This is a genomic window from Peribacillus simplex, from assembly GCF_030123325.1.
Lineage (GTDB): Bacteria > Bacillota > Bacilli > Bacillales > DSM-1321 > Peribacillus > Peribacillus simplex_D.
Map to the genome: position 1 here is coordinate 5,388,015 of NZ_CP126106.1, position 57,671 is coordinate 5,445,685.

Sequence of the window (57,671 nt, forward strand, 5' to 3'; positions counted from 1 at the left end):
ACCGAAGTAAACCCAGCATCAATGGCAGCTTTACAATTTTCTACACTAGAACCGTGGTCCAAGTGGAGTGCTACTGGAACAGTTATATTCATTTCATTCATAAGTGCTTTTACCATCGCTACAGCTACGGAACAACCACCTAAATAACGAACTGCTCCTTCCGTTACCCCAAGAATGACGGGTGATTTTTCTTCTTCAGCAGCTCCTAAAACAGCTTGTGCCCATTCAAGGTTATGTATGTCGAAATGTCCTACTGCATAACCTTCCTTTAAAGCCTTGATTAGCATTTCTTTCACTGTAACTAATTCCATTTTTCCACCTCGATTAAGTGAATGTTTGCTTTTAGAGGTTCATATGAATAAACTTTAGCATCAATGTATTTTTATTTGACATAACATGCAGAACAACTAATAACCAGACTTAATATCATGGAAATAAATATCAAAAAAACTCCATTCTACTACGATACCTTGTTTCTATTCATTTTTAATTTAACTTAGCTAAAATTTCTCTAATAAAAGCTGGCTCATCATTCGGAGTCCTTGAAGTAATTATGTTTTGACTTACGACAACTTCTTCATCAAGGTATTTTGCTCCACTATTTATTACGTCATCACGAATACCTTTATAACATGTAATTTCTTTACCGTTCAGGATATCCGCACTTATCATGACTTGTGGGCCGTGACAGATTCCAGCTATCACTTTCGATTTGTTATGCAGACCCTTAACGAAATCAACTGTATCCTGATTAACTATTAATTCTTCTGGTGCACTGCCACCAGGTATTATAACAGCATCAAAGTCATTTGCGTCAGCTTCACCAGCTGCTAATTCAGTTTGATAAGAGACTGTATTTTTCTTCCCTTTACATACAACACCTCTTGCATTACCGATAATTACAGTTTCATGACCCGCTTTCTTAATTTCTTCATAAGGGTTTTTCATTTCGGAATCCTCGAAATCCGTTGCTAGTAGAAAAGCTACTTTTGCCATTTTTATAACCTCCAAGAGATAAAGTTTTCAGAAAAGAAAGCCTCTACCCTATATATATTAGTAGAAGCTTTATATGAAACTTTAGACTGAACTCACTTTTTATAATTAAACTTCCGCGCTAAACATTCGTTAGATGTAGGAAAAATTCATAAGCCTCATTATCTGGGTATCCTTCATGCACGACTTTAGCAACAGCTTGAATCATTGCTTCTGGATTCGCAGATTGGAAAATATTTCTACCCATATCAACTCCTGCAGCGCCACCTTGAATGGAGTTATATGCTAAAGCTAGTGCATCTTTCTCATGAATTTTTTTACCACCAGCAACCACTAGTGGTACTGGACAAGCTGCGGCTACTTTTTCAAAATCATCACAATAATATGTTTTAACAATTTGAACTCCAAATTCGGCTAGCATTCTTGTAGCCAACAAGAAAAATTGAGGAGTCCGTTCCATTTCCTTTCCAACTGCTACAACACCCATTGTAGGAATAGAATATTTTGAACCTAGGTTTATCGCTTTATTTAATTCTTCAATTGTTTCTTTTTGTCCATCAGCACCAATAAAAGTTTGAATAGCTATTGCGCTTGCATTCATCTTAATTGCATCATCTATATCTACAACCATCGATTCGTGGCTTAAATCATCTTGCAAAATGCTCGAACCTGATGATGCTCTTAATGCAATTGATTTATTAAATGTCGGTGGTACACTACTTCTAATTGCACCTCTAGTTCCCATCAGACAATCAGCATAATTTGCTAACTTAGGAATTAGAATATCTAATCTTTCTAACCCAGATGCTGGTCCCATGAAGTAACCATGATCAAATGCTAGCATTACTGTTTTCCCAGTTACTGGGTTGAAAATTCTTGATAATCTATCCTTCATTCCCCAATCATAATTAGCAGCACCCTTTACATGAAAATTACCATTATTAGCAAATGCTACATCCTCTGAAAAGTCTTTCGCCGCTTTGTTTCCTATATTATCCGCCATTCTGATCTTCCTTTCTTTACTATATTCTAATAATAATTATTAAAAATCGTAGTCGTTTGTATTTTCTTTCGTGAATACTATTCTTTCAGGCAATATGATGATGCCAGAGTCTTCTGCTTCGTAATCATAGCCTTGAACTGTGTTAGGCTCTACTTTTACTTCTCCAAGCTCAGGGACATCAATAGTACCTCCAACTTTTAATTCATTTCCTTGTGCTAAATGATACGCAATGTAAACGGCAAGTGCACCTTGATCTTTAACATCCCATAAACCATGATTTTCAATTGTTTCATTTTCAATATATTGTCTCATTGAATTAGGAGAAGCAAATCCAGTAATAACCACATCTTCCTTGTTTAAACCTTTATTCTGTGCTGCTTGCGCCATAGCAGGAAGAGCCGTTGAATCAGGACAGATGATTACATCAATATCAGGATAGGTATCTAAGATACTTTCTCCCTTTTGTAGAGATACCTGTTCGTTTCCTTCCCCGAATTGCTTTGTTGCAATTTCCCAATTTGGATATTTTTCAGCAATATACTTTTCAGCATAATCAACCCATGAATTTTGGTCTGGAACAGTTGGACTTGAGTAGAACCAAGCAACTTGTTGTGGCTCATCAGGATTTTCAAGTTGTTCTGCAGCCATGTCAACAAGCATAGCACCCAAAATGTCAGGTGTTCCTTGATTTATATAGGCTGATCTATATTTTGGATCAACATCTGAATCCCAAGTGACAACTTTAATTCCAGCATCTAATGCTTTTTGTAATGCCTGATTTAATCCATCTGAAGAAACAGACGAAATAGCTATTGCATCAGCACCACTATTAACTGCACTATTAATAATTTGCACTTGATTTGCAACTGTTCCTTCAGGGGCACCATCATACTTAACATTAAAACCAATTTTTTCAGCCATTTCCTGTGCACCGTCATTCCCTGATTCAAAGAAAGCATTCCCTGTCATTTTTGGAATAAAGACTACTTCAATATCACTCGCATCCTTTTCTCCCTTTTCTCCATCATTACTGCTTCCAGCACCCTCGCTATTACAAGCTGCTAATAACATTGTTGAAATTGCCAGACCAGTGAATACTTTGAAAAATTTTGATTTACTCATTCAGATTACCTCTCTATCTTTCTTAAAATTTAGTAACCTTCTAACATTCACTTTAAATTTTTGACCTCCCATAAATGCTACTGAAATAATCAAGAGCATTCCTGTTGCTAGTCCTATATATTGTGTTTGGACCCCTCCCATTTGCAATCCTAGTTTTAGGAAACCAATGATTATGCTTGCAAGAGCAGTCCCGACAACACCCCCTTTACCACCTGTTATTAATGTTCCTCCTAATACAACAGCAGTTAAGATTGGCATTAAATATTCAGCGCCAAAATCTGCTCTAGAACTACCCAAATATGAAGTTAAAATAATCCCTGCTATTCCTGCACTTAACCCTGATAATACATATGTACTAGTAATTATTTTCCTCGTATTGATTCCAGAGTACTCTGCAGAATTTTGGTTAATTCCAGTTAAATAAATGTATCTTCCATATCGCGTCCAATGAAGTAGCACGTAAGCAATTAGCAGCATGACAACAAAAATGATGACTGAATGCGGGATGCTCCATATTTTACCATTAGCTAGATTGATAAACCCTTGTGAAAACCCGGAAATCCCTTCATAAGTACTTGCTCCAGACATTCCAACCAAAACTAAAGCAATACCGCTATATAAAAGCATCCCGCCAAGCGTTATGACCATCGCTTGAACCCTTGTATAAGCAATTAGAACGCCATTCAGTAAACCACATAATCCACCAGCTAATACTGCGAGAAGAGCTGCACCCCACATATTCATTCCGTAAACTTGAGACAGAAGACCCGTTACCACAGATGTTAATCCGATAATGGATCCACCAGATATATCGATACCCCCAGTAATGATGACAAAAGTAACGAAGAAGGCAATGATTGCGATCCCCACAAAATCGTTAAAGCTATTTAATAGAATTTTTATATTCCAAAATCTCGGGTTAATCAGACCAAAGATTATGATTTCTGCAAGTAAAGTAGTTAATAAGACTAAGTTCCATTTGGGTATTTTTTTTAACATCCTAATCTCACACCTCCTCCTTGTAGTTTAGAATCCTTGTATTTAATCTATCCCTTCTTGTTCTATTGTTAGCTCGGCGTGCAATTAGGACATCAGCAACAACAATGATAATTAATAAAGAACCTGAAATAGCGGAATTCCAGAATGCAGGGACCTTCAAGAATACTAAAACAGAGTTGATGGAACTCATGATAATCGCTCCAATTGATGCCCCTATAACGGACCCAATACCTCCGCTTAAGGATACTCCCCCAAGAACTGCTGCAGCGATTACAATCATTTCGATCCCCAATCCAGCAGTCGTTGAAATAAAGCCAATTTGGCTGGCAAATATTAGCCCAGCAATGGAAGCTGAAACACCGGAAATGACAAAAGCAATAACTTTGTATCGATTAACAGGTATTCCAATTAATACGGCACCATCCTCATTATCACCAATCGCAGCGAAGTACCTTCCTTTTTTACTATTAGATAAGTAAAAGTGAACGAGAATAACTGCTAAAATGATAATGATCGTTAGTATATTTATTCCGAACACATTCATCTGTGAAATGTGTTTGAAGTTGTCTGGAAGATTCTCAACCCACTTTCCATTTGTAAAAATCACTTGGGTTACCCTGAAAATTTCAAGCATACCAAGGGTCATAATAAATGAAGAGATTTTTAACTTAGTCACTCCTAATCCATTGATTAATCCAATAACAGCACCTATTGTGATCGCTATTACTACAGCCAGGAAAACACTCCCGCCATCTCTAAGAATAACTCCACTAACTGAAGCACTTAGACCTAATACTGCACCGATAGAGATATCGATTTCACCAGTCAATAAAACAAATGTCATCCCTACTGCAAGCACGATATAAAGCAAACTATTCTTTGCCGCATTGTGTATGTTTCCTGAAGAAATAAAATCGGAGTTAATTAAACCTACAATCGCAAACAGCAAAACTAAGAATACTAGCGTTCTAAATTCTCGATGCTTTGTCATACCTTTGACTTTAGACATGTCTTTCACTTCCTTTATAAGTGCCAAAAGCCGCGCTCATCACATTAGTTGCATTTATCTCATCTAAACCTAAACAAGCATTACAGGTTCCCCGATAAATGGCATATATTCGGTCACTAATTCTTTCAATTTCCTCCAAATCTGATGAAATGAGTAATATGGAGTATCCCTGTTCTTTTAATTGAGTAATGATGGAATATATATCACTTCTGGCAGCTGCGTCAATTCCTCTTGTTGGTTCATCCATGATGATGATTTGTGGATTTGTTGATAAAATTCTTGCTATAACAACCTTTTGCTGATTTCCTCCAGATAAGGATTTAACCTCATCATCCTGGCTGCTGATTTTAATACTCAATTTGTTAACATACTCATCCGTGATATCTTTTTCAAATTTTTTATCAATGAAAAATCTGTGTTTTTTTATTACTTGTGCTGTAACATTATTACTTATAGAACTTATTGAAAAAATCCCGTTCAAAAATCTGTCTTCAGGTATATAAGCTAAACCGCTTTCAATTGTTTCACTAGCAGATAAATCTGTGATATCTTTTCCATTCAAGTAGATTTTTCCGCTTTGGACTTTATTCATTCCATAAATGGCCTCTGCAATCTCTGTTCTTCCAGCTCCAACAAGACCAGCTAGACCAACTACTTCTCCCTTATATACATCAAAGCTAATATCTTTGAAGCCGTCTCCACCTAATTTTTGTACCTTAAGAATGGGTTCTTCCTTACTTCGATCCAAAAATTCCTTTTTAAATGTTTCATTTTCACTCCGTTCGCTATCCAAAGGTAATAATCCCTTGATTAACATTTCCTTTGTAAAATCATTTATCTTTCCTTTAAGAGTCACTTTTCCATCTCGTAATATAACAGCATGTGTTGAAATTTGAAAAACTTCATCTAATCTATGAGTTATATAAAATATTCCTACACCGGAGGATTTTAATTGTTCGATTAACTTAAACAAAGACTCCGTTTCAGCAAACGTTAATGAAGAAGTTGGTTCATCCAATATGAGAACCTTCGCATCTCTTAGGAGTCCCTTAATAATCTCCACTTGTTGCTGCTCTGCTATTGATAGGGAAATGGCAAATCTATTTAATTCTAGATTCCAACCTAATTGTCCAATTAACCTTCTTGCTTGCGCTCTTACTTCAACTTTATTCTTACTAAATCCAATCGTTAGATTTTGCTCGACAGTCATATTGGGAAATAGCAATGGTTCTTGTGGAACCAAATAAATCCCTTTACTATGGGCGATCGAAGGATTAAAATGAACGACCTTTTCCCCATTAATTTCTATACTTCCTTCATCCGCTTTATAAACTCCCGTAAGGATCTTCATCAACGTACTCTTTCCGGCTCCATTACCACCTATAATCGAAATCACTTCTGACTCGCTGATTTCTAGAGAAACACCCTTTAACACTTTATTTTGATTAAATGACTTCTGGATATTTTCAAATTTCACTAGCTGTCTTAATACTTCCATAAAAGACCCTCCATACTTTCTCAAAATATGTCTATGTATGTAGTTTAAACACTCTAATTTGTAACCGCTTTCTTAAGGGTACTTCAGTTATAATTTAATACATTTTATTAAGTAAGCATCACTTTATTCACATTTTAACTATTTCGATTAGTCGAAAAATACTATTATTTTTTATAAGTGATAATAAATTTCAAAACTGAATATACATAAAAACGGCTTAAAATACACGTTTATTCTTATTCTCCCGCTATGACAAAATCGTTAACATTTTATATTTACCTTGTTATTATTTTTAATTTTTTCAAAACAAATATTTATAGATGAATATTTTGTTTAAATCCAAATAATGATAAAAGAGTGATGAAAAATGACATATGAAAATGACTTAATCGTAAAAATTGCTTGGCAGTATTATATTGAAGGATTGACTCAAAATGAAATCTCTAAATCTCTAAACCTATCTAGAATGAAGGTGATTAAATACCTCGAAAAAGCCAAAACAAACAATATTATACAATTCAAAATTAACTTAGAAGAATTGGATAATCTGACGATCCAAAATAAGATTAAAGAAAAATACAATTTGAAGGATATTTATATTGTCCCAACCTCCCATGACAATACAGTTGACAGTCTTACAATTGCTGCTGCTCAATACATTGAAGATCGAATTACAAACGACACAATGATAAGTATAGGTTACGGAGAAGCAGTATCGAAAACCTTGGGACACTTACAAATATCTGCTAAATATAAAATTACTTTTGTATCTTTGTCTGGCGGCGTAAAGTTCTACATGCCCACAGCAATAGATACAAGTTCCGATTACTATACGAATCCAAATTATAATCACTACATTGTTCCTACTCCCCTACTCGTATCTTCAAAAGATATTGCAGATCATTTGCTAGAGGAACAACCGGTAAAAAAAATATTAGAAATGATTCCTTATTCGAATATTACTTTAATAGGAATTGGTGCTCTTAATGATCATGCGACTTTAGTTAAAGAAGGATACCTAAATGCGAATGATTTTGAAATTTTAAAAACAAAGGGCGCTGCTGGCGATTTACTAAGCCAGTTTTACGACATAAATGGTCATGTTTTAGATTTAGATTTTCATAAAAAGCTAATTAGTACTGAAATTAATGTATTAAAATCACTTAATCATGTTGTAGCAGTTGCAGGAGGCCATGATAAACAGGATGCAATAAAAGGTGCACTTAAGGGGGGATACATAGATGTACTAATTACTGATGAAGTGGTAGCTCAAAGTTTGGCTTAGGAAGAACTTAAATGATTCAGTAAATCATTGAAAGGAAGGTAATTATGGAAAAATACCTAATGGCTATAGATGCTGGAACCGGCAGTGTTAGAGTAATCTTATTTAATACATTAGGCCAGGAATTGTGTGTCGCTCAATCTGAATGGACGCATAAAGAGGATAAGAGATATCCAGGATCAATGGATTTTGATATTAATCAAAATATCAACATCATTACTGAACTAATAAAGGAAACCATTACAAAAAGCAAAGTAGCTCCAAAAGATATTATCTCTATATCAACCACAAGTATGAGAGAAGCGATTGTCCTATATGACGAAGAAGGAAAAGAATTATGGGCTTGTGCAAACGTAGATTCGCGGTCAAATGATGAAGTTTATAATCTTTATAGCATAAGCGATTCAATAGAATTTGATCTTTATAAGGTATCAGGTCAAACATTTTCCTTAGGAGCTATTCCAAGGATCCTTTGGATAAAAAATAATCTGCCTGAGACTTATAACAAAATGAAGTATGTCACCATGCTCAATGACTGGATTACCTATCGTTTATCAGATGTCATTTCAGTAGAACCTTCAAACGGCTGTACAACCGGGCTATTTGATATTAAAGAAAGAGTTTGGGACTCTGAATTAGCTAACAAAGTAAATCTAAGGGAGGACATTTTTCCAATTGTTCATGAAAGTGGAACAGTTATTGGAAATGTCACCAAAAAAATGGCAGCGCTTACAGGTTTAAGTCCAGAAACTTTAGTTGTTGCGGGTGGTGGGGATGCCCAGTTAGGATGCATTGGTGTTGGAGTTGTCAACGAAGGAGATGCAGCCGTTTTTGGGGGGAGTTTTTGGCAATACGAATATACCACGAATCATGTTGAAATCGATGACGAATGTAGAGTAAGAATTAATTGCCATGCTGTACAAAATACTTGGCAGTATGAAGCAATTGCATTCTTCCCCGGTTTAGTAATGAGATGGTTTAGAGATTGTTTCTGTGAGCTTGAAAGGTATCTTCAAAATGAAACAGGAGAAAGTATCTATTCACAAATGGAAAAGCGAGCACGTAACATACCAGCTGGCAGCTACGGTATGCTATGTACATTTTCCAATATAATGAACTATAAGGCTTGGAAACATGCAGCCCCAAGCTTTATCAATTACAAACTGGACTCAGATAAATCTAATAAGGCAAGCTTTTACAGATCCATTATGGAAAATGCCGCCTTTGTAACAAAAGGAAATATTGAATTGGTTAATGAAATAACAAATACATCTCCTGAGTCCATTATTTTTGCTGGTGGTGCATCAAAAAGCGATTTATGGTGTCAAATTGTTTCCGATGTACTTAACAAACCATTAAGAGTCCCCGTAGTTAGAGAATCAACTGCTCTTGGTGCTGCTATTTGTGCCGGAGTAGGTGCAAAAGTTTATAACGATTTCAATGAAGCCATTTCAAAAGTAATTAAATTCGAAAAAACGTATTATCCAAATCAAGAGAATAACGTAGTATATGAAGATTTATATAAAAAGTGGAAAGATATTTACAAAAAACAACTAGAATTAGCAGACAACGATTTAACAGAACATATGTGGATAGCACCTGGATTAAAATAAAGGCTGTTTCGCATACTTTGTTGCTTTTAAATGATATTTACACGATGATTAAGGGTTAATTTCCGTTGCTGGTACTCGCTTTCCGCGGGCGGTCTCAGGAGCCTCCTCAGTGCCTTGCACTTGAGGTTCTCCCTCAACACGCTTCTTCCGCAGGAGTCTCGCATATTCGTTACAATCAACATCAGCTCGAATTTGTTACTTGCAAAAACAACAAACGCTACGAAAAGAGCCAAAATAAATGATATGGAGTGATTATAATGACAATTGTTAACGAGAATGAAAGAGAATATAGATTTGGAGATAGCGGTCCAAAATATCTTTTAAAAGGACCAAGAATGAATTTTGGAATTGTTGTTTTAAAGCCCGGACAAGATTTCCCTGCCCATTATCATAATATCATGGAAGAAAACTTCTTTATCCTCGAAGGAGAATTAGTAATACATATTGATAATGAAGTTTTCACATGTAAAAAGGGAGATTTTATCCATGTTGAACCAAAAAAAGTTCATTATTTAATAAATAAAGGGAATACAGACTTTAAAGCTGCCTTTATGCTTTCTCCTTACCAAGAAAAAGATAAAGTTGAAGTAGATTATAAACTAACTGTTTGATTTTTGAAGTGGTCAAATTTGCGGGGAAAATGATTTTTTCGAAGTCCATCATCACTACTTATGTATAAATGAATTAGGTTATAAAGAATAACTGACACTTAAGTGATTGCTCGTTTCAAAGAACGTGGCGAAAGATTAATTTCCTCTTATTTTCAAATGTCTAAACTAACACAAATATGATTTATCTATTTTTTCCACAATTTTAAGATATTCTGTCGGGTTTCTTTTAAATTGGTTGATTCCCCACAATACATCCTTCGGCAGAGCTGGACCTTTTTACTTCCGCTGTAAAAGGATGTATAGGCTTCAGACCAACCGACTGCACTTCCTACACGGTAAGTATAGGATGTATTTGGGGTTAATCCTTCCATGATGGCTTTATGAATTCTCATTTCACCTGCCCCAAGAGGCCCCTATTCCGGTCCAAATTGCATACGCTGTTCCCATAGGCAAGGCAAGGTTTTTATCGCCGATGATAAAAAATAAAAACTAATGACCATACCGGCAATCGTTATGATAGAAGGCACTAATTTCGTAAAACCCTCAGTATACTTTAAACTTGTCGCCCATACCACTTCAAATAATCCTGCAATCACCAATTGAATCCAAGCCATCTTTTTTCCCTCCAATTACAGAAAAAGCCCGAAAGGTCATAAATCATAACCTCCCGGGCTTTTTTCCCTCCGTGTACGCAGATTCCTGCGCGTTTCTCTTGGACCATTCCGGTGAAATTCAACCGAGGAACCCTAGAAACTCATTATTTCCATACTATATCATGTACATTTCAAATCGGTCAAACACTTATGCATCGCTTCTGTTCCTATGCTTCCACTTGTCACCTTTTATTGAGAACCAAATATTTTTAAAGGGTTCAGGTATTTCTTTAGCCGCATCAACCGTATATTGTACGGCCTCTTTTTTATATTGAACATCTTCACTGATTTCTTGCTGGGTCATGGCGAGTTGGTCCGTCTCCGATTTAATCTGGTCCGTTTTGGCCTGGATGCGTGTAACGGTTTCAGTCACATTATCAATTGTCGGTTTGGAATCCTTAAATGTTTTAAAAGCAAAAAACGCTAAATAGATAATCGATCCGATAAAGAGGGCAAGACTAATATATACAATGATCACCTAGATTCCTCCTTTTATTTTACCTTTACTATACCCGTAATAAATGGGCAGAAAACGAATCCACATGTATTTTCTTTTATGCCTGGTCATATTATTGATAGAAAAAGGAGGAATGAAAATGAATCAAATGCCTCTGCTTAAAGCCTGTTTTAAAGCTGGAATACACTTCATCAGACATATGACCATACAGCAGGCTGCCACTATTGCAGGAATCATTTTTTTAATCATTCATCCAGAAGTTTTCAGCCCCCTTTGGCTTACATTGGCAACCTCCGTCTTGATTCTGCTCCTGCTTTGAAGATTATTAGTGACCTCCCGAACACTGGTTGAGTCACCGATTTCTTCACTAACATCCCCATCCAGATCAGGAGAACACCGAGGATATGCAACATCCCTCTCTTGACCTTAGAAGAGTGTTCCTGACGGATTTAATTGCCATGGAGACTCGAACATTAATAGGTCTGCTTCCATGCATACTATCTTATGGAAGTACATACGGTGGAAAACACTATTTCCATTAACACCTTATATCCACTCTTCTTAAATTATGGGGATATCTGTTTAAGACAGCATTGAATTAAAAATGTGCACACTTGGACTTCAAACCCTTCATAAGGATGAACTATAAAGTTTAATCAATCGATTGATTAAAAAGGAATTTGACTTGTACCCCCTTGTGACAGCAGAACTTCCCTCCCCTTCATATATTGATCACACTGCAATTACCATTCTATCAAACGAATAACTATTAGAAAATTTTAAAAAATGTGTATAATTAGACTATATTCATTAACTCTTAAGGAGGAATCATAGTCATGGATACTCTCATTCAACAGTTCAGGAATTTGCCCACCACGGCGATTTCCGATGCAATGGAAGGGTTGAGCAATCTGGAATCAGCGATTAAACCCTTAAAGGAAGAATATCATATGGCCGGACGAGCATTTACTGTACAGATGCCCGTTGGTGATAATTCAGCCGTGTTAAAAGCAATCGGCCAAGCAAGTCCTGGTGATATTATAGTCGTTGACAGCAAAGGTGATACATACCGGGCAATAGCAGGAGATTTTGTTGTCGGCATGATGCAGACCATGGAAATTGGCGGCCTCGTAGTAGATGGAGTCATTCGCGACCTTGAAGCCATTAAAGGGATGACTTTCCCTGTTTTCAGCAAAGGGACGACGGTTGCCTCAAGCGGCAAGGCCGGTGTAGGCGAAACCAATATCCCCATTTCCTGTGGGGGTGTCACTGTATTTCCAGGGGACATTATCATAGGGGACATAGATGGGGTCGTGGTCGTGCCACAAGCCATGGGTGAAGAAATCCTTACCAAAGCAAAGGATAAAATCTTGAAAGATGAACAGCGTGCTGAAAAATATGCAGGGAAGCCTGATGAAATAAGAAAGTATATTGCCATGATGACCAATAAAGCATGATCTAACGCATAAAAAAACAGGCAGGAAGCGATGGCTTCCTGCCTGTTCTTTTCATTAGCCTTATTTATCGGTCTTTTCGTCTTCCTTTGAACCTTCTTCATCATATGTGTAATCATAATCAGTAGGGTCAATCGGTTTAAAACCATTTGGAGTATAGAAACGGAGTAAGTCACCGTTCACTACTTGGTCGGATAAATTGAGCATCGTTTCAGCTCTCTTTTTATAATTGAGGATGTCATCATTTTCCTCGACCAATTCACCTGTTTTAGTATCGTAGTATTTACCTTTAATGGAAGTGACATCCGGTGTAACAAAATCACCATTCCTGAAAGGTACCACTTCATTATGATCTTTTGACAATAAATCTGAACCGAATTGTACATAATCTTTAGATTCGATTCCTAACAGATGCAATAAAGTAGGGAGAAGGTCGATCTGTCCTCCGTATTGGTGCATTTCCCCGCCTTCAACACCCGGAACATGAATCAATAATGGTACACGTTGCAATTGGGCATTCTCAAATGCGCCAACATCCTTGCCAAGCACTTTTGACATGGCTTCTTTATGGTTTTCGGAAATACCATAGTGATCACCATACATAACGATTACCGAGTTATCATATAGACCGGATTCCTTCAGATAATCGAAAAACTCTTTAAGCGCCTCATCGGCATAGCGTGCAGTCTGGAAGTAATTATCTACGGAAGCATCGCCTGTCGTTTGCTTACCGATTGTTGCTTTTTCCTGGTCCATCGCATATGGGAAATGGTGAGATACCGTTATGAATTTTGTATAGAAAGGCTGTTTAAGCGTTTCTAACATTGGAATCGATTCCTTGAAGAAAGGCTTATCCATTAATCCATAACTCAGTACTTCCTCTTTATTTTCCATATTATAATGGTTTGCATCGAAGAACTGATTAAAACCAAGAGACTTATACATTTTATCCCGGTTCCAGAAAGACTTGTAATTACCATGGAACACAGCAGATGTGTATCCTTGTTGTCCTAAAATCGCTGGTGCTGCTTGATACGTATTTTGGGCACGGTTTGTGAATGCTGCCCCCTGTGGTAAACCGAACAGGGAATTTTCAAGCATGAATTCGGCATCCGCCGTTTTACCTTGGCCCACTTGATGGAAGAAATTATCAAAGTGCATGAAATCTGACTTATCATGTGCAAGTGAGTTCAAAAATGGAGTTACTTCCTCCCCATTCAACTTATAATCGATCAGGAAATTCTGCATCGATTCCAAATGCAGGTAGATAACATTCTTACCTTTGGCTGCACCAAAATATTCAGGGTTCGGTTCAGCGCTTGTTGCCTTCGTATAGTTGACGACTTCTGCGATATCCGTGCTGTTTGCAGTCGCACGCTGAGCGTATGTTTTAGTATTCTGAACGGCATCATAAACCGTATAGTTGAACATGCCCAAATATTTGACGATATAGTTCCGGTCGAATGTTCTTGATAATAATTGCGGGCGATCCTTTTCAGCAAGTCCTAAATTGATTGCGAAAATGGCAAGTCCCGCTAGGTAAACCAATCCAACTGTACGGCGTTTGACTTTGAAGTCTTCCACTTTAAAGTCTTTGAATCTGTACAACACGATCAAAAGAACCGTATCAAGGAAATAAAATACATCATGGCCTTTAAATAATTCTAAAATACTCGGCCCCAAATCCCCGGCATTTTGCACTTGCGTCAAGGTTGGCAATGTAATGAAATCGGTAAATGACCGATAGTATACAATATTGAAGAATAACCATAAGGACATCAATAGGTTCAACCTGATGATCCATTTAAACGATTTTTTGCCTCTAGCCAATAGTGCCAAGCCAAAGAATAAAATGGCTGAACTTATCGGGTTTATGAACAGTAAGAACTGTTGCAGGCCATTTTCAATACCTAAGTTAAATTCAACTCGATATCCAATATAAGTTTTTATCGTAAACAAGACTACTGCAATAAAGAAAAAGCCTAGTATGTTATCTGCAAATAAATGCCGGCTTTTTTTAAGAAAATTATTCATGCTTTCACCTCTATTAATCTAGTGGTTTATTTATATAAATTTTTACAAACTTACAAAAGACGGAAAATCGGAAACCCTATAATAGCATTCTTTCACTTGGATAGTCAAGATTGTGAAAACCACCTTTTGTCACATCCATAACCCTTATATCCAGAACACTTCTTTAGCTTATGAACAAGCCTTTGAAAAAATAACAGAGTTTCGCCCGTCTCGAATGTTCAGCGCACCTATAACAAATATATAGGAACTCCATGTCTTAATCCAATAAATATCACCGTAACTTTTTATGGTGACTTTGGGTGACAGTCACTAATTAGTTTCACGTCCTTCAGGCTTTTACCATTATAAACGACTCTTTATAAAAAAACCAGTGCATTACAAAATATGTAAAGATATAAATCTTCAATTAATTAAAGCTATAAATATATCCAGGATTTCTTTCCCGATGATTCGACAGTTGAAAATGGCTAGCCGGTTACATGGTTGCATCTCTCCTCCGCACTTTTGATACCCCATTCAAAATCCAAGCCTGCAAAAGTTTGACCCGTTTACCATTGCGTCCTGCCACCCTGAAATCCCATAAAATAACAAATGGATTTCGCGTAATATCGACATCATTCCCCTCCGGCATATTTAATTAGCTTTTTTCAAATAATTTTTCCTGTAAGTGATTAATATTGTGTTTATATTTTTACTTTCCAGGATAATTTTTATCATCCATAAAAGATTCAATTTACCAAAGTTCACTTAAATTACAATTTTAAACCCCTCCTGGAACCGGAAAGGATGCAAATGACATTATAATAGGAAGAAACTGAATTTTCCCATACTGGCTGAAAGGTTATTTTCTTTCAATAGCAGCCCATATGACCATAGCAGCGGTATCAGGCTTTGAATATAGGTCTTGTCTTTTCCATTCCCCTTAATGGGGGTTGTGGCGCCTTATAAGCTTACCTGTGTTTTGTAAGAAATCTTTTCATCCCCTTTGTTAGTATATTTGTTTCATCCAGTTTTATTATAAAAAATAAAAATCCTGCCCTCGATCGAGGACAGGATTCCTTATTTCTATTACTTGATGCCTTCTGAAATTTCTTTAACCATGGCGTCAACAGATTCTAAACCGCCGCCTGATAAGTACCAGTAGTTAGGGTCTAGATAAATGATGTTACCTTCTTTAAATGCTTTTGTATTTTTCACAATGTCATTTTCAACAGTTTCTTTCGCTCTAGCTCCATCTCCGGCAACCGCATCTCTATCTACAACGAATAGGTAGTCAGGATTCTTTTCAGCGATGTATTCGAAAGAAATACTTTGACCATGTGTCGATACTTCCAATTTATCATCTACTGCAGGTACTCCGAATACATCATGGATGATTCCAAATCTTGAATCAGGTCCGTAAGCACTTACTTTTCCACCGCTAGAAAGAACGATTAAACCAGTTTTGTCAGTTGGGGCTTTTTCTTTCAAAGCATTGATGTTTTCTTCAACACTTGCCAATTGTTTAGCTGCTTCGTCTTCTTTATCGAAGATTTTACCCAAAAGTGTTACGTTTTCTTCAAAGGATTCCATATACTTTGTTGTATCTACACCCACAAAAACAGTAGGGGCAATTTTGCTTAATTCTTTATATGCTTCAGATTGACGGCCAGAGATTAGGATTAGGTCAGGAGCAATTTCATTTATTTTTTCGAAGTCAGGCTCTTTTAATCCGCCGGCATTTTCAGTTGTACCTTCATATTTAGAAAGGTATTTTGGAAGGCCATCATGAGGAACAGCTGCAACTTCCACACCCAATTTATCAAGAGTATCAAGTGTACCCATATCGAATACAACGACTTTTTCAGGGTTTGTTTTTACTTTCGTTTCGCCTAGTTGGTGCTTAACCGTAATTTCTTCGCTTTTAGCACTTTCCTTTTTCGCGCTTGATTCTTCTTTTTCCTTATCTGATCCACAAGCTACAGCCACTACAGCCAGCATTGCAACCAAAAGCAGTAAGGATAATTTCTTAAACATTATGGTCACCTCGAAAATTTTTTTTATTTAAAATTACGTATTGAATCCTCACCTTCACGGAGTTCACCTTCATCACTTTCCCTGCCGTACGAACAGGAGGCGGCTAAAGTCTTGGGCGCCCGCCAACTCTTAACTGCCTAAGAAACGTATGAGGTGATTCCGGGAAGGCTAAGAATACTGAAGTAATTTAAAACCAAATGGAATTGCCTTACGTGAAGTACACACAGATCTTATTGTCATTGATGCTTTGGATTTCAATATCCATATCATAGATTTCCTTTAATACATTGGAATTGATGACTTGCTCGGTAGGTCCATTATGAACAACCTTGCCATCCTTCAATGCGACAATATAGTCGGAATAGCAGGATGCAAAATTAATGTCATGAATGACGATGATGACCGTTTTCCCTAATTCGTCGGCCAATCTCCTCAATACCTTCATGATTTGGACGGAATGCTTCATATCAAGATTGTTCAGGGGTTCATCAAGAAGTACATACTCCGTGTTCTGAGCAATGACCATGGCAATGAAGGCCCGCTGTTGCTGCCCGCCGCTAAGCTGGTCAAGAAACTTATCCTGCATGTCGGCAAGTTCCATATATTCAATCGCTTCATCGACGTATTTCCAATCCTCTTTGGTCAGCTTGCCTTGTGAATAAGGAAAACGGCCAAAGGCGACGAGTTCACGAATCGTTAAACGGATATTGATGTGGTTAGCCTGCTTTAAGATGGCAATCTTTTTCGCAAGTTCATTGCTATTGAATTTCCCCATATCCTTGCCATCGATCAGGACTTCTCCCGAATCCCTGGCAATGAGACGGCTGATCATCGAAAGGACGGTACTTTTCCCCGCTCCATTGGGACCGATGAAGGATGTGATCTTCCCTTTCATTATTTCAATGGAAACATCCTCGACAACCGTTTTACCATTATATTTTTTGAATAAATTTTTCACTTCTACCATGATTTATTCTCCTTTAATAGAAGATAGATGAAATAGACACCGCCGACAAAGTTGATGATGACACTTAAGGTGGTGGAGAACGTGAAGATCCTCTCCACAATGAATTGGCCGCCGACCAGGGCAATCACACTGATCAGCATGGCACCCGGGATGATATGTTTATGCTGATAGGACTTAATGAATTGATAGGCCACATTTGCAACAAGTAATCCGAGGAACGTGATCGGACCGATCAGGGCAGTGGAAATGGAGATTAAAACAGTAACGACGATTAAAACCCGCTTCGTGACAAAATCATAATCCACACCCAAGTTTATGGCTTGGTCCCTCCCCAATGACATGACATCTAAATATTTCAAAAATCTCATGAAATATATCATTGCCGCTATCATGAGGATAATCGCTAACGTTAACAGGTCCGTGTTGACATTATTGAAGCTGGCGAACATTTTATTTTGAACCATTTGAAACTCATTCGGGTCAATCAATACCTGCATGAATGAAGACATGCTTCCGAATAAGGTTCCGAAGATGATGCCGATCAGCAATAGGAAGTAAATATTGCGGTTTTTCTTGAACATGAACTTGAACAGCAGGCTGGAAAAAATAAGCATGGCTGCAAGTGTAATCAGGAAATTGAGATTTTTATTCATGATCATGATATGCGTTGAACCGAAGAGGAAAATCACTCCCGTTTGAATCAGCATATACATGGAGTCCAACCCTAAAATGCTCGGTGTCAGGATTTTATTATTCGTGACCGTCTGGAAAATCACTGTTGAAAAAGCTATTGCACAACCAACCACGATGATGGCGATGATTTTTATGACCCTTCTCGGCAGTGCATAATCCCAATTCGGGCCAAGGTCCCAAAAGATATAACCTGCCGTTAAAGCTGCTGCAAGAACAGCCAATATAATGATCCTACTTTTATTATTCATATGCCTTTCTCCTCAGTATCAGATAGATAAATACGGCGCTTCCTATCACACCAACCACGAGCCCGATCGGGATTTCAAATGGATATATGAGGATCCTGCCCAGAATATCGCAGATCAATAGGAATACTGCCCCTAGCAATGCTGTATGAGAAAGACTCTTTTTCAAATTGTCGCCAAGGTAAAGGGATACAATATTTGGTACGATCAATCCTATGAAAGGAATCGTTCCCACCGTTAACAGAACGACAGTGGAGGATAATGCCACGATGATCAACCCAAAATTGACTATAAGCTTATAATTGAGTCCTAGATTGATAGCAAACTCCTCACCCATCCCTGCCACAGTGAATTTATTGGCAAAGAAGTATGCGAGAATGACCAGAGGGATACTTACATATATAAGTTCGTACCTTCCCGACATGATCATCGAGAAATCCCCATTCATCCATGTGTTGAGGCTTTGAATCAAATCATATTTATAGGCAAAGAAAGTCGAGATGGATCCGACGATATTACCGAACATCAAACCAACCAAGGGAATGAAAATCGTATCCTTATATTTCACTTGATCAAGAATTTTCATGAACAAGAATGTACCTGCCAAAGCGAATATGAAAGCGAATGCCATTTTCTCAATGAGTGCCGCCGATGGAAAAATGATAATGGCAAGAAGAAGTCCAAGCCTAGCGGAATCCATGGTTCCGGCAGTCGTCGGGGATACAAATTTATTGCGGCTCAATTGCTGCATGATCAGACCGCTTATACTCATCACAATACCGGCAATGACTATGGTCACCATTCTGGGGAAACGGCTTTGCAGCATGATTTGCACCTTATCATCACTTAGATCCAATAAATCCAGGGGGGTAATATCCTTTACACCAATGAATAATGACGTAAATGACAAAACAATTAACGCCATGACTAAATATCTTATCTTCATCTACATTTCCTACTCTTCCTATCTTAGTTAATACAGCGATAATATTTTTAATTAAAGATATTTGAATATAGACTATTGCAAAGTCACCTATTGAAAAGGAAATCATGAAGTTGCAATAGTTACAAAGTTCTCCCATTCGTGATAATGAGATTCATTATCACTCATACTCATTCTATCATTTCTCAGACATGTGTCAATATATAGAAGTGAATTACTTTGATATTCTCCGGATAGTCATATTGTAATGAATTTGAATGAACCAATCATGCATTTCGTTTCAGGAAGTGATAAAATCAAAATAACAAATATTTACTCTTCTATGAAAGAAGCGATATGATGAAAAACTTGCTATCCAAAGTGTTCTCAAAAAAGGCGAAAATCCAGATTGAATTTTGCCAAAATAATCTTGACCGCTTCCTTAATGAACAAACAGCTGCCGATTATGGTAAGTTCTTGGCTAATCCAAGGATTCAATATAAGGAATATGAATGTTTGAGTGAGTGTAAACTTTGTAGGAAAACCCCCTATGCGAAAGTGAATGGCCAGATAATGAGTGGCGAAGATTCACAGGATCTTTTAAATCAGTTACATGATGAATTGAAATGATACGGGCCAATCAAATTGCTTGATCCGTATCGTTTTGACTTTCCACCTGTAATTATAAAGAATACAGGTGATGAACATCTATTAAAAGGCATTGCGAAGCATGCTACGGAATCATTAATCTAGTCGTTAATTCCTGTTTTTCACTATTTCCTACGTTTTCACTGTATAAATAGATTAATATATGATAATTTATGGAAAAAGATAGACAGGAGGACGTCCATGAAAAAAATCATTCCTACCATCATATCAGCCGCAGCACTAAGTCTTGTCACTGGATTGCCTGGCCCCATTGCCGAAGCAGAAGAATTCACCCCTTATTATGGAAATGGTCCAAGCTACATTCAACCAGATAAACTCTCCCACCTTTTCCCTGACCCTAATGTATCTTTCAACACCCCTGCCTTTAAACAAAACAAGATCGCCTTTACGAGCCAGGAAGAAATGCTGGATCATCTCAAGTCCCTCTCCCATAAATACAAAAACATCCAGTTCAAGACGATAGGCAAATCCACAGAAGGACGCGACATCCCGATGCTTCTTTTCAGCAAGGATTCAAAAAGACCGAATAAGGATTCCCATAAACCATTGATTTGGATTCAAGGTCAGATCCATGGCAATGAACCCGCTTCAGGTGAATCAACATTAGTCCTTGCACAATGGCTGGCTGAGGGCAAGCTTGGTGATGTCCTCGATAAAGTGAATATTGCCATCGTTCCACGCGTCAATCCTGATGGCTCTTATTATTTCATACGATATACCGCAAATGACATGGATGCGAATAGGGACTACTTAAAAGTGGAGTATCCTGAAGTACAGACGATTCATCAGTCAATCGATGATTATGAACCGGAAGTCATTCTGGATGTACATGAATATACAGTGAATCCCGCCCCCCTGAAAAAAGTGGGAGAAAATGGATCGATCGCTTCCTATGATTTACTCATCTCCTCAGCCAAGAATTTAAATATTCCCAACCAGCTTCGAAAAGCTTCGGATGAACTGCTTCTACCTAATGTTTTTAAAGCATTGAAAAAAGAAAAACTTTCCTACCACGATTACTATACACTGGCTACTTCTGATGATGGAGTCCTTACCGCCACGGAAGGAAGTACAGAAGCCCGGATTGGCCGAAACGCCCTCGGTTTGAAAAATACAATGACCTATTTAATTGAAACGAGGGGAATCAATATCGGCCGTACGGATTTTAAACGACGTGTTTTTGCACAAGCTACAGCTCAGGCAGCATTCATCAAAACGACAGCCGAACAGGCCAGTAAAGTTAAAAAGGCCGTTAAACAGGCAGAAACTGAAGTCGTGCAAAAAGGGCGAAAAGCAAATGATAACGATAAAATTGTCATCACCAGCGAAAATAAATTGGTTAAGGATCAAAAATTGACAGTAGTCGATTTAGCGAAAGCTAAAATGGTCGATGCCTCCATCGATTGGCTCGACTCCACCGATGCTTACCCTACCCTTGTTAGAGATCGTCCGACAGCCTATATCCTTCCACCGGAATATAAAAATATCGCCAAGAAACTCCAGCTATTGGGAGTAGAAGTTAAACAATTAAAAAAACCTATGAAAATAGCTGTTGAAAGCTATAAGGTCAAGGATTTAAAAGTTTCCGCTGAACTGGAAAGCGGACATTCCACAAGGGAAGTCACGACCACCGTTACTTCAACAACTCGGGATTTCCCAAAAGGAAGCTATGTTTTCGACATGGCCCAGCCTGATGCCAACTTCATCTCCCTCGCCCTCGAACCTGAAGGCATTGACAGCTATGTGACATTCAATTTCATCCCGGCTGACAAAGGAAAAGAACTGCCGATTTACCGCTATATGCAGCCATCTTCCTTACCAGTTAAATGATGCATAGTTTCTAAATGACGCTTTGGCAGATTCATTGCCAAAGCGTTTTTAGTTTCCAACCTCCTTTATTCATGCGGACGATGCGCCTGACATGATTTCTTGAATGCGACGAAAAGTTTTGAATATACATATAAACGGAAAATGTGTTTTTAGAGGAGGAAAGTCATTGAACCAACATGTACAATTGGAAATCAATCGCCTTGTTCATCGCCTGAAACAAGACCAATCCGCTGATGGTTCGTGGAATTATCCCTTTGACACCGGGATAACGGCAGATGCCTATATGATCATATTATTGAAAATTTTAGATATGGAAGATGCTCCTCTTATAGAGGCTTTAGTAAATAGAATCGAAAGCAAGCAAACGGAAAACGGCTCATGGAAACTTTTCCAAGATGAGAAGGACGGCAATGTTACGCTTACGATCGAGGCTTATTATGGCCTTCTTTTTAGCGGACTCCGCAATAAGAACGATCCCCATATGAGGAAAGCCAAACAATTCATTCTTTCCAAGGGTGGCATCAAACAGGCCAAAATGTTAACGAAAATGATGCTTACTGTCACCGGGCAATATCAATGGCCGCGCCTGTTCCCCATTCCTCTCGAAGTGGTCTTACTTCCTCCGACCTTTTTCGTCAGCATTTATGATCTTTCCGTATATGGGCGGGTCAACATGATTCCATTGCTATTGCTGGGCCATAAAAAGTTTCAGATCAAAACCCCGGACACACCAAGTTTAAAAGAATTATTTCAAACAAGGGAGGACCTTTCCAAAGAGCATGTGTGGGAAGAGTATCGTACCGAAGAATATCGTTCCTTCTTCTCCAAACTTCAAACAGGCGTCAAAACTTTGATTGGTTATCCCGATTATTTACATTCCTTGGCCTTGGATTCAACGAAAAGGTTCATGCTCGACAGACTGGAACCAGACGGGACACTGTACAATTATTTCGGTTCTACCTTTTTCATGATCTTTGCCCTCCTTTCAATTGGATACTCGAAAAAGGATCCAGTGATTGTAAAGGCCATTGCCGGTCTGAAGGGGATGGCCTGCTCCATTGAGGGACACACACATATCCAGTTCACGACGCCCCATGTTTGGAATACCTCCTTAATCAGCTACGCCCTTCAAGAAGCGGGCATCCCTTCCAAAGACCCAACGGTCAAGGCAGCCAATCAGTACTTACTGTCACGCCAGCATTATATGTATGGTGATTGGCTGATCCATAATCCTAACGCGATTCCAGGCGGCTGGGGGTTCTCGGATTTCAATACCATGAATCCGGATGTCGATGATACGACCGCCTCACTGCGGGCGCTGGCTGAGCAACTGCAAGCAAAACCGGATAATCGGGACAGCTGGCAGCGCGGTGTCTCCTTCACGATATCCATGCAAAATGATGATGGTGGATTTCCGGCCTTCGAGCGGAATAACGACCATAAATGGCTGCACCTTATTCCTATAGAGGGTTCGAAATATCTCCTGACTGACCCTTCTACCGCTGATTTGACAGGAAGAACACTGGAATTCCTGGGGAACTATACAAATATGAAGAAGCAGGAAGAAGTCAGTAAAAGAGCGGTGGATTGGCTATTGGAAGACCAGAAGCGTGATGGCTCCTGGTATGGGCGCTGGGGCATCTGCTATCTATATGGCACATGGTCTGCACTGACCGGCATGAAGGCGGCAGGGCAAGCCACTGGACATCCATCCATCCAAAAAGCCTTAACTTGGTTGAAGAAAATACAAAATGAAGATGGCGGCTGGGGTGAATCTTGTTACAGTGATATCAAGCAACGATATATCCCCCTCGGAGAAAGTACACTGACACATACAGCTTGGGCTGTGGATGCATTGATATCGGCATCCGAAAAGCCGACAGCCGAAATCAAAAAAGGCATTGCCTATCTTATCCGTGCAGGTCAACAGGACAGCTGGTTCAATGATTATCCTGCAGGCCAGGGAATGGCAGATTTTTTGTATATCCATTATCATAGCTATCGCTATATTTATCCCCTTTTAGCCTTAAGTCATTACAATAGAAAATTCCTGAAGACTTAATTGTTAGGCAGTGTTTTTTATCATATAAAAGTGAATATGTGGATTACCTGTGGAAAAGTAGTGTATAACACCGGAAAGTTATCCACAATCCGAGGTTATCCACATTCATTTATCCGTAAATGTGCTAAATGCAAGAAATTTCCCGTCATATTTGTTGATTAATCCATTTCGGATATGTAAGAATGACTTATTTTATCCAGGCTTTGTGGATAGTTTGGGGATGATCACTATTATGTGAATACTTTATCCAGTTGGCCTTAGCATAAGATTGTATGTCTCGATCCTTAGTTTCGGCAATTATCTTCAATAAAGACTCCATTGCAAGATCGTGTTGGCCCAAATTATTAAAAGCCATGGCCCTGAATACCAATAAAGCCTTATCCTTTGGAAACTTCGCCAGCCCCGATTCCAATGTCCGTCTTGATTTATCATAATCCCTATGGTTCGATATGTGCTCCCAATCCTAGGTAGGCCCCTTTTGCATCCTCATCCGGCAAACCTAATTTGAGTGCCGCTTCATAATAGGGTACCGCCTTTACCTCAAGTCCGAGAATATCCAAACTCCAGGCACACTGATACTGCATGACTGCATCTCCTGGATTTTGCTTTGCCAGATCCATCAATAATCGATTGGATTTTTTGAATTCTTTTTCTCCTCTTAATGACAGTGCCATTTCCAAATTCCCCATTGCCATTCCTCCATTGTATAAGAATCCTTATTGCCCCAATTCGCGATTCCTCTTTTTAATTCCTTTATAACCGTAAATATTTTAAGAGTATCATCAGCTACATGGTGGTTCCGCGCCTTCTTCATCGAAGAGAAGTTTCTTCCTCCTTTCCCGTAATTTCGCTTGAGATTCATAATGGCAATAAAAAAAGGATTTGCCACTCGGCAAATCCTTTCATGCACTTTTAGTTCAAAACCTTTCATATATCACAGATTACCATCGACATGACATATGATTAATCATCCAACTGGTTTTTCAATACTTTTCCCGTGGTGGCATCTACCACTACATCATATTCCCTTTGTCCTTGCTTTATTTCCAGCTCGTACACAAGGGTGCCATTCTCTGAATCCAGCTCTGCATCCGTCACTTGACCATCCACCGCTTTCAAGGCAATCTTTTCAGCTTGATCACTGCTTATTTTTGCAGTCTCCGCCGCTTGTTGTGTGTTCAAATCGTCATCATCTTCCATTTCCTGAGAAAGAATCTCTCCTTTTTCAGCATCAACGTCAACCTCTTGATAGCCTTCTTTCGTTTTAACGGTCATCTCATAAGTCATCGGCTGATCCCAATCCTTTTCAAATTGAGTAACTTGCCCGCCTAGTTTTTCTGAAATCATTTTGACAGCCTCATCCTCGGATAGGTTACCCTTATTGACTGCATATACCGCCGTTCCAGCAGCACCGCCGAAAATTAAAACGGAGGCCACGGACACCGTCATGATTACCTTTTTCCTTTGAATGATACCTTCTTTAATCGTACTCCACTGTTTTTTCATGAATGAATTCCTCCTTTAAGTTGTTACCTTAATAATAAGCATCCTTCATGAAACGAACATGAGTGTTAGATTAGAATTTGATGAGAAAGAGTGATCGTCACCAACGTTCCCTCTCCCACTTCGCTTTGAATCTCCAATTTCCCGTCGAATGACTCGACAAGCGACCGGGCTATGGAAAGCCCGAGTCCATTGCCTCCCGTTTTCCTTGCCCTCGATGAATCCACGCGATAAAAACGTTCAAATACATGCGGGAGATGTTCTGGTGATATCCCTGCACCGTGATCTTTCACACCGATGAAAATTTCATCGGCCTTCCGTTTTATCATGATCTGAATACTTGATTCACTGTATTTCATAGCATTGTCCAATAGGATGACAATGACCTGTTCAAGCTTACTGGAAATCGTCATTGCAGATATTTCCTTAAACTCTGATTCTATCGTTATTTCACGATTCCCCGTCCTTCTGAATGTTTGGGCAATCCCTTCACAAAACGAAATAAGTTCTATTTTCCCTTCCAAATCTGCTGAAGGTTCCGTTTGGGAAGCGGACTGCAGAAGATGTTCCGTCAGCTTTTTCATCCGGATGGCTTCATGATGGATTGCCTCCACCGCCTCTTCCTGAATCGCCTCATCCTTCATTCCCCATCGTTTCAATAGGGAAGAGTAGCTTTCTATGACCGTAATCGGTGTTTTCAATTCATGTGAAGCATCTGAAAGGAATTGCTGCTGTTGGTTATAATTCCGCTCCAGCCTTTCTATCATCCTGTTGAATGCCACTCCCATCACCTGCAGCTCGTCCTTTGATTGATCCGATAACGGTATCCGTTTGAATTCCCCGCTTTTTTCAATATCCTTCATTGTTCCGCTCATGATCGATATCGGTTTGAGGATCAGGTTGGCCAGCCACTTACCGGCAAGAATGGATAAAAGAATGACAAAAAGGGATGCACCGCCTAAAACGAGGGCAAGCGTCGATAAATTATCAAGGAGGGTTTCCTGCGGCCGTGTGACCTCGATCATCCCTAGCTTCTTCCCTTCATCGGGATAAGGATAACGGTAGGTCATGACATATTCCCCGTCAGCTTTGGCAAGATCATATCCTTTTTCGTTAATGGCTTTAACCGCAAGTCCCTCAAGGTCCTCTTCATCGGTAAATGATTTTATCAATCTTCCATCAGTGTCGAATATCCGCACCATTCCATCATCCGGGATATACGGCTCCATTACATCGGGATCACCGGAAATCAAATCTTTCGTCAGGATATTTTCTTCAATTAAAGAAGCTTGATCTTCAAGCAGATCCCGTTCCCTCTCTACCGATATCCAAAGGAAGGCTATTAAAACGATGATACTCAACAATATCAGCATGACGCTTAAAAAAAGACTGGAATAAGTTTGGATTTTCGTCCGGATCTTCATACTGGCTCCTTCAAGCTGTAACCTACACCGCGGTAAGTATGTATGAGCTGCAGTTCAAAGGGATAATCTATTTTTTTACGCAAATAACGGATATACACATCGACCACATTCGTATCCCCTGCAAAATCATATCCCCATACATGTGTCAGGATTTGCTCCCTCGAAAGCACTTGATTTTTATTTTGCAAAAGATAAACCAGCAAATCGAACTCGCGGGAAGTCAGCTCAATCCTTTTGCCTTGCCTGTGAATGTCCCTTGTACCAAGGTTCAACTTCAGATCATGAATCTTTAGTTCATCCAATTCCCCCTCCGATTGCCGCTCCCGTACATTGGTCCGGAAACAAGCACGGATCCGTGCGAGCAGCTCTTCAATTTCAAACGGTTTCGTTACATAATCATTTGCACCATGGTCAAGGCCATTAACCTTGTCTGGCACAGCATCCCTTGCGGTTAGAAGGATGACCGGTGTCGATCCATTCTTTTTCCGGTACCGCCTAAGTACTTCTATGCCATTCAGCTCGGGCAGCATCACATCCAATAAGATTAAATCCCACTCCTCGGCTTCTGCCCTTTCCAGACCTGCCTTTCCGGTAAATGCCGATTCTGTTTGATAACCCTCATGATTAAGCTCCAGCTGGAGAACCCTCGCAATTTTTTCTTCATCTTCTATAATTAATATTCTTTTATTCATGATCATCACCACCTACCACTTAGTGTACTGAAGAAATATGAAAATATCATGAGAAATTGAACCCTCTGCATGAAATAATGAATTTAATTTTTGTGCCTTTAAAAAAGGGCAAAAAAAGAACCGGATGTGAAAACACACCCGATCCATTTCATTCACCGTTCCAATGCTGGTCAATGAATTCATCGCGTCCCGATTTCGCACGATCCGCTTTATAGTCATCTTTGTTTTTTTTATGATAGCCTTGATGGTATTCTTCGGCAGGATAGAAGGTTTGGGCCGGAAGGATTTCCGTTACGATTGGTTTCTGGAACTTCCCGCTGGCCGCTACCTTTTCTTTCGCTTCAAGAGCCAGTTTTTCCTGAGCTTCATCATGAAAGAAGATGGCCGTCCGATATTGGCTTCCTCTGTCATGGAATTGACCGCCATCGTCGGTTGGATCAATTTGCTGCCAATATAGTTCCAGCAATCTTTCATAAGGAAATAACTGAGGATCGAAAGTGATTTCCACGACTTCATAATGCCCAGTAGTTCCCGCCTTCACTTCCTCGTAAGTCGGATTATCAACATGTCCTCCCGAATAACCGGATACGATCCCACCAATCCCCGGCAGTTCTTCAAATGGTGTCACCATGCACCAAAAACAGCCTCCAGCAAATGTAGCCTTTTGCATAATGGTCAGCCCCTTTCCTGTATGTAATAAAAATTAATATACCATATTCCAATCCTAAGTCTGCATTTTTTGATTTGAGAAGCCGCCAATAAATGCACCTTCGATCAATCTTTTGACCAGCCCTTTTCCTTGAATCTTACAATCGCTTCAACGCGGTTGCTTACATCCAATTTATCAAGGATGACCGATATATAATTACGAACCGTTCCATTAGTCAAATAAAGCTGGCTTGCGATTTCTTTTGTGGTCTTACCATCCGCGATCAATTTGAGCACTTGGCACTCTCGTTCAGTCAAAGGGTTTTCTTCTTCGAAAGCCATATCCACCAGCTCAGGAGCATAAACGCGCCGCCCATCCATGATGACACGGATCGAGTTCGCCAGTTCCTCACTTGGGCTATCCTTCAGCAGATATCCACCCACCTCTGCCTTTCTGGCTCTTTCAAAATATCCAGGACGTGCAAAAGTGGTCAAAATGATGACTTTGCATCGGTGGCCCTGATCCTTGATCTCCTCCGCTACATCGAGCCCGGTTTTAACTGGCATTTCAATATCGGTTATGCAGATATCCGGCTTTAATTGATTGACGAGATTCATTGCTTCTTCCCCATTGCTCGCTTTTCCTACAACTTCCATGTCACTTTCCAAATCAAGGATGGAACCTAGCGCGCCAAGCAGCATCCGCTGATCTTCGGCAATTACGATTCGAATCAATGCCAATCCCTCCTATCCATTATTTTTTATAGCATTCGGAACCCTTATATAAAGTGTCATTCCATCTGTTGATTGAATTTCCAGGCTGCCATTAACGAATTCGAGCCTTTCTTTCATTCCTTGAAGCCCATTGCCTTTAAAAAACTCTGATCTATGTGAAAGCCCCACTCCATTATCCTGTACTGTGATCGTCACCCCTGTTTGTAATTCTTCAATGACGATATGACAGCAGTCGGCCCCGCTATGTTTGACGATATTGGTCACAGCTTCTTTCAAGCACATGCTTAAAACCGTTTCAACAAGCAATGGGGTATCTTTCAATTCCGTGGTGCCTTCCAAATTGAATTCTATCCCTGCCGCCTTCAATATTTGCTTGACCCGGATGATTTCATCGCATAGCTTGGCCCCACGCATTTCCGACACCATTTCACGGACTTCCTTGAGTGCCGTCCTCGCCGTTTGACGGATATCCTTGATTTCCTTCTTGGCCGACTCGGGATTCAAATCGATCAATTTCCCTGCAAGGTCACTTTTCAAGCCAATCAAAGACAGCTTTTGTCCAAGTGTATCATGTAAGTCACGGGCAATCCGCTGACGTTCTTCCATTTTCCCAAGCTCTGATATTCTTTTATGCGCGTCCTCCAATTGTTCTTCCAGCCTGCCCCGTTTATTTCGATTATATGTGTTGAATGGGAGCAGGATCACGCCTACCACACAAATGAGCATAAAGGGAAATTGCGAAAAGAATGTAGGGTCTTTCATGATGAATCCAATATTGACAGACACGATCGTAGCCAATAGCTGGATCGAATATAAAACGAAAAAGCCAACCTTATTTTGAACATTCCCAATAAAGAATGCTAAAAAAAGCGAAAAGTAAATATAGCTGAAAAATATGGTCATGGATATGGATATGACTATTTGTATCGCCGTCCATACGTATACGGGCCATCCCTTCGAAACGAATGAGAGACCATATGATATGAAAAACAAAATGATCATGACGATTCCAAAGACTATCTCCAACATCGAAGAGGATTTGAAGATGAAATAAAAAGGTAGGATACAAAAAATGATCCAGACATAAGGGCTCAGCCCTGTGTTTTTCGGAAAGATATGATACCAACTTTGCATGGCGCCGCCTCTATTTCTTTTTACCCTAGTATATACTAAGGAGTTTCATCAAAAAACCACCCAATGGAAATTGAATGGTTTTTGATGAACTATTTATTTTTCTTGAAGACTTGGACGTTTATTATTGATTTCCACCTTAGGTTTTGTTTCATTTAGACGTTCCTTAATCTCTTTAAAACTTACAAACGTCTTGTTTTCTCCATCATACAGGCGGAAGCGTAGTGATTTTAAACTTGAACTAATGGTGATTGTCGTTGCCTGCTGCAATGGCAGGGTGGAATCATGGACTTTTTCCAGATTATAGTTTGGCACTCTTGGACTAAGATGATGCACGTGGTGAAAACCGATATTACCGGTTACCCATTGCAAAACCTTTGGAAGTTTATAATAAGAACTTCCATCAATGGCAGCCTTCACATAATCCCATTCCGATTCCTCTTCGAAATAAGAATCTTCGAACTGATGCTGCACATAAAACAGCCATATGCCCAGTGATCCCGTTACAAAAAGCATCGGTACCTGAATCATCAGGAATGCCTGCCATCCGATAGCCAAGCATAAAAAACCATAAATTGCCACGATTGCGGCATTTGTCAAATACGTATTCATCCGTTCTTTCTTTTTAGCGCCCTTTTTATTCAGACGGTTCGATACAAGAAATAGATAAAATGGACCTAATCCAAACATGACGATCGGATTTCTATATAAACGGTAAGCCAGACGCCCCCAGAATGAAGCGTCGATATATTCATCAACAGTCATGATCCAAATATCTCCTGTACCGCGTTTGTTTAAATTACTGCTCGTTGCATGATGGATGGAGTGGCTATGCTTCCATTGTTCATACGGAAACAATGTAACAATTCCACTGATTGTACCCAGGATGCTATTCGCTTTCCTGCTTTTGAAAAACGATTGATGACAGCAATCATGGAAAATGATGAAAATCCTTACTACGAATCCTGAAGCCAGGACGGCAAATAAAAGGGTCAGCCAGTATGAAATGGTTAAGCTTTGATAAGCTAAAAACCATAACAGGAAAAATGGCGGAAATGTATTTATAAGCTGTTTCACGCTTGATTTAGTATTGGATTTTTCAAAAGGGGCAATATCTTTTCTCAATTGTTTTTGATTATGATTATGATTACTCATGATTTCCTCCTCATAATATATAGGAATGGAGTGGTTATGCTTACATCTCTTCTTTAAGTATAGGAATAATAACCGATTTTCTATAGTCATAAACGTCAATTCCCTGCCATGACACTTGTCATATACTTGTCTGCTTCAACACTTTTCACCCGTACTTTTTCCTCTTTCATCATTTTTACACTTCAAAAAAGGACGATCAATCCAATCAAGCTGATTCCAAGAAAATGCCTGCCCATTTATTCGAACCAATAAAAAAAGATCCGCCGCTTGGCGAACCCAGTCATAACTTGATGGCATACACCCGTTCAGGACGTCCTACCGTACCATATGTTAAATCGGCATCAATTTTTTCCTCTGACATCAAGTGCTCCAAATAACGCCTTGCCGTCGTCCTGCTCACCCCGATTTCCTTTGCCACTATTTCGGCCGTTAACCCAGGGGAGGATTTCCCCAACACAGCCATCACCTTCTCCAAAGTCATCCGATCGATCCCTTTTGGCAGTAAAGACTGTTCCCTCTCTTTTTCTTTCATTTCCTTTCGCAAAAGCTTATCAACCTGTTGCTGCGTTACGGGAAAATTGCCCTTTTCCAGTTCTGACAGTTTAATGTGATATTCTTGATATCTGTGTAAAGACTGCTTGAAACGTTCAAATGCGACAGGCTTGATAATATAATCAAATATGCCGATCTTGATGGCTTCCTGGACTTTTTCGATTTCTTTAGCCGCCGTTATCATAATGACATCCATTTGTTTGCTTTGCTGCTTGATTTCTTTCAGGATATCGAGCCCATTCATATCCGGAAAATACATGTCGAGCAGCAATAGATCCGGCTGCATGATTTCAATGAAGCTTTTAGCTTCGTCATAGCTTGAGGCGATCCCTATCGTTTGAAAACCCTCAACCTTTTCGATGAACAGCTTTTGTATCTCGGCAATCCGCAGGTCATCCTCTACGATTAAAACTTCTATATCGCGATTGGCCATCATGAAATCACCCCTCTGTTTTTTGGCAGTGCTACAGTGAATATCGTATATTCCCCTTCTTTCGTCGAAAAGGTGATATACCCCCCTAATCCATCTATCGCTTCCTGAACAAGGCTCAAACCTATCCCTGAATTGGTTTGATGGCTTTTCGTCGTAAAGCCGTTCTGGAAAATCAGTTCTGTAACATCTGAATTCATCCCTTTTCCATTATCTTCAACCTCCATGATCAACTCTTTACCCAAGTCCGTGACGAACAGCGATACCCTTTTTTCCTCCCTTTCATTTTCCCGTACAGCTTCGAAGGCATTATTTATGAGGTTGCCGATGATCGTCACTAATAAATCCCGATCTATTTCAGACGGAATATCTTTAAAACTGCTCTCTCTATCAATTGTAAAATCTATTTTCAGCTCACTCGCTAAACTTACCTTCCCTAAGATGAACCCAGCAATAATCGGATCAGGTATTTCCTTCATTAGAAAGTGAATGAAGCCTTGGGTGACATCCACTTCCTTCGATATGAAATCCATCGCTTCTTTATATGAACCGAGTTGAATCAATCCTAGCAACGTATAGAGCCGATTCGAATATTCATGTGTCTGGGCCCTCAGCCCTTCTGCATATGCCTTTACATGTGACAGTTCCTGAAGGAGATTGGATAGTTCCGATTTTTTTCTCAAACTTGCAACAGCACCGATGATTTCACCCTGTCCATTCAAAATGGGAATCCGGCTTGCCAAAAAAACTTCACCGTCTATCATGAATTCCTGATCATACTCGGCCCGTGCCGTGCTGACTACATCCAGCAAATGTGTATGCGTTATGACTTCTTTGATTTTTTGCCCGCGAAGCATGACGTCCTTAGGGATATGAAGGATTTTATGCGCCGTTTCATTGACGACCGTGATTTTCCCATGAACATCAATGGCGATGATGCCTTCATGAATGGATTCCAAAATGGCATGCTTCTCTTGAAACATCCAGGCGATCTCTTTCGGCTCCAAACCCAATATCGCCTTTTTTATATTGAATGAGATGAAAAAGGCGATCAATAAACCGCCGATTAATATAAAAGTGATGACCCAGACGATCTTTCTTTGTATACTGGACACCTCTTTTTCAATATCATCCTGAAGGTAGCCAACAGAAACTACTCCAATTACCTTTTCATTTGCGATTATCGGGGATTTCCCCCTTATTGAAGGACCCAATGTCCCAGTGGACTCCGTGATGATGGATTTCCCATCCCACACTTCGGCATTATCTCCCCCTACCATTTTCCTCCCGATCATGTCGGGATTTGGATGGGACAGCCTTGTTTCATTTTCATCGCCTATTACTATGAATTCCGCATCGATCTGCCTGCGGATTCTTTCCGCGATGGGCTGGATGATTACAGAAGGATTATCCGTTCGAAAAGCTTGTTTAATTTCAGGCAGCAAAGAAATGGTCTGGGCAACCGACAATGCTTTTTCCCCTGTTTCCTGCTTCAGGTTATTTTCCAGGATATTTATGAAAATAAGTTCAAAGATTCCACCCATTAAGATGATTAACGTACAGATGCCCAGCATCAACTTGGTGTGTAAACGCATTCAATCACCTCTACTTACATCATATAAAAAAAAACCCCTTTAAAAAAGGGGTTTTTTCACAACATTCAGAAAATACGAGTTAACCTTCAATATTGATGACAACATCCTTCCCTCTCTTCTTAAGCAAAACCGGAATGAGCAGCCATAATGCCGTTATGATCAGGAATGTCAGCGAAAGCGGCCGGGTGAAAAACAAACTGTAATCCCCATCGGATATCGTCAGGGCCCTGCGCATATTATTTTCTATCATCGGTCCTAAAACCAATCCTAATACCAATGGGGCGATTGGATAATCATTTTTACTTAAGAAATATCCCAAGACCCCGCACCCTAATAATAGCAATAAATCATAAGTCGATACTTGTACCGCATAAACGCCAAAAATGGAAATCGCGATAATGATCGGAATCAAATATTTCTTTGGCGTTTCTATGATTTTCGCAAAAACCTTTACGAGCGGGAGATTAAGGATGAGGAGCATCAGATTCCCGATGAACATACTCGCGATAAGCCCCCAAGCCACCTGAGGGTGGTCCTCGAATAATAATGGACCTGGCTGAACATTGTACATCATGAGCGCACCCATTAAAATCGCCGTTGTGCCGGAACCTGGGATTCCCAGCGTCAATAATGGAATCATCGCTCCGCCAGATGCCGCATTATTGGCCGTTTCAGGTCCAGCCACCCCAGCGATCGCCCCTGTACCAAATTTCCAGGGCTTCTTTGAAATCCGTTTTTCCATTAGGTATGAGAAGAAAGAAGCAAGAGTGGCCCCTGCACCCGGCAGGATACCTACAAAGAAGCCTAAGAGCGATCCCCTCGCAATGGGACCTGCTGATTCCTTGAACTCTTCTTTGGAAGGAATCAAATTTTTGATCTTTGCAATTTCCCCGTCATCCTCTTCTTTTTCCAAAATTGTCTTGAGTACTTCTCCAAGTGCGAATAGACCGACTGCGATCGTCAGGAATTCGACCCCTTGATACAGCCAAGGAATGTCGAATGTAAAACGGGCGATCCCGGATACATTATCGATGCCTATCGTCCCGATCAACAAACCGCAAACCGTCATGATCAGTGCCTTTGTTACGGATTTTCCCGCTAGGCCGCTGACGGCCGCCAACCCTAGAAGCATAAGCGAAAAATACTCCGCCGGACCGAATTTAATGGCGATCGTCGATAATGGCTGAGCCAAGGCAATCATGGCGATAAGGGTGACTATCCCCCCGACGAAGGAACCGATTGCCGAGATGGATAAAGCACTTCCGGCCCTTCCTTTCTTCGCCATTTGGTAACCATCCAATGTCGTGACGACAGAAGAAGATTCGCCAGGTGTATTCAATAGGATGGAAGTTGTCGACCCTCCATACATCGCTCCATAATAAACACCTGCAAGTAAAATGATGGCGCTTGTTGCCGCTTGCTCTGGTGGAAGTCCCCCTGTAATCGAAGCGGTTACCGGAATCAAAAGTGCCACGCCGCTCATTGGCCCGATCCCCGGCAAAACGCCGACAGCCGTACCGATCAATACTCCGACAAATGCAAAAAGGATGTTATACCAAGTTAGAGCCGTTTCAAATCCATGCATTAAATAATCAAAAGTGCCCACTTCAAATCCCCCTTCCTTTTAGGAAAACCAGATTGGCCAACCCGGCAATGTTCCCTTTAACACATTCACGAATAAATAATAGATGATTCCGGAAAATCCTGCGGAAATGATGAGCGATGTCACCCACTTATTCCGTTCCATCGTTTGAAAGCAAACAAACAAGAAGAGAAAGGTCGTAATGACATATCCTATCGTTTCCAATGTCAAAATATAAATCAAGGTAGAGAGCAGAATGATGAAAAAGGGTTTATATTGCAGCTTTTCCTTACCCGATTCCTGCACCTTGCCCCGAAATGCCTCATAGAAAAGGCGAATACTTAAAACAGCAAGAACGAGCCCCAATACAAAAGGGAAAATGTCCGGTCCTACCGAACTTCCATAAGAAGAACTGGCCAGTTTCCTGCTTCCTATCATGAACAGCACCCCGACAGCCAGAAAGGCTACAGATGCAAAGCGATCAAATTTCACGTCCATCCTAATCCCTCCATTTCAGAAAACAAGAAGAAGGTGAAAGCACCTCCTTCTCCTCGATTATTTTTCCATGCCTAAAGCTTCTAATAATTGCTGCACCTGTTTCTCCTGTTCTACTAAAAACTTGCTGAATTCTTCACTATTTTTATATTCTTGTTCCCATCCTTGAACTTCCACTTCTTTTTTCCATTCAGAAGTTTCAACTAGCTTTGCAATGGTTCCGTCCCAAAAGGTTTTCGCTTCACCAGACATATTCTGAGGTCCAAAAACCCCTCTCCAAATCGTGAATTCAGCATCAACACCCTGTTCCTTTGCCGTCGGTATGTCTTTTAGATCGCCACCCAAACGTTCAGTCGAGGTTACGGCCAACACTCTAATCTTTCCTGCTTTTAAAAATTCCCTGACACTGGATGCATCCGTTCCGATCACATCCGCATTACCGCCAAGCAATGCCGTAATCGCTTCCCCGCCCCCGTCGTACGAAACGTATTTAAGTTCAGTTGGATTCAAGCCATATTCATAGGCTGGAAGAATGGAAATCAAATGATCCATGGATCCCGGAGCCGATCCTCCTGCAAAGGTCAGCTTACGCGGATCTTTCTTCACCGCTTCCAGCACTGATTTCAAATCCTTGAATTCGGAATCCGCCTTTACCACTATCGCCCCATAATCCTTTGTCAGCTGCGCCAAAGGGGTCGTATTTTTATATCCATAAGGACTGTTGCCTTCTTTTTTAAGGTTATTGATGATGACAGGCGGTGAATTCACGAACAGCATGTCATTATTATCCGCTTGCTGTGTTGCATAATCCGCCATGAAGACTGCTCCCCCGCCACCGGGTTTGTTTTCTACGGTCAATGGCTGGTTCACAAGTTTTGTCTCACCCAATACCTTTGTAAATGAACGGGCGGTTAAATCCCATCCCCCGCCTGCGCCTGATGGAGCAACGACCGTTATGGCTTTTTTCGGATAGCCTGTGCTTTCTTTCTTTTCTCCTGATGTATCCGAACTGCTGCATGCACCTAAACTTAAAACTAACGAACCCGCCAATATGACCGCTGAAATCTTTTTACGAGAAAACATAATAATCCTCCTTTTGAAAGCGTTTTCTTAATTCTACAAAAATATCTTCGTATTCTTTGATTATTAACCTAAGATGCATAAATTCCATAACCTCTATATTGTTCATAAAGTTTTATCGAAAGGCATGGGAAAAAGGCCCGCCCATTAAGAGCAGCCCTGCTAGAATAATATTTTTGATAGATATACGACCATCGTTACCGTTATACTGCTGAATAAAGTCGACATCAAGACTGCCTGTGCCGCATACTCCGGATGGTTGTCATATTCCAAGGCGAATAATGCGCTGTTTCTCGATGTTGGAAATGAACTTGCGATAAATAATCCCTGAGCGACAGTCCCTTCCAAGCCCAGCAGGAGGATGATAAGGAATGCGATGGATGGCGAGAGTATTAACCGGCCAATCAAGCTAAGGATAAGGGGTAGCGGGAATTGCGTCATTTTCAAATAGGCACTCTGTGCACCCAATGTGATCAAGGCAATGGCTATGAAAGCACTCGCGATATTATCAATCGGGGTCCATAAGAACAGCGGTATGTCGACAGAAGCGGAATGTAATAAAAAACCGAGTAATAAAGCATAAATGACGGGGTTCTTCAAGAACTCGCGAATGGCACCCTTCGCACTTTTTGTATGGACGGAAACGGAATTCATCAATCCATAGGTATAGGTCAACAGGTTTTGAAAAATGATCACGATGACTTGGATCGACAGTCCAAGGGGATTCCCATTAAAAACCATCTGACTGACGGGTAACCCGAAATTGGCTGAGTTATTCAGGACTACACTATTTTTAAACGTGGCAGAAAGACTTTGATCAAACCTGGCAAGTTTAGCAATCACTGTACTTACGATGATGAGGCTTATCGCTTGAAGAGCAAGGAAGCTGAATATCTGGACGATCATCCCCCCGCCCATTTTACTTTGATAGATATTGATAAAGCTAATGGCCGGCATGAGCAGGAAGTGATTCAATTTAGACAGCGTATTCATATCCAACTTGAATTTACGATGCAGGATGGCCCCTGCCCCTATTAGGAAAAAGACCGGCACAATGACATTCAAAACGATCAGAAACAGGACACTCACTTGACTTCCTCTCCATTCCTTAGGCAAATTCCTGATGATTTACATCTCCCATCTATCATAAACCCGGGATAACCATAGTTAAAATACCAATAAATTATCGTTATCCATTCAAAAAAGGAATGACAAAAAAGCACAGAGGTTTCTGTGCTTCCAGTTAAATATCACTCATGAAATCGACGTCTTTTACAAATTCGACAAACGCTCTGACCAGTTTTAATTCGAGCGACTTTTCATGATATAACATCCACGTATTCCTGATAAGGGGATTACCATGTCTATCCTTAAGGTCCATTTGACGGAGATTTTGATCCTTCTCCAATAAAACACTGGGGAGGATGCCATATCCCAGTCCATTCCTGACCATTTCTTTGCATGTATCACCCTTGTCCACTTCCATCCCCACCAAAGGAGGTCCTGAAAAATTGTCTCTCCACCAATTATCGATCATCGTTTTCAAAAGGGCGTCCGTCCCATAATCGATCCTCGGCAGGAAAGGCAGGTCCCGGACTTCGATTTCTTCCTTGGAGGCAATGCAAATCGTTTCCTCAAAAAGATGATGCCTTGATCCCGCCCATTGATAGTCCCCCCGAACGATCCCTACATGCACTTCTTCCTTGTAAATGAGGTTCAGCACTTCTTTACTCCAACCGGTTGTCACATGGAAATCCACTTTAGGATATCGCTCACGAAATAATCTCAACAGGCCTGGCAATTTATGCAGCGTGATATAATTGGAAACACCCAGCCGTAATGTCCCACTGATCTCCTGACCCATATTGAACGCTGTCTCTTTTATCTGCCGAAGCCTGATCAGCATCTCATCTGCACAGTTGGCCAAATATTCCCCTTGAGGGGTGAACTGCACTCCCCTTGTTCCCCGCTCCACAATCTTTAGATTGAATTCCTTCTCTATTTGCTGAATTCGTTTCGTTAAAGAAGGTTGCGATATATATAAACTTTGCGCCGTTTTAGTAATATTCTTGCGCTCATGCAACACCTTTAAAATATGCCAATCCCTTTCATTCATAACCCTTCCCCCGATACCGCTTTTTCCTTGAATGTCCACCATATAAGGCTTGTTGGATATATCCAGGCCATGCCTTGCAGGGGCTTTCCCAAAGCGCATTCTCCAGCCCGCCTTAAGAGCGGCATCTTTCACGCTCAGTCATTCAATTGAATTCGTTCAGGGCATGTATAGATATTCAGTGAATCATTACGAATGAACCCGACCGTGGTGATTCCCAATCCTTCAGCCAGCCCCAAGGCCAATTCGGTTGGAGCGGATTTCGAGAGGATCAGTTCACAGCCGATTTTCGCCACCTTCAAGAGAATTTCCGATGAAATCCGGCCGCTGAACACGATCGCTTTCCCTTCTATCGAAATACCATTTTTCAAGCAATGGCCATATATTTTGTCCAAGGCATTATGCCGTCCGATGTCCATCCTGCTTAATACGAGGCCATCGACATCGCATAAAGCGGCATTGTGGACCCCTCCTGTATTCTGGAAGGTGACAGCTGAATTTTGTAAATCCTTCATCAAGCGGAAGCAGTCATCGGGAGTAAGTTTCACCGAAACATTATCCATTTTCTTGGCAGTCAATGCATCATTCACAAAGACGAACCCTTGTCTGCTCATTCCGCAGCATGAAGTTATATATCTCTTATTTTGAAAATCCTGGAAGTAGGGATTCACTTTATCTGTCTTCACATGAACGAAGCCTTCTTTTTCCTGGACCCAGATTTCTTTTATCTCATCATATTTTTTGATGATGCCTTCCGAAGCCAAATAACCAATCACCATATCCTCGATGTATTCAGGTGTACAAACCATCGTGACGAATTCCTGGCCATTTATTTTGACAGTAACGGGATACTCCGTTACGATCGTATCTTCCGTCCGCTCGATGTTGCCTTTGGTTATCCGGATGATGTCCCTCTTGCCTTCAATCGCTTTCATGTTCCCACTCCTTTTACTATCCAGGAGCCAATTGACCACTATGCAAGGAACATGGTCAATGCCTGTTGAGTTTGTCCGCTATATCTTTATCAAATACAAATACGGAAATCGCTATGTTCTCCTTGATTTTGATATCTGAAAACAAATGGACCAGTTTTGCTCCAACCAGCTCTTCCATTCCATCAGGAGGACTCTCCGAATACACATCCTGAACCATTTTGGTTCGTGCTGAATGGACCATGTCCCTTCCTTCCTCCGATCTTGATATGAACATTTCCGTAGGAGTCAAATTCCCATATAACGTAGAAACGGCCATATTTTCCACGAAAACCGTGTGTATGCGTTCTGGTCCTTTACCGAATAGTTCCTTGCGCAGCTTACGAATCATATCATTGAATTCATGGATAACTTTTGACACCGTTACGTCACTCCAATTCAAGAAAAATTAAGTTCTCAATTTTCTTATCATAAATCAACGCGAAGAAAAACGAAAGGAATTTGGGAATGATAACCTCTTTCCAGGATTGTTTCTTGTTAAAATTAAAGGTATAATATCAATGAGGAAAGTTGGGAGCATAATAGTGTACTGTTGTGTCCTATCTTTTTTAAAAATTATCCATTATGGTATGGATTGGTATATTGGCAAGCTTTGCTATTAAACTATTCCACCATGACCTACATTTCCGTTCAGAGCCGGAGGTGTGATCATGGTGGTTTTTTTTCGTGTTTTTGGCTATAAAAGGGGGAAATATAATGAGCGATTCAAACATCACCATCAAAATCAATGGGAAGGATTATACCGCTAATGAAGGAGCGACAATACTGGAGGTCATCAACCAAAATGAGATAGCCCATCCACAGATTTGTTATGTTCCTGAAGTGGATCCGATCCAAACATGCGACACATGCATCGTCGAAGTAAATGGGAAACTCGTCCGATCATGTTCAACAAAAGCAGCGGGCGGCATGGATATAGCCTTGGACTCAAGCAAGGCAAAAGCAGCCCAAACCGAAGCCATGGACCGGATCCTGGAAAACCATTCTTTATACTGTACTGTATGTGATAATAACAACGGGAATTGCAAACTGCATAACACAGCGGAATTAATGGAAATCGAACACCAAAAATATCCTTACACACCGAAAGTGGAATTGGGTGCCGTCGATATGTCCCATCCATTTTACCGCTATGATGCCAATCAATGCATCGCATGCGGGCAATGTGTCGAAGTCTGCCAAAACCTTCAGGTCAACGAGACGCTGTCCATCGACTGGGAAGCGGAACGCCCCCGTGTAATCTGGGATGAAGGAACGGAAATCAATAACTCATCTTGTGTAGGCTGCGGACAGTGTGTAACCATTTGTCCATGTAATGCATTAATGGAAAAATCGATGCTGGGTGAGGCTGGCTTCATGTCAGGTTTGAAAAACGATATGCTTGAACCAATGATTGACCTTGTCAAAGAAGTGGAACCTGGATACAGCGGGATTTTTGCGATTTCGGAGATTGAAGCGGCAATGCGTGATACACGGACGAAGAAGACAAAAACGGTCTGTACGTTCTGTGGGGTGGGATGCACATTCGAAGTCTGGACAAAAGGCCGTAAAATCCTTAAAGTCCAACCTACTCATGAAGCACCCGTCAATGCGATATCCACATGTGTCAAAGGGAAATTCGGCTGGGACTTCGTAAACTCGGAAAAACGTTTGACCAAGCCCCTGATTCGGAAAAATGGTAGATTCGTTGAATCAAGCTGGGATGAAGCACTTGATTTGGTTGCATCCAGACTTGGTTCGATCAAACAGCAATATGGCGGAAATTCAGTAGGCTTCATTTCCTCATCAAAGATCACGAATGAAGAAAACTATGTGATTCAAAAACTGGCACGGCAAATGTTCGAAACGAATAACGTCGACAATTGCTCGCGTTACTGTCAATCCCCGGCAACAGACGGACTGTTCCGTACAGTCGGCATGGGCGGTGATGCTGGTACGATTAAAGATATCGCCGCAGCAGGTCTTGTCATCATCGTTGGGGCTAACCCTGCAGAAGGCCATCCCGTATTGGCGACACGCGTAAAACGGGCACATAAGCTTCACGGACAAAAACTGATCGTAGCGGACATCCGCAAAAACGAAATGGCCGAGCGCTCCGACATCCACATCAGTCCAAAACAAGGAACAGACCAAGTTTGGTTGATGGCGGTTACAAAATATATGATCGATCAAGGCTGGCATGATCATGAATTCATCAATGAAAATGTTAACTTCTTCGAAGATTATAAAGAGGTACTTGAAAAATACACCCTGGAATATGCCGAAACACACACAGGCATTTCCATAGAAACATTGATCCAAATAGCTGAGACCATTCGCGATGCAGACGGAACATGCATTCTCTGGGGAATGGGCGTTACACAAAACACCGGTGCTTCCGATACTTCGGCGGCAATTTCCAACTTGCTATTGGCTACGGGTAACTACCGCCGTCCAGGAGCGGGAGCTTATCCGCTTCGCGGCCATAACAATGTACAGGGCGCTTGCGATATGGGAACCCTGCCAACATGGCTTCCGGGATATCAGCATGTTACCGATGACGTGGCACGTGCTAAATTCGAAAAAGCTTATGGAGTGAAAATCGATGGCAAACCAGGCTTGAACAATATTGAAATGCTTAAAGCGATAGAAAAGGGCGACATGAAGGCCATGTATCTTGTCGGAGAAGATATGGCACTTGTCGATGCGGATGCAAACCATGTTGATAAAGTGTTATCCGGATTGGATTTCTTTGTTGTCCAGGATATTTTCCTTTCAAGGACAGCCCAATATGCCGACGTGGTATTGCCCGGAGCTCCATCTCTTGAAAAAGACGGAACGTTCACCAATACGGAGCGCCGTGTACAGCGTTTATATAAAGCCCTTCCCACTATGGGAGATTCTAAAGCGGACTGGGAAATCACTCAAGAGATCGCCAACCGCTTAGGTGCAAATTGGAACTACACTCACCCTAGTGAAATCTATGAAGAAATGGCAAGCCTTTCACCGATATTCAGCCAAGCGAATTACGGGGTGCTGGAAGGATGGAACAGTTTCCTCTGGGGAAGCCATGATGGATCAAACACGCCGCTTCTTTATGTGGATGGCTTCAACTTCCCTGATAAGAAAGCGCGCTTTGCATTGGCTGACTGGGTGGAACCTCATAAATTCCCGGAAGAATATGACCTTCATATCAATAATGGACGCATGCTGGAGCATTTCCATGAAGGCAATATGACGAACAAATCCAATGGAATCCAATCGAAAGTACCTGATATTTTCGTTGAGGTATCACCAGAACTTGCCAAAGAACGTAAAGTCGGTGATGGCGGACTCGTTCGCTTAGTGTCTCCATTCGGGGCCGTTAAATTAAAAGCCCTGATCACAGACCGCGTGAAAAATAATGAACTATTTTTACCGATGAACTCAGTCGACAAAGACTCTGCCATCAACTTCCTGACTGGTCCTATCTATGATCAACGCACAAGCACGCCTGCTTACAAACAGACGATGGTCCGCATGGAAGTATTAAGCGCAAGCGGAGACATCCCATTACCGGGTACCAATCCAAGGAACAAAAAGCGTCATCCTCAAAATGGTGTCGAGGTTGAACGTAAGTGGGCCCGTCCAGGCTATGTTCACTTAACGGATAAATAAACAAGGAGGGTGAAGATCATGGCAGCTCCTATTACGGAAATCCATAATCCCATTACTGAGGAAGAAATAAAGCAACAAAAACTCGAAGAACTGAAAACGCTCATCACCGATAATGAAGATGCATTGAACAATATGTTTAAAATCGTCAATGAACTGAATGACTCGGGAGTATTCGAAGCCGCGACCTCCATGCTTCAAGGAAAAGAACAAATCGCGAAAATCGCTCTTCAACAAATCACAAGGCAACCTGTTACAAACCTGATCAATACCCTAATGGGGGCAACAGGAGCCTTGATGAACGCCGATGCCGCACAATCCACGAAACTGCTTAACAGTGCACTTGCAGGAATCGATGAAGGAAACAAATTCCTTCAGGCAGATAAGAAGATCGGAGTTTTGGATTTAATGAAAACATTGAATGATCCAGACATAAACCGGGCGATCGGCTTTGGAGTTCACTTCCTAAAGGGAATGGGCAAGGAATTAAAAGAATAGAATCGGAACAAAGACTCAAGAGAAGCTTCTTTTGAGTCTTTTTTTATCATGTTTGACGATATTGATGCAAAATTAAGGAATCTGGGGATTTCCAAAATGTTGATGTACATAGGGCCAAATCACTCATCAAAATACAGGCTGTACACCCTTCCCTTTATTCGCACCACTGCTTGTCAGATTCAATGATTGCAAGATTTTCGTTGCACTGGATGCAGAGGAAATGTTTAAAAAATCCCCCACCTGCCGATTCGTTATGGTCGAGCCTAATAGATAAAAATAATCTCGTAACGCCAGGATATGTGCTTTTTACTGGATAGTTGGCATTGAGAGCAAATCCATGTGCCATGCCTTCTACATAACTGATTCCCCTTGCAATTCTCACATATCACCCCTTTTATTGGGTCCTTTTCGGTAAGGTTATATCGTTCCAGAATGGAAAAGTCCGCATCGATGTGGAGTTTATTCATTACAAGAACTGCTTTTTTCTAATCTTTTTCACTAAAAATGGAGTCTGTTATGGAATCTTCCATTTGACTAATTTTATAAGGAGGTGCATCGCGATGGATAACTTTATAGTGGAGTTTATGGTTACCAGGAGCTGCATGGATGATTGTTTGGGATTGCTGATGACAATTAAAGAAAGGATGAGAAGTGAGGGAAAACCATTTTTCAAGAACCAATTGGTCAACTGTGATTCTTGGCGGCTGACTTGTATGATGGGATCTGGAAATGCCGTTTCTTTTCCTTCGATCGTTCGAATCAGCTGGTTGAAATGAGGATCAGCGAAAACTCCTGATTTATCTGCGAATTATACGATTTATCGATTTTTCGACAAAAACAACTAAAATTAAGCAAAAAAAAGCCTTACTTCACAGAAATTGTAGTAAGGCTCTGACTATTTAAAATGTTACCTCCAAAGAAAAGAAACCTTATTTTAACTTTCCTATTGATAGGTTAACACGATAATTCCCGTACTTTAATAGCCGCCCTAGAAAGTTATCCAATTCTTCATTGGAAGCAAAATGCGTTTTTAATAAATAACATCCCTCACCACTTACACGATGTACTTCAGAAATTCCTTCTTCTTCTTGAAAGAAATCCATAAACTCTTGATGATTAGCTGTAGTTACGAACAAAGTAACAAATGCAGTCACGATTTGTCCTAATTTGATTCGGCTTATTGCGATTGTATATTGTTCAATAATCCCTAAATCCTCTAATCTTCGAATTCGATTTCCTACAGCCTGCCCCGTCATATGTATTTTTTGACCAAGTTCTTTCCATTGTATTCTTGAGTTTTCTCCTAATAATTTCAGTATCTCAAAATCTGTTTGATCAATGATATAAACCAATCCTTTCATCGTGAAAGCAGAAAGCCAGAAAGTGTTTCGCCAACTTATTCTGCTTATCGATACAATTCACTATACTTAGTTTACCCTCTTACATCACATTATTTATCAGTTATATTCACCTATAACATAGAGGACGCAACAAAAAATACATCTAGATTTAAAGGAGGTTACAAATATGTTATTACAAGAAATTTTATCGTACAATGAACAATTTGTACAAAACAAGGAATACATGCCATATGAAGCAACAAAAATGCCGCAAAAACGTATGGTTGTTGTCTCTTGCATGGATGCTCGCTTAATTGAGCTACTTCCAAAAGCTTTAGATTTGCACAATGGTGATGCAAAAATCATCAAAAATGCAGGTGGTACGATTACCGATGCCTTCGGTAGTATCATGCGAAGTGTTGTAACAGCCGTATATGAATTAAATGCAGATGAAATCTATATTATTGGACACCATGCATGTGGTATGAGCCAAAGTAATCCAAAAGGAACACTAAAAAAAATATTAGATCGTGGAGTATCTTCACCAGAAATTTTAACAGCTATTGAATATGCTGGAATTGACCTTGAAAAGTGGTTATTTGGATTTGATAATGTCGAAGATTCAATTCAAGCTAATATTGATTTAGTGAAAAATCATCCATTTATTCCAAAAGACGTTCCTGTACACGGTTTAGCTATTGATCCTCATACAGGTAAACTAGATTTGTTAGTTGATGGATATAAAGCATTAAATGGTCTGAAAAATTAATTATTATTACTCAAATGGAAGGAAGTTATTAGATATGAATAGAAAAGAAGCTACGCAAAAAATTATGGAAGCAAAACTTGCAAAAGGTTTAACATGGGAAGAAATTTCAAAGGTAAGTGAAAACTCTGAAACTTGGGTTGTAACAGCATTATTGGGACAAGCTACAATGACACGTCCAGAAGCGGAAAAAATGGCCGCACTACTAGAGTTAGATGAAGAAGTAGTTCAAGCATTAACGGTAATTCCACATAGAGGTGAAGTAATGCAAATGCCTCCTACTGACCCAATCTTATATCGATTATATGAAATGTTATTAGTGTACGGACCAACTATTAAAGAATTAATTCAAGAAAAAGTTGGCGAAGGCATTATGAGTGCAATCAATTTCGAACTAGGTGTGGACAAAGAAGAAGATCCAAATGGCGGTGACCCTCGTGTAGTCCTTACACTTAACGGAAAATTCTTACCTTATCGCAGATGGTAATCGATTAAGTAATCTATCTATATAATTGAAATAATTTTATAGACCTAAAAAATCCATCCTTTTTAATCTAACTGTATAGAAAGGATGGATTTTTCCTATGAGAATCTTTTTCAGCAAAGGAGAATAATATGAATAAAAAATATTTTGATGCCAGCTTTAGTATCCTACAGTGGTTTGTGTTTCTATTAGCAAATGCAATTGCATTGCCTATCATCATCGGTGGCATATTCCATTTATCAATAGAAGATATCTCAACATTAATGCAGCGAACTTTTTTTATTGTGGGAGTAAGTTCATTTATACAAGCATGGTTTGGGCATCGCTACCCCATTGCGGATGGTCCAGCCGGTTCATGGGTAAGTATATTTGTCATATTGGGACAAGTAGGTATGAATCAGGGACAGAGTGCAAAAGATGTATTACAACTTTTAGAAGGTGGATTAATTATTGCGGGTATATTACTCTTTATTCTTGGTATAACAGGGCTTGTGCATCGAATACTACGTTTATTTACACCTTTGGTTACAGGAACCTTTCTTTTAATCTTAGCTCTTCAGCTTAGTGGTGTGTTACTAAAAGGAATGATGGGATTACAAGGAGCTGTAACTCATCCTGATTATACAACAGCTACTATTGCGCTCTTTGTTTTTGCCATCATTACTTTCTTATCAATCAAAGGGAAAGGATGGATGAAAAGTTACGCTGTGTTACTCGGAATTTCATGTGGTTGGCTTTTGTATGCTGTATTAGGAAAATCGTCTCATATGCCTTCACACACCATTAGTTAAGTTACCAGAGATATTTGCTTGGGGCATGCCTAGATTCGATATTGGAATGACTCTAACTGCAACTTTATTTACATTTCTTTTAGTTGCAAATACGATCGCCGCCATTTCGGCTGTAAAACAAGTGGCTCCGTTATACAAAGAAAATGAAAAGCAAACACTGAACCGTGGTGTATGGGCCGGAGGTATATCACATGTTATTTCGTCGTTATTCTCTACAATTGGAATTGTACCATTACCTGCATCAGCAGGATTTATTCAACTAACAGGACAAAAAAAAGTGAAGACGTTCCTTATAGCAAGTCTTATATTAGCAGGAATTTCTTTTATCCCCTTAATTGTAAGCTTTATATCCTTGCTGCCAGGTTCTATTGCTAATGCTGCACTTTTAGCAACATTTGTCCAAATGATAGGAATTTCATTTCAATCGATTTTACGTGAAGAATTAAATCAACGCCGATTAACTATATTAGGAATTACATTATTAATCAGTTTGGGAATCATGTTCCTTCCAGAAAGTGCATTTAGCGGAATTCCTTCTTCCTTACAATATGTTTTAAGTAATGGATTACTCGTGGGTACCATGATTGTCATTCTACTGGAACAGTTTTGGAAAGAGTAAAGTATTTATATACTTATTTATAAAAGGAAGTATTAGATGGAATTAATAATTGATTTTTCAGATGAAACTGCAGCAGTAAAAGAAGCATATGTTGGCCAAAACGGCCATCTTATGCTCCTTACAAAATCAAATAAAAAACCACCAATATATGTATTGGTGGAGACGGTGGGAGTCGAACCCACGTCCAGACATAACGGCACTTAAGCTTCTACGAGTGTAGTCGATATATTCGCATTTCGCGAACTCATTAGCCTATCGACAGGCGGCAGAGCAGCTAGTCTGATTGGTCTCTTCCTTCATCCTCAGACGGTGGATTCCGGCGTATCCCACTTAGAGTGAGTCCCTTACCCTACCACGTGGGCCATGGAGGGAGGAACAGCTATCGACTGTTATTAAGCAGCGAAAGCTAGGTTGTTGTTTTGTTTGCCAGTTATAGGCGTTGACGTTTTAACGAGGCCGATCCCCTCGACTCGCAACTTAAGCTCGAACTATCCCTGTCGAATCCGTAACGTCCCCATGATGGAAATGGAGCGTACGAGAGAAGAATAGTCAGCAAGTTGGCTGATATTCAATTGTCATCGGTACAGGATTAATTATAACAGATTGGCTCAAAAAATCAATTGTAAGGTCTTGGCAGTTCTACATCTTCTGCCGCTCACGGAAAGCACGTTCGATATCACGTTTCGCTTCCTTCTTCTTCAGGTCTTCACGCTTGTCATATTGTTTCTTCCCTTTACCCAGTCCGATTAAAACCTTGGCAAAGCCATTTTTCAAATACATTTTCAACGGCACGATCGTGTAACCCGTTTCTTTCGTTTCGCCAATCAGCTTATTGATTTCCTTTTTGTGCAGAAGGAGTTTACGTGTCCTTAATGGATCATGATTGTAACGATTTCCTTGCTCATACGGGCTGACATGCATATTATGAAGGTACAATTCGCCGTTTTGTATTTTGGCAAAGGAATCCTTCAAATTCACTTTTGCCGCACGAATCGATTTGATTTCGGTCCCTTGCAAAACGATTCCCGCTTCAAATGTTTGTTCAATAAAGAAATCATGATACGCTTTTTTATTTTGTGCTAGTTGTTTACCTGATCCTTTTGGCATCTAACTCTCCCCTTTTTACATCCAATCGCGGCGAGAGGATGAAATGATCATCCCCCCGCCTCAATCTTTATCTCTTTTTTGGTTTTCTCTTGCGCTTGGCAGCTGGCGCATTTTCAAAGAATTTTTTCTTCTTTTTCGGTTTTTTTCCAGAAGAAGGCGAATCTCCATTACGGCCGCCGCCATTTCCTTCCTTACGTCCCCCATTGCCGCCTCGGCCGCGTTTGCGTTCACCTGAATTGGCCTTGAATATTTTCTTTTCGCCAGATGGACGCGGACGGCTTACCTTCATGCCGATAATTTCAAAATCGATGGCGCGTTCCTCTTTATTGACGTTGGAAACACGTACGTCGATCTCATCGCCAATCCGGAACACATTACCGGTACGCTCCCCGATCATTGCAAGCTGACGCTCATCGAAGCGGTAATAATCATCCGTCATGAAGCTGACATGGACAAGTCCTTCAATGGTGTTCGGCAACTCGACGAACATCCCGAAATTCGTAACCGAACCAATGATCCCGGTATACTCTTCGCCGATTTTATCCAGCATATATTCCGCTTTCTTCAGATCATCCGTTTCCCGTTCAGCATCGACCGAGCGACGTTCACGTTTCGACGTATGATCGGCAATTTCAGGTAAGTTGGCATTCCATTTCTCCTTCGTGGCTTCATCCATTTTACCTTCCACCAAGTAGGTCCTGATCAACCTGTGCACGATCAAATCCGGGTAACGGCGAATCGGCGAGGTGAAATGTGTATAAAACTCAGCAGATAATCCAAAGTGACCTAAGCTCTCCGGATCATATTTCGCCTGTTGCATGGAACGAAGCATGACGGTTGAAATGACCGTTTCTTCCGGTTTACCGGCAACTGCCTCGATGATTTCCTGTAACGCCTTAGGATGGACGTCATTGGCCGATCCCCTTACAATATATCCGAAATTCGTAATGAATTCGAAGAAACGCTGCAGTTTTTCCGGCTTTGGATCTTCATGAATACGGTAGATGAACGGAACGTCAAGACGGTGGAAATGCTCTGCAACGGTTTCATTAGCCGCAAGCATGAACTCTTCAATCAGCTTTTCCGCTACCGACCTTTCACGTAAAACCACATCAGTCGGATGGCCCTCTTCATCAACGATGACTCTCGCTTCATTGAAATCAAAGTCGATCGCACCGCGGTTCATCCGGTTTTTACGAAGGATGGCCGCTAACTTCTCCATGTCCTGGAACATTGGCACCAACGCTTCATAGCGTTCGAGCTGTTCTTCATCTTTATCCACAAGGATTTTGTTCACATTGCCATATGTCATACGTTCCGTCGTCTTAATGACACTTTCAAAAATCTCATGATTGACGACTTTGCCATCTGGCGTGATTTCCATTTCACAAGATAGTGTAAAACGATCGACTTGCGGGTTCAAGGAACAAATGCCATTCGATAAACGATGCGGGATCATTGGAATGACCCTGTCCACCAAATATACGCTCGTCCCTCTTTCCAAAGCTTCCTTATCGATTGGAGATCCTTCCTTCACATAATGGCTGACATCAGCAATATGAACACCCAGCTTGTAATTGCCATTTTCAAGTTTAGAAACAGTGACGGCATCATCCAGGTCCTTTGCATCCGCTCCATCAATCGTGACCAAAACATCATTGCGCAAATCCCTGCGGCTGCCAATTTCACTTTCTTGAATGGTATCCGAAACGGCATTGGCTTGCTCCATTACGTCTTCCGGGAACTCCATCGGCAAACCATATTTATGGATCACGGAAAGAATATCCACACCAGGGTCATTTTTATGCCCCAGAATCTCAATGACTTCGCCTTCAGCACTTATGCGACCTTCAGGATAGGAAGTGAGCTTGACGACAACCTTATGGCCCTCTACCGCTCCATGTGAAGCGTGCTGTGGAATGAAGATATCGCTTGCGATCTTTTTATCATCAGGAATGACGAAACCAAAACTTTTGCTTTCGGAGTATGTACCGACCACCTGTGTAATTCCGCGTTCAAGTATTCTGATGACCGTGCCTTCTTGCCTTGAGCCCGATGTTTCCGAAGATACTCGTACCATGACGACATCTCCATGCATCGCTGTGCCCGTTTCATTTGGCGGAATGAAAATATCATCCATTCCCGGGTTATCGTCAGGTGTCACAAAAGCGAATCCCTTTGCATGTCCCGTTAATTTACCGCGGAACAAATTCATTTTTTGCGGCAGGCCGTAACGATTGCTCCTCGTTCTGACCACCAATCCCTTTTCTTCCATCTTCACTAAAGCCTTAACGAAATTCTTGAAATCTGCCGAGTCTTCGATTTTCAAAGCCTCTTCCAGTTCTTGTACCGTTAATGGCTTATACGCTTCATCCGTCATATATGTCAGAAGCTTATTAATATGTTCTTGAATGTTATCTTCCATGAAAACCCTCCTATTCAGGGTATAATAAATTTGTTATTCGGACCAATCCAGACTTTCTAAAAATTCCAATACATCTTCATGCAACTGGTCTTTTTCTTTATCAAGAGTTATGACATGGCCGGATTCTTCATACCACTTGATTCGTTTGACCGGTGATTCTATGGAATCAATAATAATATCGGCACTTTTGGGATTGATAACATCATCATGCCGGCCCTGCACGACAAACGTCGGAGCGTAAATAAGGTCGACGTGCTCCCGTACATCCGTTATCAATTCCTGAAGGGCTTTCAATGTATTCATCGGTTTATCGGCAAGGAGGTCCATTTCAAGCTCTATTTGCTCTTGAGTTTTACCTTCATACTTCTTAAATTCTCTGGCGTACTCCAATACTCCTTTAAACATCATTTCTTCACTTTTGATATGCATAGGCGCACACATTGATACGATACCCTTTATAGGTACAGTGTAACCTAATTTAAGAGAAAATACGCCTCCTAATGAGAGTCCTGCAACAGCAATTTCTTCATGGCCTTTGCTTTTCAGAAAATCATAGGCCATCATGACATCTTTCCACCAATCTTCCGGACCCGTTTTCACCAGCTCCTCTGGGGGAACGCCATGCCCTTTATAGTGCGGGGCATGGCAGGTGTATCCCTGTTTCTCCAAATAACGGCCCAGCATCCGTACATCCGCCGAATTCCCCGTAAATCCATGTAAAAGTAAGACAGCCCTTTTTCCGCCTTCAAAAGTAAAGGGCTGCTGCAGCTTGATTTTCATGACTTCAAACTCCTTTATCGGTAAATAGAATGAAAAAAATCCCTATCTTATAATTAAGTACTAAAATCACTATATCTATTCATGCAACTATTGTGCAAAGAAAAAAGCCTAGCTAATTAGCTAGACTCATTTTTGATCCATTACACATCAAAGAAAGCAACAAGTAAAGTTAAAGCAAAGAAAAAAATCGCCAATACTATCGTTGCACGATGTAAAATCAGGTCCAAACCGCGTGCCTTTTGCTTTCCGAATAGCTGCTCAGCACCGCCGGCAATCGCACCGGATAAACCTGCACTCTTACCTGATTGAAGCAATACCGTCACAATGAGGGCGATACTGACAATCACTAAAAGCGTTATGAGAAATGCATGCATGCAATTACACCTCCTGAAGAACCAATAAACAATTACTTTAACTTTACCACACCCAATAAATATCCACAATCTTTGTTATACTATGATGGTAAGAATTCCTAAAAACCCATAGTCATTTATTTCTTTTTGAAACAAAGTTTGAGATAATTTGAATAAATAGAGAAAGAGGTGTCAATATGTTTAAGTCCATACTTCGGATTCTTGATCTCCTGACCATCCTATTCTCGGCGGTTGCCGGCTATTCTTTATGGACAGGCGGTAGCAATTTTATCAGTGTCCTATTAATTATCCTATCACCGCTTTTATTGCTGCTGGCAAAGTATCACGGAAATCGATACTTATTATTTGCTGCATATATCACGACAACCGTTTATTTTACTGCTATTATTTATAATGGACTTTCCAATAGCGGTACCGACTTTTTCCAATCAAGCTTCAATGTCCTCCTGATCGGGGCGGCAGCCGCCTTGCTGAGCGTCATAGCAGCGGTCATTGGGTTTGGGACCAATACTCTTACGATTCTTTGGTTATCGTTTCACGCCCTTGTCACATTCGAGACAATCAGGATGTCATCTGGTTTCCTTTCGAACTTTTGGTCTGATCCCGTCGTGGAAACAGCAGTTCGTAATGATTATCCATTTTTATTGATGGTCGTCTGGATTGGCTTATTCCTTGATAAATATCAAAGTGAATTAACAAGGGATTACTTATCACGATAATTTTTCAAAACTACTTTTATTGGAAATCTTATATTAAAAGCAAGGGGCCTTTCATATGTTAAAACCTATATTTGCAGCAACCGCTCTATCATCTTTCATTCTGATGGCTGGCTGTTCATCCGACCTGACAAGCGATCATGAAAAAGAGCAAAAAGAAGAACAACCGAGCTCCCAGGATACAGATACGGATACGGAGACAGAGACAGAGTCAGAAGCCGACAAGAATGATGATTCAAAAGAATCGGCCCAACGCCAGGTGGAAGTTGATGAAGCGGCTAAACCGGCACAGGCTGGCCTTCAGACGTTAGCCCATCCGGAAGACATACCTGTACTTGTCAATAAACAATACAGCCTGCCTGAAGATTACAAACCCGATGACCTTATCTACCCAAAAGTGGATTTCATCTTTCAAGATAAAATCGAAAAAAGAATGATGCGTGAAGAAGCGGGGAAAGCTCTTGAAGTAATGTTCCAGGCTGCCGAGAAAGACAACATGCACTTTGCCGGCGTTTCCGCTTACCGCTCACACCAAACACAAATCACGGTCTTTAATAACTATGTGGCTAAGGACGGGGAAGAAAAAGCGAAAACCTACAGCGCAATGCCTGGGACAAGCGAGCATGAAACGGGCCTGGCGATTGACGTCACGACCCACGACGGTGCATGCGCTGCCCAAGACTGCTTCGGTGATACGAATGAAGCGGCCTGGCTTGCTGAACATGCACATGAATACGGATTTATCATCCGCTACCCTGAAGGCAAGGAAAACATCACAGGGTATAAATACGAACCATGGCACATCCGTTATGTTGGTGTCGCTACCGCAACTGAAATCTTTGAAGCTAAGATTACATTAGAAGAATACTATAATGCCGTACCAGTGGAAGCTGTATCGAATAAATAAAAAAAGGTGCCCGGTTGCGGCACCTTTTTTTTTATTAATCAAACGTTTGATTAATTCCTTTTATCAGCCCTGATCCAAGCTGGAATCAGTGACTGGACGGCTAACGTTGTAAGCAAAAAAACTCCCATCCAATGTGAATTCTCACATTGGATGGGAGTTGAAAAGAAATAACTATGCAGAACCCATCTTCTTGTCAGAAGCGGAATCCCAAAATAATTACTTCTTCAAGTTATAGAAAGATTTCAAGCCTGCATATACAGCCAAGTCACCAAGCTGGTCTTCGATGCGAAGAAGTTGGTTGTATTTAGCGATACGGTCTGTACGGGACATGGAACCAGTTTTGATTTGTCCTGCGTTTGTTGCAACGGCAATATCAGCGATCGTTGCATCTTCCGTTTCACCTGAACGGTGGGAAACGACTGCAGTGTAGCCTGCACGTTTAGCCATTTCGATTGCATCAAACGTTTCTGTCAGTGTACCAATTTGGTTCACTTTGATCAGGATGGAGTTACCGATGCCTTTTTCGATGCCTTCAGCCAATTTTTTTGTGTTCGTCACAAATAGATCGTCACCAACTAGTTGAACTTTAGAACCGATGCGTTCCGTTAAAAGTTTGTGGCCTTCCCAGTCATTTTCATCCAGGCCGTCTTCGATGGAGAGAATAGGGAACTCATTCACTAGCTCTTCATAGAAAGCAACCATTTCTTCGGATGTAACACCATTGCGGCCTTCGCCTGCAAGATCATATTTGCCTGTTTCTTTATTATAGAATTCAGATGAAGCTACGTCCATGCCAAGATAGATATCTTCGCCTGCTTTATAGCCAGCCTTTTCAATTGCCTCGATGATGACTTGAAGTGCTTCACGGTTCGAACCAAGGTTTGGCGCAAAGCCGCCTTCATCGCCGACTGCCGTATTCAAGCCTTTGGCAGAAAGGACAGATTTCAAAGCATGGAATACTTCAGCACCCATACGAACCGCTTCTTTGAAGCTAGGAGCGCCTACAGGAAGGATCATGAATTCCTGGAAGTCTACATTGTTATCGGCATGTGATCCGCCGTTAATGATGTTCATCATTGGAGTTGGAAGTTGTTTCGCATTGAACCCTCCAAGGTAACGATACAATGGTAAACCTGAAAATTCCGCAGCGGCATGGGCAGCAGCCATTGACACGCCAAGGATTGCATTAGCTCCCAGGTTTCCTTTGTTTTCAGTGCCATCCAATTCAATCATAGTAAGGTCAAGGCCTGCTTGGTTCGTTACATCCAAACCGATGACAGCTTCAGCAATGATATCATTTACATTATCTACTGCTTTTTGTACCCCTTTACCCAGGTAACGAGATTTATCTCCGTCACGAAGCTCAACCGCTTCGTGTTCCCCTGTTGAAGCACCTGATGGTACGATTGCACGTCCGAAGTATCCGGACTCTGTTTGAATTTCTACTTCTATTGTTGGGTTACCACGGGAATCTAGCACTTCACGTGCATATACATGTTCAATGTACGGCATTATAAATCTCTCCTTTTCCTATTCACATTTTTATTTAGATAATAGGGATTTCCCTGTCATTTCAACAGGTTTTTCGACTCCAAGCAAATCAAGCATCGTTGGAGCTAAATCGCCTAAGATACCACCTGTTCTTAATGTTACCTGATTTTTAGTGATAATGACAGGCACGGGATTCGTAGTATGGGCTGTCATGGGGTTGCCTTCAAGCGTCACGACTTCATCAGCATTACCATGGTCAGCGGTAATGATTGCTGTACCGCCTTTTGAGACGATTAAATCGACAATCCTGCCTAGGCATTCATCCACTGTTTCAATCGCTTTAATGGTAGGCTCAAGCATCCCTGAATGACCAACCATGTCCGGGTTGGCAAAATTCAAGAGAATGGCATCAAAGCGGTCAGCCTCAATCTGTTCCACCAATGCATCCGTCACTTCATAAGCACTCATTTCCGGTTGTAAATCATATGTAGCGACTTTCGGAGAATTAATTAAAATCCTCTCTTCACCAGGAAACTTCTCTTCACGTCCGCCGCTCATGAAAAACGTCACATGCGGATATTTTTCAGTTTCAGCGATACGAAGCTGGGTAAGCTGGTTTTGGGAAAGTACTTCCCCTAATGTATTATCAAGATTTGTCGGATTAAATGCAACATATCCGTCAACTGTTTCTGAAAAATGTGTCAAACAGACAAAATGGAGATGCTTCGGATGTCCAGGACCGCGGTCAAATGAGCGGAAATCCTCATTCGTGAACGTATTGGAAATCTGGATCGCCCGGTCTGGACGGAAGTTATAAAAGATTACGGCATCCTCATTTTTAATCGTTGCCACCGGCTTACCGTCTTCCGCCGTTATGACCGAAGGTATCACGAACTCGTCAAAAATACCATGTTCGTAGGAATCCTCGACACATTCCATTGCAGAAGAGTAAGCAGGGCCATCACCATACACCATCGAACGGTAGGATTTCTCCACACGTTCCCATCGCTTATCACGGTCCATCGAATAATATCGTCCGGATATGGTCGCAAACTGACCAACACCGATTTCCTTCATTTTCGCTTCCGCTTCCTTAATATAACCCTGCGCCGTTTTCGGTCCGACATCACGGCCATCCAAAAATGCATGTACATATACATTTTTAACTCCTTCTTTTGCGGCCAATTTCAGCAGGGCGTACATATGATCGATATGACTGTGCACGCCGCCATCTGAAAGAAGACCGAAAAGATGAAGGTCCGTGCCTTTTTCCTTGGTATGGCTCATGGCATCGACCAAAGTTGGGTTTTGTGCAAACTCGCCTTCACGGATAGCCAGGTTCACACGGGTCAGACTTTGATAAACGATCCGGCCTGCCCCGATATTCAAATGCCCAACTTCCGAGTTTCCCATTTGACCGGCAGGCAAGCCGACCGCTTCCCCGCTTGCCGTTAAATGGGAATGAGGATACTGTTCCCAGT

At 40.8% G+C, this 57,671-nt stretch carries 55 protein-coding genes, 1 other RNA gene, 2 pseudogenes and 1 riboswitch (2 of these 59 cut by a window edge); of the genes and pseudogenes, 17 read left to right on the plus strand and 41 right to left on the minus strand.

What is annotated here, in order from left to right; all coding sequences use genetic code 11:
• The 7 genes from fba to QNH43_RS25755 form a co-directional block, all read right to left on the minus strand.
• Positions 1–311 carry the 5' portion of a class II fructose-1,6-bisphosphate aldolase gene (gene fba / locus QNH43_RS25725; protein WP_283916209.1) on the minus strand. It extends 550 nt beyond the left edge of the window, so 311 of the gene's 861 nt are visible here — the first part of the coding sequence; it begins with the start codon at positions 309–311; its stop codon lies beyond the left edge, outside the window.
• Between the two features lie 175 nt (positions 312–486).
• Positions 487–996, minus strand: coding sequence for a type 1 glutamine amidotransferase domain-containing protein (locus QNH43_RS25730; protein ID WP_283916210.1), 510 nt, complete (start codon positions 994–996; stop codon positions 487–489).
• 118 nt (positions 997–1,114) lie between these two features.
• Positions 1,115–1,996 carry a 3-hydroxy-5-phosphonooxypentane-2,4-dione thiolase gene (lsrF, locus tag QNH43_RS25735; RefSeq protein ID WP_283916211.1) on the minus strand — a complete coding sequence of 294 codons (882 nt, stop codon included), beginning with the start codon at positions 1,994–1,996 and terminating at the stop codon, positions 1,115–1,117.
• Between the two features lie 39 nt (positions 1,997–2,035).
• Positions 2,036–3,118, minus strand: coding sequence for an autoinducer 2 ABC transporter substrate-binding protein LsrB (gene lsrB / locus QNH43_RS25740; protein ID WP_283916212.1), 1,083 nt, complete (start codon positions 3,116–3,118; stop codon positions 2,036–2,038).
• Complete coding sequence (locus QNH43_RS25745) at positions 3,119–4,117, minus strand: ABC transporter permease (protein WP_283916213.1); 999 nt, start codon at positions 4,115–4,117, stop codon at positions 3,119–3,121. It lies immediately after the preceding gene.
• A 7-nt stretch (positions 4,118–4,124) separates the two neighbouring features.
• Positions 4,125–5,126 (minus strand): ABC transporter permease, encoded by a 1,002-nt coding sequence (locus QNH43_RS25750; protein WP_283916214.1) that lies wholly within the window; start codon positions 5,124–5,126, stop codon positions 4,125–4,127.
• The gene (locus tag QNH43_RS25755; RefSeq protein ID WP_283916215.1) at positions 5,119–6,624 is read right to left on the minus strand and encodes a sugar ABC transporter ATP-binding protein; all 1,506 of its coding nucleotides are present in this window, start codon (positions 6,622–6,624) and stop codon (positions 5,119–5,121) included. Before QNH43_RS25755 ends, QNH43_RS25750 begins: the two co-directional genes overlap by 8 nt.
• Before the next feature lie 367 nt (positions 6,625–6,991).
• Between QNH43_RS25755 and QNH43_RS25760 the strand changes: the two genes are divergently transcribed.
• The 3 genes from QNH43_RS25760 to QNH43_RS25770 all read left to right on the plus strand — a co-directional run bounded on the left by QNH43_RS25760 (position 6,992) and on the right by QNH43_RS25770 (position 10,130).
• Positions 6,992–7,909: a sugar-binding transcriptional regulator gene (locus QNH43_RS25760; protein WP_283916216.1), complete on the plus strand. Its 918-nt coding sequence runs from the start codon at positions 6,992–6,994 to the stop codon at positions 7,907–7,909.
• Between the two features lie 44 nt (positions 7,910–7,953).
• Positions 7,954–9,519, plus strand: a complete 1,566-nt coding sequence (lsrK, locus tag QNH43_RS25765; RefSeq protein ID WP_283916217.1) for an autoinducer-2 kinase — start codon at positions 7,954–7,956, stop codon at positions 9,517–9,519.
• Between the two features lie 257 nt (positions 9,520–9,776).
• A complete protein-coding gene (locus QNH43_RS25770; RefSeq protein WP_283916218.1) occupies positions 9,777–10,130 on the plus strand; it encodes a cupin domain-containing protein in 354 nt (117 codons plus the stop codon).
• A gap of 185 nt (positions 10,131–10,315) precedes the next feature.
• Here the strand turns inward: QNH43_RS25770 and QNH43_RS25775 are convergent, their stop codons facing one another.
• From QNH43_RS25775 to QNH43_RS25785, 3 genes and pseudogenes are all read right to left on the minus strand, one after another.
• Positions 10,316–10,522 (minus strand): fibronectin type III domain-containing protein, encoded by a 207-nt coding sequence (locus tag QNH43_RS25775; RefSeq protein ID WP_283916219.1) that lies wholly within the window; start codon positions 10,520–10,522, stop codon positions 10,316–10,318.
• A 1-nt stretch (position 10,523) separates the two neighbouring features.
• A pseudogene (locus tag QNH43_RS25780) lies at positions 10,524–10,744 on the minus strand (DMT family transporter).
• Between the two features lie 48 nt (positions 10,745–10,792).
• Positions 10,793–10,891: riboswitch (guanidine-I (ykkC/yxkD leader) on the minus strand.
• A gap of 40 nt (positions 10,892–10,931) precedes the next feature.
• Complete coding sequence (locus QNH43_RS25785) at positions 10,932–11,261, minus strand: DUF948 domain-containing protein (RefSeq protein WP_283916220.1); 330 nt, start codon at positions 11,259–11,261, stop codon at positions 10,932–10,934.
• A gap of 118 nt (positions 11,262–11,379) precedes the next feature.
• Here QNH43_RS25785 and QNH43_RS25790 point away from each other — a divergent pair, with 118 nt between their 5' ends.
• Positions 11,380–11,559, plus strand: a complete 180-nt coding sequence (locus QNH43_RS25790) for a hypothetical protein (protein ID WP_034310080.1) — start codon at positions 11,380–11,382, stop codon at positions 11,557–11,559.
• 517 nt (positions 11,560–12,076) lie between these two features.
• Positions 12,077–12,697: an RraA family protein gene (locus QNH43_RS25795; RefSeq protein ID WP_283916221.1), complete on the plus strand. Its 621-nt coding sequence runs from the start codon at positions 12,077–12,079 to the stop codon at positions 12,695–12,697.
• A 60-nt stretch (positions 12,698–12,757) separates the two neighbouring features.
• On the opposite strand, the gene QNH43_RS25800 is transcribed toward QNH43_RS25795, so the two are convergent.
• The 5 genes from QNH43_RS25800 to QNH43_RS25820 all read right to left on the minus strand — a co-directional run bounded on the left by QNH43_RS25800 (position 12,758) and on the right by QNH43_RS25820 (position 19,595).
• Positions 12,758–14,728 (minus strand): lipoteichoic acid synthase, encoded by a 1,971-nt coding sequence (locus QNH43_RS25800; RefSeq protein ID WP_283916222.1) that lies wholly within the window; start codon positions 14,726–14,728, stop codon positions 12,758–12,760.
• A 1,068-nt stretch (positions 14,729–15,796) separates the two neighbouring features.
• Positions 15,797–16,744 carry a siderophore ABC transporter substrate-binding protein gene (locus QNH43_RS25805; RefSeq protein WP_283916223.1) on the minus strand — a complete coding sequence of 316 codons (948 nt, stop codon included), beginning with the start codon at positions 16,742–16,744 and terminating at the stop codon, positions 15,797–15,799.
• Positions 16,745–16,952: 208 nt separating this feature from the next.
• The gene (locus QNH43_RS25810) at positions 16,953–17,711 is read right to left on the minus strand and encodes an iron ABC transporter ATP-binding protein (RefSeq protein ID WP_076368203.1); all 759 of its coding nucleotides are present in this window, start codon (positions 17,709–17,711) and stop codon (positions 16,953–16,955) included.
• Entirely contained in the window at positions 17,705–18,652 is a 948-nt protein-coding gene (locus QNH43_RS25815; protein WP_076368204.1) for an iron chelate uptake ABC transporter family permease subunit, read from the minus strand. The genes QNH43_RS25810 and QNH43_RS25815 overlap by 7 nt, the downstream gene beginning before the upstream one ends.
• Positions 18,645–19,595, minus strand: a complete 951-nt coding sequence (locus tag QNH43_RS25820; RefSeq protein ID WP_076368205.1) for an ABC transporter permease — start codon at positions 19,593–19,595, stop codon at positions 18,645–18,647. The genes QNH43_RS25815 and QNH43_RS25820 overlap by 8 nt, the downstream gene beginning before the upstream one ends.
• Before the next feature lie 336 nt (positions 19,596–19,931).
• Here QNH43_RS25820 and QNH43_RS25825 point away from each other — a divergent pair, with 336 nt between their 5' ends.
• The 3 genes from QNH43_RS25825 (at position 19,932) to shc (ending at position 24,132) form a co-directional block, all read left to right on the plus strand.
• The gene (locus tag QNH43_RS25825) at positions 19,932–20,201 is read left to right on the plus strand and encodes a DUF1450 domain-containing protein (protein ID WP_283916224.1); all 270 of its coding nucleotides are present in this window, start codon (positions 19,932–19,934) and stop codon (positions 20,199–20,201) included.
• Positions 20,202–20,420: 219 nt separating this feature from the next.
• Positions 20,421–22,070 carry a M14 family metallopeptidase gene (locus QNH43_RS25830; protein ID WP_283916225.1) on the plus strand — a complete coding sequence of 550 codons (1,650 nt, stop codon included), beginning with the start codon at positions 20,421–20,423 and terminating at the stop codon, positions 22,068–22,070.
• A gap of 166 nt (positions 22,071–22,236) precedes the next feature.
• Positions 22,237–24,132, plus strand: coding sequence for a squalene--hopene cyclase (gene shc / locus QNH43_RS25835; RefSeq protein WP_283916226.1), 1,896 nt, complete (start codon positions 22,237–22,239; stop codon positions 24,130–24,132).
• A gap of 437 nt (positions 24,133–24,569) precedes the next feature.
• Here shc and QNH43_RS25840 read toward each other — a convergent pair whose 3' ends face one another.
• From QNH43_RS25840 to QNH43_RS25920, 17 genes are all read right to left on the minus strand, one after another.
• Positions 24,570–24,821, minus strand: coding sequence for a hypothetical protein (locus QNH43_RS25840; RefSeq protein ID WP_283916227.1), 252 nt, complete (start codon positions 24,819–24,821; stop codon positions 24,570–24,572).
• Positions 24,822–25,095: 274 nt separating this feature from the next.
• On the minus strand, positions 25,096–25,638 hold the full coding sequence (locus tag QNH43_RS25845; RefSeq protein ID WP_283916228.1) for a PepSY domain-containing protein: 543 nt from the start codon (positions 25,636–25,638) through the stop codon (positions 25,096–25,098).
• 65 nt (positions 25,639–25,703) lie between these two features.
• The gene (locus QNH43_RS25850; protein WP_283916229.1) at positions 25,704–27,059 is read right to left on the minus strand and encodes a sensor histidine kinase; all 1,356 of its coding nucleotides are present in this window, start codon (positions 27,057–27,059) and stop codon (positions 25,704–25,706) included.
• Entirely contained in the window at positions 27,056–27,751 is a 696-nt protein-coding gene (locus tag QNH43_RS25855; protein WP_283916230.1) for a response regulator transcription factor, read from the minus strand. Before QNH43_RS25855 ends, QNH43_RS25850 begins: the two co-directional genes overlap by 4 nt.
• 148 nt (positions 27,752–27,899) lie before the next feature.
• Positions 27,900–28,421: a peptide-methionine (S)-S-oxide reductase MsrA gene (gene msrA, locus QNH43_RS25860; RefSeq protein WP_283916231.1), complete on the minus strand. Its 522-nt coding sequence runs from the start codon at positions 28,419–28,421 to the stop codon at positions 27,900–27,902.
• A gap of 104 nt (positions 28,422–28,525) precedes the next feature.
• On the minus strand, positions 28,526–29,134 hold the full coding sequence (locus tag QNH43_RS25865; RefSeq protein ID WP_283916232.1) for a response regulator transcription factor: 609 nt from the start codon (positions 29,132–29,134) through the stop codon (positions 28,526–28,528).
• Positions 29,135–29,146: 12 nt separating this feature from the next.
• The gene (locus QNH43_RS25870; protein ID WP_283916233.1) at positions 29,147–30,268 is read right to left on the minus strand and encodes a sensor histidine kinase; all 1,122 of its coding nucleotides are present in this window, start codon (positions 30,266–30,268) and stop codon (positions 29,147–29,149) included.
• A 93-nt stretch (positions 30,269–30,361) separates the two neighbouring features.
• Positions 30,362–31,420, minus strand: coding sequence for a Delta(5) desaturase DesA (locus QNH43_RS25875; RefSeq protein WP_283916234.1), 1,059 nt, complete (start codon positions 31,418–31,420; stop codon positions 30,362–30,364).
• A 280-nt stretch (positions 31,421–31,700) separates the two neighbouring features.
• Positions 31,701–32,408 (minus strand): response regulator, encoded by a 708-nt coding sequence (locus tag QNH43_RS25880; protein WP_076368216.1) that lies wholly within the window; start codon positions 32,406–32,408, stop codon positions 31,701–31,703.
• Positions 32,405–33,997, minus strand: coding sequence for an ATP-binding protein (locus tag QNH43_RS25885; protein ID WP_283916235.1), 1,593 nt, complete (start codon positions 33,995–33,997; stop codon positions 32,405–32,407). Before QNH43_RS25885 ends, QNH43_RS25880 begins: the two co-directional genes overlap by 4 nt.
• A 79-nt stretch (positions 33,998–34,076) precedes the next feature.
• A complete protein-coding gene (locus tag QNH43_RS25890) occupies positions 34,077–35,603 on the minus strand; it encodes a tripartite tricarboxylate transporter permease (protein ID WP_283916236.1) in 1,527 nt (508 codons plus the stop codon).
• Positions 35,604–35,621: 18 nt separating this feature from the next.
• Complete coding sequence (locus QNH43_RS25895; RefSeq protein WP_283916237.1) at positions 35,622–36,077, minus strand: tripartite tricarboxylate transporter TctB family protein; 456 nt, start codon at positions 36,075–36,077, stop codon at positions 35,622–35,624.
• A 57-nt stretch (positions 36,078–36,134) separates the two neighbouring features.
• On the minus strand, positions 36,135–37,157 hold the full coding sequence (locus tag QNH43_RS25900; protein ID WP_283916238.1) for a tripartite tricarboxylate transporter substrate binding protein: 1,023 nt from the start codon (positions 37,155–37,157) through the stop codon (positions 36,135–36,137).
• 159 nt (positions 37,158–37,316) lie between these two features.
• Complete coding sequence (locus QNH43_RS25905; RefSeq protein WP_076368221.1) at positions 37,317–38,243, minus strand: AEC family transporter; 927 nt, start codon at positions 38,241–38,243, stop codon at positions 37,317–37,319.
• A 154-nt stretch (positions 38,244–38,397) separates the two neighbouring features.
• Positions 38,398–39,270 carry a LysR family transcriptional regulator gene (locus QNH43_RS25910; RefSeq protein ID WP_283918453.1) on the minus strand — a complete coding sequence of 291 codons (873 nt, stop codon included), beginning with the start codon at positions 39,268–39,270 and terminating at the stop codon, positions 38,398–38,400.
• A 134-nt stretch (positions 39,271–39,404) separates the two neighbouring features.
• A complete protein-coding gene (fdhD, locus tag QNH43_RS25915; protein WP_283916239.1) occupies positions 39,405–40,202 on the minus strand; it encodes a formate dehydrogenase accessory sulfurtransferase FdhD in 798 nt (265 codons plus the stop codon).
• 55 nt (positions 40,203–40,257) lie between these two features.
• Positions 40,258–40,620: a Na-translocating system protein MpsC family protein gene (locus tag QNH43_RS25920; RefSeq protein ID WP_283916240.1), complete on the minus strand. Its 363-nt coding sequence runs from the start codon at positions 40,618–40,620 to the stop codon at positions 40,258–40,260.
• Positions 40,621–40,955: 335 nt separating this feature from the next.
• Here QNH43_RS25920 and fdhF point away from each other — a divergent pair, with 335 nt between their 5' ends.
• Positions 40,956–43,895, plus strand: coding sequence for a formate dehydrogenase subunit alpha (gene fdhF, locus QNH43_RS25925; protein ID WP_283916241.1), 2,940 nt, complete (start codon positions 40,956–40,958; stop codon positions 43,893–43,895).
• Between the two features lie 18 nt (positions 43,896–43,913).
• Positions 43,914–44,390 carry a helical membrane plugin domain-containing protein gene (locus QNH43_RS25930; protein ID WP_283916242.1) on the plus strand — a complete coding sequence of 159 codons (477 nt, stop codon included), beginning with the start codon at positions 43,914–43,916 and terminating at the stop codon, positions 44,388–44,390.
• Positions 44,391–44,544: 154 nt separating this feature from the next.
• Here the strand turns inward: QNH43_RS25930 and QNH43_RS25935 are convergent, their stop codons facing one another.
• Positions 44,545–44,772, minus strand: coding sequence for a hypothetical protein (locus QNH43_RS25935; protein ID WP_283916243.1), 228 nt, complete (start codon positions 44,770–44,772; stop codon positions 44,545–44,547).
• Positions 44,773–44,950: 178 nt separating this feature from the next.
• Here QNH43_RS25935 and QNH43_RS25940 point away from each other — a divergent pair, with 178 nt between their 5' ends.
• Positions 44,951–45,166: a hypothetical protein gene (locus QNH43_RS25940; protein ID WP_283916244.1), complete on the plus strand. Its 216-nt coding sequence runs from the start codon at positions 44,951–44,953 to the stop codon at positions 45,164–45,166.
• Between the two features lie 153 nt (positions 45,167–45,319).
• Here QNH43_RS25940 and QNH43_RS25945 read toward each other — a convergent pair whose 3' ends face one another.
• A complete protein-coding gene (locus QNH43_RS25945; RefSeq protein ID WP_076368227.1) occupies positions 45,320–45,751 on the minus strand; it encodes an Lrp/AsnC family transcriptional regulator in 432 nt (143 codons plus the stop codon).
• Positions 45,752–45,917: 166 nt separating this feature from the next.
• On the opposite strand from QNH43_RS25945, the gene QNH43_RS25950 reads away from it, so the two are divergent.
• The 4 genes and pseudogenes from QNH43_RS25950 to QNH43_RS25965 all read left to right on the plus strand — a co-directional run bounded on the left by QNH43_RS25950 (position 45,918) and on the right by QNH43_RS25965 (position 48,594).
• Positions 45,918–46,499, plus strand: coding sequence for a beta-class carbonic anhydrase (locus QNH43_RS25950; protein WP_283916245.1), 582 nt, complete (start codon positions 45,918–45,920; stop codon positions 46,497–46,499).
• 34 nt (positions 46,500–46,533) lie between these two features.
• Positions 46,534–46,983 (plus strand): cyanase, encoded by a 450-nt coding sequence (cynS, locus tag QNH43_RS25955; RefSeq protein ID WP_241593155.1) that lies wholly within the window; start codon positions 46,534–46,536, stop codon positions 46,981–46,983.
• Positions 46,984–47,111: 128 nt separating this feature from the next.
• Positions 47,112–48,390, plus strand: a pseudogene (locus QNH43_RS25960) (purine/pyrimidine permease).
• Between the two features lie 36 nt (positions 48,391–48,426).
• Positions 48,427–48,594, plus strand: coding sequence for a hypothetical protein (locus QNH43_RS25965; protein WP_283916246.1), 168 nt, complete (start codon positions 48,427–48,429; stop codon positions 48,592–48,594).
• Here the strand turns inward: QNH43_RS25965 and ssrA are convergent.
• The 5 genes from ssrA to secG all read right to left on the minus strand — a co-directional run bounded on the left by ssrA (position 48,545) and on the right by secG (position 53,076).
• Positions 48,545–48,906, minus strand: a transfer-messenger RNA (tmRNA) gene (gene ssrA / locus QNH43_RS25970). The genes QNH43_RS25965 and ssrA overlap by 50 nt on opposite strands.
• A gap of 123 nt (positions 48,907–49,029) precedes the next feature.
• The gene (gene smpB, locus QNH43_RS25975; RefSeq protein ID WP_283916247.1) at positions 49,030–49,497 is read right to left on the minus strand and encodes an SsrA-binding protein SmpB; all 468 of its coding nucleotides are present in this window, start codon (positions 49,495–49,497) and stop codon (positions 49,030–49,032) included.
• Between the two features lie 67 nt (positions 49,498–49,564).
• On the minus strand, positions 49,565–51,922 hold the full coding sequence (gene rnr, locus QNH43_RS25980) for a ribonuclease R (protein ID WP_283916248.1): 2,358 nt from the start codon (positions 51,920–51,922) through the stop codon (positions 49,565–49,567).
• Positions 51,923–51,955: 33 nt separating this feature from the next.
• On the minus strand, positions 51,956–52,702 hold the full coding sequence (locus tag QNH43_RS25985) for an alpha/beta hydrolase (protein ID WP_098371539.1): 747 nt from the start codon (positions 52,700–52,702) through the stop codon (positions 51,956–51,958).
• A gap of 140 nt (positions 52,703–52,842) precedes the next feature.
• Positions 52,843–53,076 (minus strand): preprotein translocase subunit SecG, encoded by a 234-nt coding sequence (gene secG, locus QNH43_RS25990; protein WP_076368234.1) that lies wholly within the window; start codon positions 53,074–53,076, stop codon positions 52,843–52,845.
• A gap of 176 nt (positions 53,077–53,252) precedes the next feature.
• On the opposite strand from secG, the gene QNH43_RS25995 reads away from it, so the two are divergent.
• Entirely contained in the window at positions 53,253–53,795 is a 543-nt protein-coding gene (locus tag QNH43_RS25995) for a hypothetical protein (RefSeq protein WP_283916249.1), read from the plus strand.
• Positions 53,796–53,850: 55 nt separating this feature from the next.
• A complete protein-coding gene (locus QNH43_RS26000; protein WP_283916250.1) occupies positions 53,851–54,699 on the plus strand; it encodes a M15 family metallopeptidase in 849 nt (282 codons plus the stop codon).
• Positions 54,700–54,915: 216 nt separating this feature from the next.
• Here QNH43_RS26000 and eno read toward each other — a convergent pair whose 3' ends face one another.
• Both eno and gpmI read right to left on the minus strand, forming a co-directional pair.
• Positions 54,916–56,211, minus strand: coding sequence for a phosphopyruvate hydratase (gene eno, locus QNH43_RS26005; RefSeq protein WP_076368237.1), 1,296 nt, complete (start codon positions 56,209–56,211; stop codon positions 54,916–54,918).
• Positions 56,212–56,241: 30 nt separating this feature from the next.
• On the minus strand, positions 56,242–57,671 hold the 3' portion of the coding sequence (gpmI, locus tag QNH43_RS26010; RefSeq protein ID WP_283916251.1) for a 2,3-bisphosphoglycerate-independent phosphoglycerate mutase. 106 nt of this gene lie beyond the right edge of the window; 1,430 of the gene's 1,536 nt are visible here — the last part of the coding sequence; its start codon lies beyond the right edge, outside the window; it ends in the stop codon at positions 56,242–56,244.

Excerpts from the sequence above, each read along its gene's own strand:
- QNH43_RS25730 (WP_283916210.1), bottom strand. The coding sequence starts at position 996 with ATGGCAAAAGTAGCTTTTCTACTAGCAACGGATTTCGAGGATTCCGAA.
- lsrF (WP_283916211.1), bottom strand. The coding sequence starts at position 1,996 with ATGGCGGATAATATAGGAAACAAAGCGGCGAAAGACTTTTCAGAGGAT.
- lsrB (WP_283916212.1), bottom strand. The coding sequence starts at position 3,118 with ATGAGTAAATCAAAATTTTTCAAAGTATTCACTGGTCTGGCAATTTCA.
- QNH43_RS25745 (WP_283916213.1), bottom strand. The coding sequence starts at position 4,117 with ATGTTAAAAAAAATACCCAAATGGAACTTAGTCTTATTAACTACTTTA.
- QNH43_RS25750 (WP_283916214.1), bottom strand. The coding sequence starts at position 5,126 with ATGTCTAAAGTCAAAGGTATGACAAAGCATCGAGAATTTAGAACGCTA.
- QNH43_RS25755 (WP_283916215.1), bottom strand. The coding sequence starts at position 6,624 with ATGGAAGTATTAAGACAGCTAGTGAAATTTGAAAATATCCAGAAGTCA.
- QNH43_RS25760 (WP_283916216.1), top strand. The coding sequence starts at position 6,992 with ATGACATATGAAAATGACTTAATCGTAAAAATTGCTTGGCAGTATTAT.
- lsrK (WP_283916217.1), top strand. The coding sequence starts at position 7,954 with ATGGAAAAATACCTAATGGCTATAGATGCTGGAACCGGCAGTGTTAGA.
- QNH43_RS25770 (WP_283916218.1), top strand. The coding sequence starts at position 9,777 with ATGACAATTGTTAACGAGAATGAAAGAGAATATAGATTTGGAGATAGC.
- QNH43_RS25775 (WP_283916219.1), bottom strand. The coding sequence starts at position 10,522 with ATGAGAATTCATAAAGCCATCATGGAAGGATTAACCCCAAATACATCC.
- QNH43_RS25790 (WP_034310080.1), top strand. The coding sequence starts at position 11,380 with ATGAATCAAATGCCTCTGCTTAAAGCCTGTTTTAAAGCTGGAATACAC.
- QNH43_RS25795 (WP_283916221.1), top strand. The coding sequence starts at position 12,077 with ATGGATACTCTCATTCAACAGTTCAGGAATTTGCCCACCACGGCGATT.
- QNH43_RS25800 (WP_283916222.1), bottom strand. The coding sequence starts at position 14,728 with ATGAATAATTTTCTTAAAAAAAGCCGGCATTTATTTGCAGATAACATA.
- QNH43_RS25805 (WP_283916223.1), bottom strand. The coding sequence starts at position 16,744 with ATGTTTAAGAAATTATCCTTACTGCTTTTGGTTGCAATGCTGGCTGTA.
- QNH43_RS25810 (WP_076368203.1), bottom strand. The coding sequence starts at position 17,711 with ATGGTAGAAGTGAAAAATTTATTCAAAAAATATAATGGTAAAACGGTT.
- QNH43_RS25815 (WP_076368204.1), bottom strand. The coding sequence starts at position 18,652 with ATGAATAATAAAAGTAGGATCATTATATTGGCTGTTCTTGCAGCAGCT.
- QNH43_RS25820 (WP_076368205.1), bottom strand. The coding sequence starts at position 19,595 with ATGAAGATAAGATATTTAGTCATGGCGTTAATTGTTTTGTCATTTACG.
- QNH43_RS25825 (WP_283916224.1), top strand. The coding sequence starts at position 19,932 with ATGAAAAACTTGCTATCCAAAGTGTTCTCAAAAAAGGCGAAAATCCAG.
- QNH43_RS25830 (WP_283916225.1), top strand. The coding sequence starts at position 20,421 with ATGAAAAAAATCATTCCTACCATCATATCAGCCGCAGCACTAAGTCTT.
- QNH43_RS25840 (WP_283916227.1), bottom strand. The coding sequence starts at position 24,821 with ATGGGGAATTTGGAAATGGCACTGTCATTAAGAGGAGAAAAAGAATTC.
- QNH43_RS25845 (WP_283916228.1), bottom strand. The coding sequence starts at position 25,638 with ATGAAAAAACAGTGGAGTACGATTAAAGAAGGTATCATTCAAAGGAAA.
- QNH43_RS25850 (WP_283916229.1), bottom strand. The coding sequence starts at position 27,059 with ATGAAGATCCGGACGAAAATCCAAACTTATTCCAGTCTTTTTTTAAGC.
- QNH43_RS25855 (WP_283916230.1), bottom strand. The coding sequence starts at position 27,751 with ATGAATAAAAGAATATTAATTATAGAAGATGAAGAAAAAATTGCGAGG.
- msrA (WP_283916231.1), bottom strand. The coding sequence starts at position 28,421 with ATGCAAAAGGCTACATTTGCTGGAGGCTGTTTTTGGTGCATGGTGACA.
- QNH43_RS25870 (WP_283916233.1), bottom strand. The coding sequence starts at position 30,268 with ATGCAAAGTTGGTATCATATCTTTCCGAAAAACACAGGGCTGAGCCCT.
- QNH43_RS25875 (WP_283916234.1), bottom strand. The coding sequence starts at position 31,420 with ATGAGTAATCATAATCATAATCAAAAACAATTGAGAAAAGATATTGCC.
- QNH43_RS25880 (WP_076368216.1), bottom strand. The coding sequence starts at position 32,408 with ATGATGGCCAATCGCGATATAGAAGTTTTAATCGTAGAGGATGACCTG.
- QNH43_RS25885 (WP_283916235.1), bottom strand. The coding sequence starts at position 33,997 with ATGCGTTTACACACCAAGTTGATGCTGGGCATCTGTACGTTAATCATC.
- QNH43_RS25895 (WP_283916237.1), bottom strand. The coding sequence starts at position 36,077 with ATGGACGTGAAATTTGATCGCTTTGCATCTGTAGCCTTTCTGGCTGTC.
- QNH43_RS25900 (WP_283916238.1), bottom strand. The coding sequence starts at position 37,157 with ATGTTTTCTCGTAAAAAGATTTCAGCGGTCATATTGGCGGGTTCGTTA.
- QNH43_RS25910 (WP_283918453.1), bottom strand. The coding sequence starts at position 39,270 with ATGAATGAAAGGGATTGGCATATTTTAAAGGTGTTGCATGAGCGCAAG.
- fdhD (WP_283916239.1), bottom strand. The coding sequence starts at position 40,202 with ATGAAAGCGATTGAAGGCAAGAGGGACATCATCCGGATAACCAAAGGC.
- fdhF (WP_283916241.1), top strand. The coding sequence starts at position 40,956 with ATGAGCGATTCAAACATCACCATCAAAATCAATGGGAAGGATTATACC.
- QNH43_RS25930 (WP_283916242.1), top strand. The coding sequence starts at position 43,914 with ATGGCAGCTCCTATTACGGAAATCCATAATCCCATTACTGAGGAAGAA.
- QNH43_RS25940 (WP_283916244.1), top strand. The coding sequence starts at position 44,951 with ATGGATAACTTTATAGTGGAGTTTATGGTTACCAGGAGCTGCATGGAT.
- QNH43_RS25945 (WP_076368227.1), bottom strand. The coding sequence starts at position 45,751 with ATGAAAGGATTGGTTTATATCATTGATCAAACAGATTTTGAGATACTG.
- QNH43_RS25950 (WP_283916245.1), top strand. The coding sequence starts at position 45,918 with ATGTTATTACAAGAAATTTTATCGTACAATGAACAATTTGTACAAAAC.
- cynS (WP_241593155.1), top strand. The coding sequence starts at position 46,534 with ATGAATAGAAAAGAAGCTACGCAAAAAATTATGGAAGCAAAACTTGCA.
- QNH43_RS25965 (WP_283916246.1), top strand. The coding sequence starts at position 48,427 with ATGGAATTAATAATTGATTTTTCAGATGAAACTGCAGCAGTAAAAGAA.
- smpB (WP_283916247.1), bottom strand. The coding sequence starts at position 49,497 with ATGCCAAAAGGATCAGGTAAACAACTAGCACAAAATAAAAAAGCGTAT.
- rnr (WP_283916248.1), bottom strand. The coding sequence starts at position 51,922 with ATGGAAGATAACATTCAAGAACATATTAATAAGCTTCTGACATATATG.
- QNH43_RS25985 (WP_098371539.1), bottom strand. The coding sequence starts at position 52,702 with ATGAAAATCAAGCTGCAGCAGCCCTTTACTTTTGAAGGCGGAAAAAGG.
- secG (WP_076368234.1), bottom strand. The coding sequence starts at position 53,076 with ATGCATGCATTTCTCATAACGCTTTTAGTGATTGTCAGTATCGCCCTC.
- QNH43_RS25995 (WP_283916249.1), top strand. The coding sequence starts at position 53,253 with ATGTTTAAGTCCATACTTCGGATTCTTGATCTCCTGACCATCCTATTC.
- QNH43_RS26000 (WP_283916250.1), top strand. The coding sequence starts at position 53,851 with ATGTTAAAACCTATATTTGCAGCAACCGCTCTATCATCTTTCATTCTG.
- eno (WP_076368237.1), bottom strand. The coding sequence starts at position 56,211 with ATGCCGTACATTGAACATGTATATGCACGTGAAGTGCTAGATTCCCGT.